The following is a 57671-nucleotide window of genomic DNA, read 5'->3' as shown; positions in this document are numbered from 1 at the left end:
GTCGCGCGCGGCATTGAGCAGCGGCAGCAGCGCAAGCGGGTTGTCGCCCGGCTGGGTGGTCTGCGCGAGCTTCTGCAACCCGGCAACGTGCTGTCGAACATCGGCGACGTAAGCGCGATTGCGTTGATAGCTGACGAAGAACAGAACCAGCGCCAGCACCGTGACGATGCCGATCGCCGCCAGCGCGGCGCGCTGAAACCAGGCGCGGCGCCGCTCCAGCTTCTGGTTCACGCCCGCGAGTCCGGCTTCCTCGAAGATCACGCCGCGCAGCAGCCGCGTGATGAAGTAAGCGCGCCCGCTCGCCGGATCGGGCAACACGACCTGTTGCTGGAAGCCGAGCGCCGAGGCGACCGCGCTCATCACGCGATCGATCGGCCGGCCTTCCTGGGTGCCGCTCGTGAAATACACGCCGCGCAGCAACGCGGACTCCTCGAAGCGCGAGGTACTGAAGGTTTCGTCGAGAAAGCTTTTCAGTGCGGCTTGCAGACCCGCGAACTGCTGCGGAAATCCATAGACGAGCGCACGCCGGCGCACATCGGTCTCGCGCTGCATACGGTTCAGCACGCGGACTTGCAGTTGCTTTTCCAGCGCGTCGAATTCGGCGGGAAATGCGGCCAGTGCGTCGTCCGGCGAGCCTTGCCCGGTGAACGGGAACGTCATGCCCCAGACCTGTTCGCGCTCGTCGCGGCCGAGGTCGTCGAAGAATTCCGCAAAACCCGCGAGCAGATCGCATTTGGTCACGATCACGTAGACCGGAAAACGCATGCCGAGCTTGCCGTACAGTTCCCTGAGACGCTCGCGCACGGCTTGCGCCTGCTGCGCGCGTTGCGGGTCGGACAGTTGCAGCAGGTCGCGCGTCGACAAGGCCACGATGACGCCATTCAGCGGCCGGCGTGGCCGATACTTGCGCAGCAGTTGCAGGAAGCCGGCCCACGCGGCCTGATCGGCTTCGGCGAAACTATCCTGGGTGGTGAAGCGGCCCGCGGTATCGAGCAGCACCGCATCGTCGGTGAACCACCAGTCGCAATTGCGCGTGCCGCCCACGCCGCCGATCGACTGCTTGCCGAGCCGCTCGGCGAGCGGAAACTTGAGTCCGGAGTTCAACAGCGCGGTGGTCTTGCCCGTACCGGGCGCGCCGACGAACATGTACCACGGCAACTGGTACACGTACTGACTACCGAAGCGACCCTTGACCCGCGCCTTGCGCAAGGTCGCCATGGCGGCTTCGAAACGCTGCTTCAACGCCGCGATGTCGGCCTCGGATTCTTTCTTGCCGGGCGCGGGCGCGGCCGGTCCCTCTGCCACCACGCGAGTGAACCGGATGTTGGCGAGACGCACCGCGATCCAGCGCACGCTCCAGTACACCGCCCACACCAGCAGCAACACGATGATCACGGCCCAGCGGCTGCGGTTGCTTTCGAGCGGCTCATGACCCGCGTACGCGACGAGCGGCCCCTCGACCCACACGATCAGCGACAGCGCGAGCACGCCGAGCAACGACAGCACGATGGCTCGTCTGAGCCAGCCAAAGATTTTCATACCCGGCTCCCCTGTGCCACCCGCGACGGACTCATCCCAAAGGCCTTCACGATGCCGCTCCCGGCGCCAGCACCGTGATATCGACGCGGCGGTTGCGCGCGCGATTCGCGGCGGTGTCGTTCGGTGCGATCGGCTCGGCGTCGCCGCGCCCTTCGGCGCTGAAGCGGGCGGGGTTGCCGGCGCGCGACGCGAGCATGTCGCGCACCGCTTCGGCGCGCGCCTGCGACAAATGCCAGTTCGACGGGAAGCGCGCGGACAAGACTCGCTGGCTGTCCGTGTGACCCGCGACCACCACGTTGCCCGGCACTTCCTTCAACGCGTCGCCGATACGCTGGATGAGCGGGACGAAACCCGCGGCGAGCTCGGCGCTGCCCGAGCCGAACAGGCCGTCGCCATTGATCGTGATGACGGTTCGGTCGGGCAACTCCGAGACACGCACGAGGCCCTGGGCAATTTCAGGCGCGAGGAACTGCGATAGCTTCGGCGCAGGTTTGGGCGCCGCCGCCAGCTTCGAGGCAAGCACGGGAGCCGGCGCGACGCGGATGCCGTGCAGCGCTTCGAACACGCGGTCGGACATGTCGTTGAGCCTGAAGCTCAACACCAGATTGACGATCACCAGCACGAGGCAGGCGATTGCCGCCGCCACCCACAACGGCACGAGTTGCAGCAACGGCTTGCGTTCGACCTTGACCGGCAGCCAGTGCGGCGACAGATCGCGTTCGGCCGCGCCGCGCTGGCCGCGAATCATCTGTTCGAGGCGTTCGCGGATCGTGTCGAGCTGCGTGCGGCCACCGTCGATCAGACGGTAACGTCCCTCGAAACCGAGGCCGAGAATCACGTAGATCAATTCGAGCACGTTGATATTGCCCGCGGGGTTCTGCGCGAGACGCTGCAGGATCAGGAAAAAGCGCTCGCCACCCGAGGCCTCGTTGTGGAACGTCACCAGCAAGCTGCGGCTGCCCCACAAGCCCGCCCCCCACGGCGTGCTGGCGATCGCTTCGTCGAGGAACGTGCACAGGCAATAGCGCGAGGCGCCGAGCTTCTCGTCGTCGATGCCGTTGGCGCGGCCTTGCGTCTCGAAGTTGCGCACCATTTGCATCAGCTGGTTGCGCAGGTCTTCGACATTCGGATGGGTCGGCAACTGCCGCAACGGCAGCGCCAGTTCGATCAGCGGGTTGGCCGCGCGCAACAGCGGATTCAGACCGCCGCCGGCGGGCAGCATCGGCGCGGGCGTTGCCGTGGCCGCCATGAACGCCGCCCGCGCGCCGCCCGGTGTCGGAATCAGAATCGTCGCGCCGGGATCGTCGGCGGGGCCACGCGGTTCGTCTGGACTCACGATGAACTTCCTCAATCAATGCATCAACGGCGAATTGCCCAGAACTCCATCGTCAGTCCGGGAAAGTCGCCGGCGACGTGCAACGCCATGCCCGCGGAATTCGCGAACTGTTTCCACAGTTCGTTGCCGCGATCGAGTTCGAAGTAGGTAAAGCCCGCATGGAACGGCAGTTGCCGGGGCGCCACGGGCAACGCGCGCAGGCCGACACCCGGCAATTGCAGATTGACGAGATCGCGAATGCGTTCGATCGGGCCGATCTTCACCTGTGGCGCGAAGCCGGTCAGGATGTGCTCGGCCGGCATTTGCGCGCGCACCGCGAGCACGAAGGTGGCGCCGGCAAACAGCGTCTTGTCCGGCACGATCGCCACGCGCAAGCCGAACTTGCGCTCTTCGAGCGGGATCGCCACCGCGTGCGGGTCCATCACCATGCTCAGCGACGCGCGAATGTCGTCGATCACCGGTGCGAAGGTATCGCGCAACCACTCATGGCGATACACCGGATACGCCGGCGGCCGCTTCGACGCCTGGCTGAAGGTCGCCAGCTCGCCGGCCAACTGCACCGCCACCTGATACAGCGACTCGGGATGCAGACCGGTCATCGTCGAGAGATGCGCGGCCAGCGGCTCGTGGCGATTGATCAACTGCAGCAACAGGAAATCGGCCACTTCCGCGACGCCCGTCACGCCGGGCTGTGCAAGGCGTCCGGCCAGCGCTTCACCGCGTTGATGCAGAAGGCCCACGAGGTCGTCGACGAACCCCGCGAGGCGGCGCGCCACCCGATAGTCGAGACACGGCGGGCTGTAGTCGTTTTCGAGCACGACGCGGTTGTCGGGCAGACGCTCGAGCACGCGCGCGACGCCGAGCGCGGTGTAGGCATTCGCCACGTCGGGAGCGAGCGCGAGACGCACGCGCAGTTTGCCGATCTGCAGCAACGCCGCGCCGGCATTCGGATCGTTGCTGTCGCTGACGTCGAATTCGGCGACGCGGTGTCGCGCGAAGTTCTCCTCGCTGGCGTCGTTGCCGGTTTCGGCGACACCCGGCCTGCGCACCGGCAACGCCAGTTGGACCAGCATGTTGCGGGTGCCTTCGGGAATCTCGAGCGGCTCGGGCAAGTCATCGTCGGCGGGCAGATCGAACGGTGTGCCGTCCGGCATCACGCCGGAGCACGACAGCAGCGCGAGCTTGCCGAGCTTGAGCAGCGACTCGTCGATCTCCAGCGCGGTAAAGCCCCAACTGTACGGACGCAGGCCGGCCGCGCGCGTCTCCAGTTGCCGCTGCAGATAGCGGTCGTGCTGCTGCAAATGCTGGGGCTGCAGAAACATCCCCTCCGACCAGATGACTTTGCTGTTCCAGGACATGTTGTCTCGTTCAAACGTTGCTAGGTGGGATCGGCGGGATGCTTCGGCTGACGCTCGCGGGCCGCGCGCAGTTCGTCGATCTGGGCCTCGTATGCGTCATTGAACGCCTGACCGAAGAGCTTCTGGAAATCGTCGTCGGCTTCGCGCGCGACGGCGCCCTGCAATGCGACGAACAGATCCCACAGTTTCGCCTTGCGGTTGGACAGCACTTTTTCGAGCGCACCGGAGTCTTTCAGCTGCGCTTCGATCGAAGCGGGATCGAAGCGTCCGAGCACGTGCGCGAGCGCCGCGCGCATGCCGGCGAGCACCGCGAGCTCGTGCGCCTCGATATCGTCGAAGGCGCGCCTGAGCGCCTCGTCGGGCGGCAGATAACCGGCCGAGCGGCCCGTCAGCATCTGCGCCAGCGCGCTGTCGACGTCCGGGAAAAACTTGAGCGGATTGTTGTCGCGCGCGACGATCATCGTCGTATCGAGACGGGCTTCGCGTTTGGTCATCGAGCGCGCGCGCAGCACGCCCATCGTGCCGCGCAGCGCGTCGCGCAGCATCGTGCCGATCAGACGCGCGAACTCCGCTTCGGGCAGGTTCGGCGCGCGCGACGGATCGAGGCCGAGGCCTTCGAGCAGCGCCTGCAGGGTGGCCGGGTTCTGGCTCGCGGAAGTGGCGGCCGCCGCGTGGCGAACCGGGGCCGGCTGGGCGGTCGGCGCCGGCACGGCAGGCGGTGGCGTGATCGGGCTCGCGGACGGGGTCGGCTGCTGAAGCTGCTGCGCAACGGGCTCCAAAGCGGGCTCCAAAGCGGGCTCCAAAGCGGGCTGCGCAGCGGACGACGGCCCCGGCGCCGCGCCAGGTACAGCCACCCGCGCGGTGGCGGTCTGCGGCGCGACGACCGGCACGACCACCGGCACCACGGGAGCCAAAGGGGTCGATGGCGCAAACTGCATCGACGGCGTTGTCGGTGTCCCGAACAGATCATCGAACGGTGTCGCCGCCGACCCTGCCGCGCCGGGATCGAGCAATCCCGGCGGCAAGCCGGTCGGGCCGCCCAAAGGCGCGGCCGCCGGCGCGGGCGCAGTGGGCCACCCCGGCAACTCGTGCGAAGGATGCGGCGCGGCCGGCGAGCCGCTGCCCGGCTGCCCGGGCGTTTCCCATTGCGCCAACGCATCCGCGAGCGGGTCGTAGTCCGCCGGAATACCGCCCGTGGGTGTGGCAGGCCGGCCGGGATCGGCCCGGGATGCTTGCGGCGCCGAAAACGCCTGCAACTCCGGCGACACATGATCGCTCTCCGAGCCCGCAAAGCCCGGACCCGACGAGATCCGCTGCGGTTCGCCGAAGCCCGGCTGCCCGAGCGGATCGAGCGCGCCCATCTGCAACGCGTCGCCTTGCGAATCGGCCGGCAACGGTCCACTGAGCACCTGCGCGGCACTCAGCGGATCACGCCCGCCCGTCAGACCGCGCACGCCGGCCGCCTGCTCGCCGATCGACACCTCGAGCAGATACGGACCGATCAGCAGACGGTCGCCGTCCGCGAGCCGCGCCTCGCGCGTGCCGCCCAACGCGCGCTGATTCAGCACGCTCGGATTGCTGCCCAGATCGCACAGCAGATAGTCGCCGCCGCGAAACTCGACGCGCGCGTGAACGCGCGAAATCGCGCGTTGTTGATCGGGCAGCACCAGCGTGCAGTCGTTGGCCCGGCCAATCGTGCCTCCGGCGGGGCCGAACGAGATCGCGATCGGCTCGGCCAGCGTCTCGTCGTTGAATCGCGCAACCCGCAGCGAAAGAATCGGATAGTTCACTTGGCTCTCCACGAGCGGTCAGGTGCATCACTCACGATTTGATTTTTTTGGTTCCGTCGTCGGCGTCTTTGGGCGCGCTCGGCGCGGTCGGTGACGAGCCGCTGCCGGAGCCCGCCGAGCCGCCCGAATTGAGCAGGATCGGTGTGCCCGACACCGCCACGCTGACCGGCCCGACCACCACGAAGGCGCCGCCCGCTTTCAGCGTAATGCTCGCACCCGCTTCGATCACGATGTTCATGCCCGCCTTGAGGTGGATATTCATGCCGGCGTCGATCGCATAGTCCATGCCGACCTTTTCCTGCAACTTCTGCCCGACCTTCAGCGACGCGTTGCCATCGACCTGGGCGTTCTGGTCGCCCGTCACGGCGTCGTGGCGCGCGCCGGTGATCGCCACGAACTCGTTGCCGGTCACTTTCAGATGCCGGTCGTTGCCGACGTTACTCAGCATGTCGTTCTTGACCCAGGTCTCGTGGTCCTTTTCGGCGTGGAAGAACAGTTGCTCGCTGCCCTTGTCGTCGTCGAAACGCATTTCGTTGAAACCGCTGCCGCCCTTGGTCGAATTGCTCTTCAGCGTCGAGAACATCTGATTGGCCGGCAGTTCGTACGGCGGCATCGTGTTCGCGTTGTAGACGCAACCGGTCACGAGCGGCCGGTTCGGATCGCCCTCGATGAACTCGACGACCACCTCCTGACCGATCCGCGGCAAGAAGAACGTGCCCCAGCGTTTGCCGGCCCAGCTCTGCGACACGCGCACCCAGCACCGCTTCATGCGCGCGTCGGCATCGGCCGGCGGAGCGAACTGCTCCCAATGAAACTGCACCTTGATGCGGCCATATTTATCGGTGAGGATTTCTTCGCCGTCCGGGCCGACCACCATGGCGGTCTGCGGGCCCGCCACGACCGGCTGCGGCGTCAGCCGCTCAGAGCGGAAGTGGTTTTCCTTGCGCAACGCGGTGAACGCGCAGTCGAAGAGCGGCAGCGAAGGATCGTGGCGCACCGTCGACACATAGACATCCGAATTGATCTCGTACGCGGCGCTGACCACCAGATACTCGTGGTTCTGCGCATCGCAGGCGTGATTCTCGAGCTTGAACTGACCGCCCGGCCAGATGCCGCGCGCGCTCGATCGGCCCGAAATGCTGTCGTTGCGCGCCTGACGGATCTCGATACCGACCTTCGCATAGCGGTCGCCGTCGCTCGACTGCGCGTGGCCGCTCAGATGTTCCTGCATCGCGTACACCGGCGGATCGTAGACTTTCGGCCGCGTCGCGCGCGACAGCAGGCCTTGCTGATTGCTCAAGGTGGGCTTTTCGAAATCGTAGTCGTTGACTTCGTACTTGCCGGTCTGCAATTCCGCGCCCGAACTCCACGCATACACGCATTCCTTCTCGTTCGAAGGCTCGTACCACGCATCGTACGAAATCGACGCATAGTGTTCGATCGGTCCGTGAACATCGCTCGAATCGGTCAACACCAGCGTGTGCTTGCCCCCTTTGTGCTCGAAGTAGTAGTACATGCCCTCGTGCTCCATCAGGCGGCTCACGAAGGCGAAATCGGTCTCCCGGTATTGCGCGCAGTGCTGCAGCGGCGGATAGGTCGCCTGGCATTTATTGCTGACGTCGATGTTGTAGTCCTGCAGCACGCCGGTCACGATATCGAGCACGCTCTTTTCATGGAAAAAGCGGCTGTGCGAGGCGCGCGTGAGCAGCCACAGCCGCGGACGCACCACCGCTTCATAGCGCGCCATGCGGTTGCGGGTGTTGTCGCCCGGTGCGACGATCCGGAACGCCGTGACGATCCCGTTGAATTGCCGCTCGCCGTCCTCCGGCAACGACAGCGCAATCGAGATGTCATGCCCGAGCAGATCGCCGGCCTGCAGATCGTTGCGCTTGCCAAGCAGATCGAGCCGCCATTCGCTCAGGCGCCCCAACTCCTCGGTGCCGCTCAGATGCAGAAACAGCAGATCCTCGCCGGCAGGCGCGCAACTGACGGTGACGTGTCGGTTCGGGTTTTGCGTGGTCATGTCACGGAATCATCGTCTTGACTGTCGCCGGATTGACGATCGTGACCACGCCGCCCCAGTTGCACATGCAGGTCGACACGTTGTCGAGCGACGGCTGGTTGCCGAGCAGCACGGTCGGCGCGCCCGGCGTCCACGGCGTCATGGTGGCCGGAATGCACGGCATCGGCGTCAGCACGCCCAACGCCGCCGCCGTCGCGGCGGCGACGGTCGGATTGGCGGGCGAGCTGCACACGCCGAACGGCATGATGTTGACGAGCGGAATGTGATCCATGATGTTGGCCGCGGGCGGCCCTTCGCCCATCACCCGGTTGACCGGCAACACCACGAGCGTCGAAGGCGCCGCGCCGAACGAACATTGCAGCGTCGCGCCCATGCTGACTTGTTGCGGCATAAGAAGGCATCCTCCGCTTTCGATCAATCGAACGTATAGAGAAATTCACCGTCGCGCGCGCCGATCTGCACTTTCGTGACCGGGCTGCCGTTCATCATGCGCGTCAGAAACTCGGTGCTGATACGCGGCAGCAGCGTGTTGGTCAGGATTGCGTCGATCATGCGTCCGCCGCTTTCGAGTTCGGTGCAGCGGCTGCCGATCAGCTTCACGACGTCGTCGTCGTAGCTGAACGGAATCTTGTGCGACACGCGGATGCGTTTCTCGATCCGGCCGAGCTGCAGCCGGATGATCGCGCCGAGCATCTCGTCGGACAGCGGAAAGTACGGAATGACCACGACGCGCCCGAGCAAGGCCGGCGGAAACACCTTCAGCAACGGCTCGCGCAGCGCTTTCGCAATACCTTCGGGCTCCGGCATCAGCTCCGGGTCCTTGCACAGGCTCGTGATCAGATCCGTGCCGACATTGGTGGTCAACAGGATCAGCGTGTTCTTGAAGTCGATCACGCGGCCCTCGCCGTCTTCCATCCAGCCCTTGTCGAACACCTGGAAGAACAGCTCGTGGACGTCGGGATGCGCCTTCTCGACCTCGTCGAGCAGCACCACGCTATATGGACGGCGGCGCACCGCCTCGGTCAGCACGCCGCCTTCGCCGTAGCCGACGTAGCCGGGCGGCGCGCCCTTCAGCGACGACACCGTATGCGCTTCCTGATACTCGCTCATGTTGATCGTGATGACGTTCTGCTCGCCGCCATACAGCACCTCGGCGAGCGCCAGCGCGGTCTCGGTCTTGCCGACTCCGGAGGTGCCGGCGAGCATGAACACGCCGATCGGCTTGTTCGGATTGTCCAGACCCGCGCGCGAAGTCTGAATGCGCCGCGCGATCATCTCCGTCGCATGAGCCTGGCCGATGATGCGCCGGTTCAGGTTCTCCGCGAGCTTCAGGACGTTTTCGATTTCGTTGCGGACCATCCGGCCCACCGGTATGCCGGTCCAGTCCTGCACGACGGAGGCGACCGCCTGCTGGTCGACGGTCGGCAGGATCAGAGGATCTTCGCCTTGATGCTGCGCGAGCTGCGCCTGCAACTCGCGCAGTTCGGCGAGCTGCGCTTCGCGCGTCACGGTGTCGCTGGCGGGGTTGTCAGTCGCGCCGGTTGCCGCTGTTTCGTTTACCGTTCCGTTCGCAGCTTCGTTCGCTTCGTTCGCTTCGTTCGCTTCGTTCGCTTCGTTCGCTTCGTTCGCTTCGTTCGCTTCGTTCGTGCGGCTGGCTTGCGCCGCGCCTTCCACCTTGCCGGTCTCGCCGCGCAGTTGCGCGCGCAACGCGAGAATCCGCGTCACCAGTTGTTTTTCCGCCTGCCAGCGGGTGTCGAGCGTGGCGAGACGCGCCTGTTCGGCGGCGAGCTTTTCCGCCGCGGCGGCTTCACGCTCCCGCGTGTCGACGCCCACCGCGCTTTCCCGGCCGATGATCGCCAGTTCGGTTTCGAGCGCGACGATCCGCTTGCGCGAATCGTCGACCGCTGCGGGCGTCGCATGCTGGCTGACCGCCACGCGCGCGCAGGCGGTGTCGAGCAGGCTGACCGCCTTGTCGGGCAACTGCCGCGCCGGAATGTAGCGATGCGAAAGACGTACCGCGGCTTCGAGCGCTTCGTCGAGCACCTGCACCTTGTGGTGCTGCTCCATCGTCGAGGTGACGCCCCGCATCATCAGGATCGCGCGGGTCTCGTCCGGCTCGCTGACCTGCACGACCTGAAAGCGCCGCGTCAATGCGGGGTCCTTCTCGATGTGCTTCTTGTATTCGGCCCACGTGGTCGCGGCCACCGTGCGCAGCGTGCCGCGCGCGAGCGCCGGCTTCAGCAGATTCGCCGCGTCGCCGGTGCCGGCCGCCCCGCCCGCGCCGACCAGCGTGTGCGCTTCGTCGATGAACAGGATGATCGGCTTTTCCGAGGCCTGCACTTCCTCGATCACCTGCCGCAAGCGGTTCTCGAACTCGCCCTTCATGCTCGCGCCCGCCTGCAACAGACCGACGTCGAGCGTGCGCAACTGCACGTCGTGCAGCGACGGCGGCACGTCGCCCGCCGCGATGCGCTGCGCGAAGCCTTCGACCACCGCGGTTTTGCCGACGCCCGCTTCGCCCGTCAGGATCGGATTGTTCTGGCGACGGCGCATCAGGATGTCGATCACCTGGCGAATTTCCTCGTCGCGCCCGACGATCGGGTCGAGCTTGCCGTTGCGCGCCTGTTCGGTCAGATCGGTGGTGAAGCGCCGCAGCGCTTCCTGCTTGCCCAGCGCGGCGGCCGGCACCGGGCCGCCCGTGGTGTCCGCGTCGCCGCCTTCGCGCTGCGCGCCGCCCGCCCGAAAACCATCGCTCGCGCTCAGCGCCGCTTCCGGCGACTCGCGCAGCAGGCCGTGAAACTCGTCGACGAGCGAATCGAGCTTGATGCGCTCGAACTGACGCGAGATGCCGTAGAGCCCGTTGCGCAGCGACGGCGTCTTCAGGAGGCCGACCACCAGATGGCCGGTGCGCACCTGCGACTCGCCGAACATCAGCGAGCCGAACACCCAGCCACGTTCGACCGCCTCCTCGACTTGCGACGAGATGTCGGTCACCGAAGCCGAACCGCGCGGCAGACGGTCGAGCGCTTCGGTCAGATCGCGCGCCAACGCGGAAGGCTCGAGCCCGTAGTGTTTGATGATGCGGTGCAGGTCGGAGTCCTGCAGTTGCAGGATCTGGTGGAACCAGTGCGACAGCTCGATATAAGGATTGCCGCGCAACTTGCAAAACACGTTCGCGCTCTCGATTGCGCGGAATCCGAGCTTGTTCAGCTTGCCGAACAACGCTGCCCGTTTGATCTCGGCCATTTTTCTATTCCCTCGATGATGTCGATGGCGGCGCCCCCGCGGACGCCTCGCGGGCCGCCGCGGCAATCCGTGAACGGCCGTCCGGACCGGTCGGCCGCAACACCAGTTGACGCTGATCGCCGCGCGCCGGGCGGCCGAGCGTCCAGGTGGTGTAACCGAGGCGCATGTGGCGCCCGAGCTTCAGGCGTGGCACCTCCTCCTGTTTCAGCACCAGCCGGAGATCCCAATCGAGCCCGTCGCGCGCGTAATTGCGCACCCAGTCGACGAGGCGCTTCAGACTCTCGCCGCCCGGCAGGAAGCGCTCGTAATCAGCGCGGCTCAACGGGCCGATGACGATGCGGAATTTATGCTGGCAATCCCAGACGCGCGCGCCGAGCAGCGTCGACACGCCGAGCGCGGCCGAACCGTCCGGCGCGCCCAGACGCAACAACGAATTCGCGGGCAGCGTCATCCAATGGCCGACCCACTGCTCGATGTCGACCGGCAGGTTGAAAAAGTGCGCCAGCACGAGTTTCAAGCCGGCGGCCGGACGGGTCGGGCCGCCCAGCAATCCGGCGAAGTGCAGTTTGGCGAAATCGGGCACCGCGTCGCGCTCGCGCAGCGTCGGCTCGCCCAGCCCGAACACGCTGCCGACATAAAAGGAAAAGCGATCGCGCCCCGGACGGTCGAGACTCACGGCCGGTTGCGCATTGGCCCATGCGCGATAGAACAGCGACACCATCCGGTGGTGAAAGACATCGAGAAAGCGCGCGAAGGTCGGATCGTTCGCGTTGCGGGCGCGGTCGCGAGCGTACTCGGTCAGATGGGTGGGCAACGGACCGTGCGGCCCGAGCAGGCCGAAGAACTTGACCGCGAGGCGCGCGGCGTGATGCTCGCCGGCCGGCGTGAAGTCACCGAGCGTCGTCGGATGGAAAACCAGTTCGGGCTCCTGCACGAAACGGATCGCATCGTCGCGCGGCTGCATCGACTCGCCGACGCGCGGCTTGTCCGCATACGCATTCTCCAGCAGCCGCACGACCTGGAAGAAGTCGAAGCGGCGCGCATCGTCTTCGAGCCGGCGCAACAGTGTCAGAGCGTCCGGCATTGTCCGACCCTCGCTGGCCAGCGCATGATCTCGCCGCGCGACAGCGTCTTCACGACGGTCTCGGTGAACGAGTTGATCGATACGTATTGCGCGAAATATTGCGCGAGCACGGCACCGAGCAGAAACGCGCCGGCGCCTTCGAACGCGGCTTCGTCGAGCGTCAGCGTCACTTCGAGACCGCGGCCGAATACGATCGGTCCCGCGCCCGGCAAGCGTCGCGTCACCGAGCGCGAATCGATCGAGCGCACGCCCTCGATCAGCCGCTGACTCGCGATCTCGTCGGCGGGACAGTAGAGACTCAGCAGATCGCGCAGCGCGCGGGCGCCCTCCTGTGCATCGTTATCGAGCAGCGACGAGTAGTTCAACGACAGGTGACTCAACAGCCGCCACGCCACGGCCCCGTGCGCATACGACGGCAGCGGCCGGCTCGGGCCGCTCACGCAGCGCACGCTCTGCACCGGCGCTTCGACATCGAGCGTGAAATCGGCGGGGCCGACGCCGACCGGCATCGTCAGTGGCAGGTCGCGATTCGTGCACAGCACCTGCAAGCCGAGTTGCCGCAGGTCAGCGCGAAACGGCGCATTGCTCGCGTCCACCAGCGCGATGAACATCTCGCTGCCGAGATAGCTCGTGCGCGGGCCGCGCTCATGCTGACGCGCCGACGGCAGACGTTTTTCGCGGCGCACCTGGTAGTACGCGCCGGCGCGATAGGTCGCGCCGAGATCGCGCGCGTAATAGAACGGCTCGAAGCGCTGCTCGCCGCCGGCGCCCGCGCTATAGCCGGTCGCACTCTCGATCTGATAGATCTCGAAGTCCATCGGCCGCGTGCGATCGGCCACCACGTGATATTCGAACTGTTCGTCCGACAGCGCGATGCGATCGGTACGCCGCGCAAAGAGATTGATCGCGGGCGTGCAATGCAGCGCGAAATTATTGGCATCGAGCGATTGTTCGAGCAGCGGATCACCGCGTTTGAGCAACACGATGACTTCGATTTCGGTGTCCGCGCAACGCCGCAACGCCGCGTGCAAACCGTCGATGGCAAGAAACATGAATCGCTGCGGAAACGCGAAATACTCCTGCAACAGCCGGTAGCCCTGGAACGACTGCCGGCTGACCGGCAGCAATGCTTCATCGTCGGCAAACCCGAGCGGCCGCAGTGCGCTCGCCGGCAACTGCACATGCCAGGACGCCGGACGTTTGGCCGGCATCACGACGACGCCGCTCACCGAACCGAGCAGACGCTCGTGGATACGCGTGGCCATCCCGTCCGCGCCGCGCAGATACAGCGTCAGCCGGTCGAGTTTCAACTGGTTGATTCTCAGACCAGCGGTGGCGCGTAGGCGCAGCCTGAGGCCGGCCTTGATAGCGGCGCCCGCCGCCATGCTCGCCGGCAGCGCGCTGTCGATGCCGGCGAGCGAGCCCGCGTGCGTAAAAAACCGCGCTTCCGTGATTTCGAGCGGCCAAAGCGTCAGTTCGTGCGCGCTGCGGTATTCGCAGCGCGTCGAGCCGTTCCTGTCGAGCACGCTGCGCAGCGTACTGCCGCGTGGAACCCGCACGCCGTCCGCGAGGTTGGAGCTGGTCAGGTCCGGCTGGATCTGCACCACGGCCATCGACGGCGTGGGCGCGAGGTAATGCGGGTACACCAGCTCCGCGAGATGCTGGGTGAAGCGCGGAAACTCGTCGTCGATCTTCAGTTGCACGCGCGCGGCGAGGAAACTGAAGCCTTCGAGCAGACGCTCCACGTAGGGGTCCGCGCATTCGAGGTTTTCCAGTCCGAGGCGCCCGGCGATCTTCGGAAATTCGCGCGCGAACTCGCCGCCCATCTCCCGAAGATGCTGCAGTTCCTGGCTGTAGTATTTGATCAGGTCTGGATTCATGGCTTCAGCGCGGCCCGCCCTGGTCGATCACGCGGATTTCGCCGACTTCCAGGTCGAGTTCGGTCCTGAAGTAGAGCCGCTCCGGATACGGCTGCGCCCACAGATCGCCCTCCACCAGAAACGACACGGTGTTGTGGCGCCCGGTCGTCTCTTCGAGTTGCATCGAACTGACCCGCACGGTGTCGCGCAGAATGCGCGGCTCGAACGCCCAGATCGCATCGCGCACGAGCCGCTCGAGCCGCGACGGATCGATGCCCGAGGCGGTCTTGCCGGCGATGTCCGGCAGGCCGAAATTGATCACGGAGGTCGCGACATACGGATAGCCGCTCAGATCCTGCACCGACGCGAGGCCATTCGCGTTCAGCAGCCAACCGAGATCGCGCTGCACGCTCTCGCGCAGCGCGCGCATCGACAGAACGCGCCGCTCGCGCGCTTCCTGCTTCGCCTCCGGTTCGAGATCGGTCAGCCGGTCGAGCAGCGACGGTTGCAGGCGATCACGCGCGGTCAGTTCAGCCATGATCCGGAGCGGCCGCGCCGTCCTGTTCGGGAGGCGCGTCGCCGTTCGTCAGTTCGATGGTGCGCACGTCGAAGAGCGCGTAGTCGTTCGCATCGGAGGCGAACATACGCTGTCCCACCGGCCGCGCGAGCACGGGATCGTCACCGATCCATTCGGTCAGGCGCGCGAGCCACAACGCTCGATTCGGCTCGGCGAGCGTGCCCGGATAGCGGGCGGGAATCAGACCGGCGGCCTGGCCGTCGTTGGACCACGTGAAAACGGCCGGCATCCAGACGCGGTCGCGCAGGTCGGACGGCGGCTCGATTTCGATCCGTTTGATGCGCGAAAAAGGAATCCAGTAATAGCGGCCGTTGAGCACGGCTTCGAGTGTCGGGCCGAGCCGGTTGTCGGCGTCGGCGAGCCACCTGAACGGTTCGCCGTTCAGTGCGCCGGCGGTGGCGGGCGCCTCGTCGAGCGCCCGCGCGCGCGCGGCGGCCGCCGCGCCGCTATCGCCCGCGGTGTCGAGCCGCAATGCCTCGAGGAGCAGCGCAAGCCAGCCGGTCGGCTCGCCGAAGATCAGCGGCGCGCGCTCGCCTTTGAATACCGCTTCGCGCAGCGCCTCGCATTGCAACGCTTCACGATAGGTTTGCACCATCGGCAACGCGGCCGCGTCGAGTTCGCCGACGACGTTCAGTTGCGTCAATGCGCGATCCCAGGCGCCCGTCACCGCGAGCAACTGGAAGAGAAAGACGCGATAGGCGGCTTTCGACGGATCCTTGCGAACCTGTTTTTGCAATTCGCGCAGACATCCGTCGAGATCGCCTTCGCGCAAGCATTCTTCTGCGTTCATGCCGGTTCGCTCCGGTCTGCTGTCTCGAGTCGTCCCACCCGCCGCCGCACTGCGGCGGCAGGACCGCCGCAGTGCAGTCGCCCTTTGCGGTCAGCCGATCAGGTAGTCGCGTTGGCGGGGATGTTCCACTTCACTTCGACCACCCCGCCTTCCTTCTCGCCCTTCGCGTTTTGCGGCTGGTACTCGACATGGAATTTTTCGAAGTTGAGCGTGACGTTCTCGGTGAAGCGTTCTTCGCCGCCCGAGCCGCCGGTCGAATACGAGCTGATCAGCACGCCGTTCAACGTGATCTTGTAGTACTCGAGCGGATTGTCGCCACCTGCCTTGCGCACCGTCAGCAACGCCGTGTCGATGTGCGTGCCTTTGGTGCAGGCTGCCATGATCGGCGGACTCGCCTTGTCGCTGTATTTGGTAAATGACAGGTCCTGCACCGACACCTTGCCGGCGCCGCCGCCCGTGCCCATGTGCATCGTGCCGCTCTGGCTCATGCCCCAGCTCCACGCGAGCACTTCGATTTCTTCCTTGTGGGTCTTGTCCTGCGACTCGCCCTTGATATCGCCCAGCTTCATGAACATGTCGATGGCCATCTTCTTCTCCGCTCAAAGCAATTCGTCACTGAATGGGGATTTCCGTCATGCCGCCTTGGCGGACGGAAGCTTCGAAACCAACCGTAGCGATACGGTCAGGCCTTCCAACTGGTAGTGCGGACGCAGGAAAAACTTCGACGTGTAATAACCGGGATTGCCTTCGACTTCCTCGACGACCACCTCGGCGGCCGCCAGCGGGCGTCGTGCCTTGGACTCTTCCGTCGAGTGCGCCGGATCGCCGTCGACGTACTGAAGGATCCAGTTCTGCAGCCAGCGCTGCATGTCGTCCCTCTCCTTGAAACTGCCGACCTTGTCGCGCACGATGCACTTCAGGTAGTGAGCGAAGCGGCTGCAGGCGAACAGGTAAGGCAGACGCGCAGCCAGGTTCGCGTTCGCGGTGGCATCGGGGTCTTCGAACTCGGCGGGCTTGTGCAGCGACTGCGCGCCGATGAAGGCGGCGAAATCGGAGTTCTTCTTGTGCACGAGCGGCATGAAGCCGTTCTTCGCGAGTTCGGCTTCGCGGCGATCGCTAATGGCGATTTCGGTCGGGCACTTCATGTCGATGCCGCCGTCGTCGGTGGGGAACGCATGCACCGGCAGGTTCTCGACGGCGCCCCCCGACTCGATGCCGCGAATCCGCGAACACCAGCCGTACATCTTGAACGAGCGGTTGATATTGGTCGCCATCGCATAGGCGGCATTGGCCCATGCGTATTTGCCGCTGTCCGCGCCGGCGGTGTCTTCCTCGAAATCGAATTCCTCGACCGGATTGGTCTTGGCGCCATACGGCGCGCGCGCGAGAAAACGCGGCATCGCGAGACCGACGTAGCGCGCATCCTCGGATTCGCGCAGCGAGCGCCACGCCGCATGTTCGGGAGTCTGAAAGATTTTCGTCAGGTCGCGCGGATTGGCCAGCTCCTGCCATGAATCCATCAGCATCACCGCGGGATCGGCGCCGGCGATGAACGGCGCATGCGCGGCCGCCGAGATCCTGGATATCTGCGTCAGCAGATCGACGTCGGGCCCGCCGTTGTCGAAGTAATAATCGGCCACCAGCGCGCCATACGGCTCGCCGCCGAACTGGCCGTATTCCTCTTCGTAGAGCTTCTTGAAGATCGGGCTTTGATCCCACGCGGTGCCCTTGTACTTCTTGAGCGTCTTGTACAGATCGCCCTTCGATACGTTCATCACGCGGATCTTCAACGTCTCGTCCGTCTCGGTGTTGTTGACCAGATAGTGCAAGCCGCGCCACGCGCTCTCGACTTTCTGGAACTCTTCCGAGTGGATGATCTGATTGATCTGGCCGGTCAGCTTCTCGTCGATCTGCGCGATCAGCGATTCGATCGTCGCGAGCACATCGCCCGAAATCACGTTCGTATCGCGCAGCGCCTGTTCAGCGAGCGTGCGCACCGCCGTCTCGACGGCTTCCTTCGCCTTCTCGCTCTTCGGCTTGAATTCCTTTTGCAGCAGATTCGCGAAATCGCTCGTTTCAAGCGACGCCTCGCCGGGTTGCGCTTGCCCTTGGGTGCTAGGTTCAGCCATGGTCAGACTCCCCTGTAGATCACGCTCATTGCTGCGGCTTCGGTGCGGACGCCAACGACTGCAGCAACGCGGGATCGTTGAGCAGTTTCGCGATCAGCTCCTCGGCGCCGGTCTTGCCGTCCATATAGGTCAGCAGGTTTTGCAACTGGCCGCGCGCCTCCAGCAGCTTCGACAACGCGTCCACCTTGCGCGCGACCGCCGCGGGCGAAAAGTCGTCCATGCTCTCGAAGGTCATGTCGACCGCGAGGTTGCCCTGACCGGTCAGCACGTTCGGCACCTGCACGGCGACGCGCGGTTTCATCGACTTCAGACGCTCGTCGAAGTTGTCGACGTCGATCTCGAGAAACTTTCGATCCGCCACCGGCGCGAGCGGGTCCGCCGGCTGACCGGAGAGATCGGCCAGCACGCCCATCACAAAGGGCAGATTGACCTTTTTCTCCGACCCGTAGACTTCGACGTCATATTCGATCTGAACTCGCGGCGCTCGATTGCGCGCGATGAATTTCTGGCTGCTTTCCTTGGCCACGACCATTCCCCTGGTTGACGCCGCACGGCCGCAAGCAGCGTGGCGCATGACTGGCGTTGCTAGAAGCGAAAAAGCCCATCCCCGCCTGACTGCTTACTCGTTTTCGATACCGCCGGCCTGCCTGGCCTGGCGCACGCCTTCGGGCGCGAGGTCTTGCAGAATTTCCATGAAGTTCCTGTCGACCAGCCGGCGCGCGCGCAGCAGCAGCAGCGGCACCGGGCTGGAGGGTTCGTGACGCTCGTAGTACGCGCAGATCTTGTCGATCATGCGGATCACGTCCTGACGGTCCGTGATGTCGCCGGACAGCGGCACGGGTGCCGGCGCCGCGCCGGCGCTTTCGCCCGGGGTCACGTCGCCGTTCGGCGATGCCTGCGGCGCTCCGTCCGGGACATCGAGACGCTCGCCGAGAAAGTCGGCTGCACGCCGCAGCAGCCTCGATAGCGGCGACAGATCGATGGAGCGCGCCGCGCCGACACGCTCGGTCAATACCGTCTCGATGCGCATCGCGCTATGCGTGGCCGCGAGCAAGGCCGTGTGGGCTTCGGCGGCGTCCTGGCGGGCGTCGGCGATCACCGCGTCGATCGAGCTCAGCGACGCCGCCTCGACGCCCTTGGGCAGCGGCACTTCGCCGGTCGCATATTCGATGTCGCGCAAGCTGACGCCACCGTGCGCGCGCGACGACGCGAGCGGTGCGTCGCGCACGTCCACCAGCATGCCGGACGGTTCGACGAGGGCGGCGAGCGCGTTGACGCGGGCGGTCGGATCGTTGTCGTCGTCGGGATCGAGCTGTGGATAGACATGGTCCCAGCGCTGTTCGAGCAGGCCTTCGACGAGCGCGAGGCCCTCGGCGAAGCCAGCGAAACGTCGGCGATTGAGTAGCGCGCGCGCCAGGTGTACCGCGACGCGCAAGTCGCGGCCTTTTGCGAGCAGATCAAGCGATAGCGCTTCGGCCACTTTCCAGTCAGGCGGCGTGGCGGCGACCATGGTCTCGCCGAACTGCACTTCCGGCTTGCCGTGGACGACCTGCTCGAGCGCAAGGAAGTCAGGGTCGTACTCGAGGTCGTCCCCGCATGGACTGGCAGCTGATATGTCGGCAAGCATTTCGCCCGCGAGAAGCGTGGCCATGTCTGGTATCGGTCTCGGATGAGTAGTCTCGACGCACCGTAAGTGACCGGTACGGGTTGCCCTTGCCCGCCGGGAATCAGCGTTCCCGGAAATACGTGTTAACTCTGATTAGATTACCTTCGCCAGCTATTGCGATGTTTTTAGCGAGCGTTGTCCTTTCTCGGCGGCAATCCGATATGAGAATAGCACGCAGCCCGGAAAATCAAAGCCGGATAGCAATAGAAACGGATTTTGTTTAATTAAGCGAAACAGTATATGTAATACCATTCAACTCCATAAACACTTAAGAAGTTTTAACCTTTTCGTTCCGGCACCATTAAAATCACAAGCTCGGACAGTCGTCTTACGACCTCACCAGCGCGCCCTTTCAGGTCGGTCGATTGGCGGGATCGCCCAACATCTGGATAAACGAATCAGGTGCCCGGATTTTTAAAAAATTTGACTTTCCCGGCTTGCCGGTAAGCGCTTACGTTGCGTCCAGGGTTAGTCCTGATAGCGATAGAACCCGTCGCCGGAGCGGTGAATAACATATTAAGTTTTACCTTGTAATAAATAAAACGTGCCAATAGACTAAGTCTGTTTTCGAATCACGCGCCGGTTGCACGGCGGAATTGCCGGTATTGCAAGCGTTTGGCATACGCAATCTGCCCGATATGGCGGCAAAAGCGAGTGCCGGATTCATTGGGGACAGAAAACCGGCGCACCACACACGCGGCGAAATGGGTAGTGTCAGCAGCCGGGCTCCGCCCTCAAGAAGCGGGGCTCACCACCTTCGGGGTGAAAAGTGGCAGATATCCAAAGCGCTGCAATTGCCGACCACGCTGGAGAAAGCGCACTGCCCGACCTGTGGCAACGCCGCACCTGCCTGAGCCACGACGAAATGGCGTCGATCTATACGATCGTGCGCCGCGCGCTGACCGGCTACCATCCGTCGGAATTGCAGGCGCTGGGCGAGGACAAGGAAGAACTGATCTCGCAGTTCCTCTATCTCAAGGTGTTCCGCCTCGATACCGCGCCGACGGCATTGCCCACCTTCCCGCTGCACAGCGCGCCTTCGACCAGCCATGCCGTGTGCGCCTATTTCCGCCGCTATCTGATCGACTGTCTGCGCAGCGCGAGCCATCAGCGCAACGTGTCGCTCGACGAAGGCGACGTGATGCTCGAAATCGACCGGCAAACGGCTTTTCATCCCGATCCGATCGGCTCGGTCCTGTTGCAATACGGTCTGCACGAAGCCGAGGTACGCGAATCCGCGTCGCATTTCATCGCTTCGCTCGACGACGCCGAGCGCATGCTGCTCGCCGGCAGTCTCGGCTGGCTGTCGAACGAGAAAGGCGGTCTGTCGCAGGTGGCCGCGCGTTACGGCATCGCGTCGTATCACTACCGGGCTCGCAAGCTTGGCGTCACGCTGAAAAAAGGCTCGATACCCGCCGACTTCGCCCGCACGCAAATCGGCCGATGGATCGAGCACAACCTCGGCATCGACATCTCGCCGGGCAATCGCATCGTCATCCTGCTGGTTCTGGGCATTCTGTCCGCGCAGTCGCACGCGCAGGAATGAGCTCGACAGACCGCGAGCATATGAGAGGTCAACGGTGCAACTTGCCACCGCGAGCCTGACCGACCGGGGCGACCGCCCGCGCAACGAAGATTCGTTCGGCGACTGGTCGAGCGAACGGCTCTACTATTGCGTCGTCGCCGACGGCGCCGGCGGACACGGCGGCGGCGACACCGCCTCGCGCCTCGTCGTCGCTTCGGTGCTGGCGGATTTGCGCTACCTGACCGTTGCCGAATTACCGCCGACGGGCGACCGGCTGATCAGCGCGCTCACGCATGCCAATGAGAACATCGTCGAAGAACAGTTGCGCGGCCAAGGCAATGAAAAAGACATGCGCTCGACGGCCGTGGTGCTCGCCATCGACCGCGAATGCGCGACGGCCGCGTGGGCCCATTGCGGCGACACCCGCCTCTACTGTTTCCGCCACGGCGAGATCTGCGCGCGCACGCGCGACCACAGCATGGTTCAGCAGATGGTCGACGCGCGGCTGCTCGCCGAGGAGGAGATGCGTCATCATCCGCGCCGCAACGTGCTGTATGCGGCGCTGGGCACGCGCGACGCACTCTCCATTGCGGGCGTCGACGGCACTTTCGCGCTGCATGACGGCGACGCTTTCCTGATCTGCACGGACGGCCTGTGGGAGTACACCGACGACGCCGGCATCGCCGACGCGCTGGCCCATGCGGCGACACCCGGCGCCTGGCTCGACGCGCTCGCGCAACAGGTGCGCGCGAGCGCCAGCACGAATCACGACAACTTCACGGCGTTCGCGGTGTGGGTCGGCGACGACGACGCCCAGGCGACGCAATTGATGCCCAGCCCGGCACAGGCGTAACGCAGCGGATCAGCATCGGAACGGGGCTCGCATCATGCCGATCTCGATCATCATTCCCTGTCTGCAGATGGCGGCAACGCTTGGCCGCGCACTGGAAAGCTGCCTGATCCAGCCTGAGGCCGCGCAAATCATCGTCGTCGACGATGGCTCGACCGATGCTTCGATCGAAGTCGCGCAAGATTACGGCCGCCTCGACGCGCGCGTGGAAGTACTGCGCATGCACGTGAACGGCGGCGTCGCCGCCGCGCGCAACTGGGCCGCGATGCACGCGACCGAGGATCTGCTCGGATTCATCGACGCCGACGACGAATATCTGCCCGGCGCGCTGGCCGCGGCGAGTGGCTATCTGCAGCGTTGTCCGGGCGAGGCATCGGTACGGCTCGATGTCGACTATGCGGGCTTTCCGCGCGCGATCGTCGAGCATCCCGATTTCGATAAATATGCCGCAATCCTCAGCAACACCGTGCCGAGCAGTCTCGTGATCCGGCGGGCGGTGTATCGCGCGCTGGGCGGGTTTCCGCTCGACGCGTTCTTTCGTCGCGTCGGCGGAGAAGACGGCGCGTTTTCGTGGGCATTGAGCAGGCTGTTCGGCAACCGGCGGCTGATCGACGCGAAGCGGGTGCGCCAGCATTACCACCCCGCCATCCACGCTGAACGATTCTTCCGGATTCACCTCGGGATGGAGCAGCCCGTCCATCAGGAGGTCGTCGAAGCATGGCGGCTCTCGCAACGGTTCGTCGCGAGCGCCGAGGGCGCCATCGCGCAACTGCGCGCGCTGCATTCGCCCGCAGGCGCCGCGCCACCCGTCCCGCCCGCTTCGCCTGGCTCCCGCTAGTAGTCACCGCAGCCGTGCTGGGTGTTCGTCAGCAGGCAGCTGTTCAGGTTCGGCTGCGAACGCACCCGCTTCCATTCGACCGCGAGGATGTCCTGTTTCTCGCCAGGCGGCGTCGTGCTGAAGAGCGGCTGGTTCGAGCCGATGCAGATGTTGGTGCCCTGCAGATTGTTTTCGTAGACGAACGTCTGCTCCTGGCTACTGAAAAACGTCTGCAGACCGCTTTGCGCGACCGGATTGGGGATCGGGCCCTGCGGGTTCGAGATCGTGCTCGGAAACGGAATCACCGTCAGCGTGCCCGGCACTTCGTTGACGATATAGCCCACGCTGGACGTGAAGTTGGGGTCGATCGGATAGCCGCCCGCCGGTGAAGTCAGAGTGGCCGTGGTCGTCTCCGAGCCGCTCAACGTGCCCGCGGCGGTATCGCCGTTGATCAGGCCGCTCGTCGTGTAGGTGAACGCCGGGTTGGGTGCGCCGACGTAGCGCGTCGCGCCGTCGGCGGTGACCGTGACCGTCGGCCGTGCGACATAGACGAAATGATTTCCGGTGGTGGGCACCGTGCCGCCCCAACTACAGCCCGAGCCAAACAGGCAGCCGTAGAAATTGGGCTGCGCGGTGTTCGGCTGCACGCTGCCGCGTGTCTCGCCGTTCCAGGTGCTGGCCCAGACTCGCCATGCGTTGCCGGCGCCAAGTGTGCCGGAGTTCGCATCGACGAACACGCCGTTCTCCATCACCAGATCGATCGAGCCGCCCGCGCTCAGATTCGTATTCGGAGCCGTCGCGGACGGCGTGCTCGCGCCCAGCCCGATATTGCCGGTCGTAGCGGTCGCGACGAGGCTGCCGGTCAGCGTGGAGTTCGTCACGCTCATCGGGCTCAACTGGCTCGCGGCGGAGTCGAACGTCTGGCTCGTCAGCGGGCCGATCACGAAGCCATGCGAGTTCGAGAAGTCGACGCTCCCCGCCTTGGCCATCGCCAGCACGCCGACGTCGTTTTGCGGATCGGTCAGCGTGAAGGTACCGGGGCCGGCGAGAATCAGCCCGGCGGCCTGGATGCCGCCGGGGTCCGTGACGGGACCCGCCGACAGCAGCATCAAGGTCTGGCCCGGAGTCGAGATGCCGTAGGTCAGCGCGATCCCTTGACTGCCCGCGCCCGGGTTGGACAGCGTGAGATTGTTCGCGAAGCCCGGACGTGTCGGCACGCAAGTCGAGCCGCCCGATACGCACTGTCCGCCGACGGTGATGCGCCCGGTTTGCGTGCTGGACCCGAGCACGATGCCGGGAATCGACGCGAAGGTCGAGAAAGTCGGGGCGTCGATGCTGAGACCGCCGCCCGTGCCGAGCAGCGTGATCGGCGTCGCGTTCCGAGCGGTGATCGTGAAGCTCGACGGGTCCACCGACGCCGGCATGATCGACAGCACGCCGCCCGGCGACGACAGCGTCGCCTGCGTGATGGCGAGGCTGCTCGCCGTGCCGTCGTTGAATGCGCGCAACACGATCGAAGCGGGATTCGTCGTTGAGATCGTCACGTTGTCGGCGGTGGCATTGGCGACCGCACTCGTCACGCTGCCGCCGGTGACAATGGAGGTCGGATTGATCAGCCCAAACTCGCTCTGCTCGGTCTCGGGCACCGCAAGGCCGATCGCGACGCACGGATCGGATGTCGTGGTCGAACCGGCAATGCCGATCGTGGTGGTACGCGTCCCGGTCGCGCTGATCGCGCCATTGGCGATCAGCACGCCGTAGTCGTTCTGCAGGTTCGGACTGCTGCCGGCCGGGCCGCTCACCGCGCCGCGGATATCGATCGCCCCGCCGTTGGTCGACGTGATCGTCGTGCCGTCGGTGATCAGCACACCCTGCACGAACGGACCGGTGCCGCTGCCGAACAGGCTCACCGTGCCCGTGCCGGTCGTCACCGATACGGGGGCTGTCTGGATGCAGTCCACGCATAGCGTGTTCTCGAACATCAGCCCGATTACCGAGTCGCCGTTCACCGCGGCTCCCACGCTTTGTCCGGTGAACTTGAGGTTGCCGCTCGTCGACTGGACCGACGACCCATGCATGTCGAGGCCGATGCTGACGTTCATGTTCGACGACACGCTGCCGGCGGCGGAAATGTCGCCGCTGCCGGTGCTCAACGTGGTGCCATAAAAATAGACGCCGTCCGCGAAGGTGCCGCCGGTGCCTGTACCGGTGACATTGCCCGTCACGCCGATCGAGCCGGTCGTGTTGGAGATCGTGGTGTTCTGAATCTCGACGCCGAAGCCCCCTTGCGCGCTTTGCGCCACGCTGCCGTTGACCGAGATCGCGCCGCCCGAACTGCTGAGCCCGGGCTGCAGCGCGGGACCCTCGCCCACCGTGGCGCCGCCGCTCAGGAACACGCCCATCGCGCTGCTGCCTGAGGAGCTGCCGTTCACGCTCAGTGCCCCGCTCGCCGTACTGGCGGAACTGCCGGATAGAAGCACGCCAATGCCCTGATCCTCGATATTCGAACTGCCGGCGCCGCTGATGGTGAGCGCGCCGCTGCCGGTTTGAATCGTATTGTCACCTTGCGCGATCACGCCGTCGTTGCCTCCGCCGCCGGCGGTAGCCGTGCCGGTGATGCGAAGCGCGCCGCTCGTCGTCGAGAGCGAGCTGGTGCCGTTGATCGCCACACCGTTGGCGTTCGGGCCCAGCGCGACGCCCGTCAGCGAGAACACGCCGCCCTCCGTGGAAATGGTCGACGAGTCGATGAAAATGCCCGACGACGACGTGATCAGATAGCCAATCGCCACGCCATTGATCGGGAACGTGCCGGTGACCGTCAGATCGCCGCCCGCGGTGTCGATGTTCGAGTTCTGGATCAGGACCGGGCTCGCGCCACCGCTTCCCAACGTCACGCCGCCGCCGTTGGTCTTCACCGTGACGCCCTGGAACGAGACCAGGCTGAGCGGACTCGTGCCGCCCACGTTCGCATCGAATACGAGGCTGAGCGGCCCCGCGCTCGACGTGATGGTGTTGTTGACCAGCACCGACCCCGTCGCGCTCAGCTTCAGCGTGGCGGGAAGCGTGCCGGTCGTGAGGTTGAGCGGCGCGTCGACGACGATGTCGCCCGCGCCGAAGTTGGGATCGGTCCCCGTCAGTACCGTCACCGACGTGCCGAGGCTCAGCGGACCGGTGAGCGCCGTGTTCAGGATGAACGTGCTGCCCGTGATCGGCCCGAACGTCATCGTGTTCGAATCGGCTGCGGTCTGCGTCGGGACCGGCGCCGCGGTGACATCCGGCACCTGCGTCACGATGTCGACCTCGAACGGATCGAGCAGCCACCTGCCGCCCTGACCCTTCGCCGCCGATGCGTCGACGCTCATGCCGGTCGTGTCGAGCGTGTGGCCGGACGTTTCGATCAAGCCGCCGTTACCGCCCTGCGGCCCGCCCTTCGCGGTCAACGCGCCGTAAATGCGGCTGGCCGTTTCGCTGTAAGCCACGACGTTGCCGCCATTGCCGTCGACGAGCGCATCCGCATGGAGGCTGGCGCTCGGCGACATCCAGATCGCATTGGCATTGCGAACGGCGGGGTCCGCACCCGCCGGGCCGCCGCCGAAGTGCACGGTTCCGCCGCCCGCGGCGCCGCTCGCATCGACGTACGCTCCGGCCAGCAGCGCCACGTCGTAGCCGGTCACGTCGATCCTGCCGCCGGTTTGCCCCGCGCCGCCGCTGGCGTCGAGCGTCCCGCTCACCTGTGTCACGCCGTTCGTGCCGCCGTCGAGCAGAATGCGGCCGTCGTGTTCGCTCAGGCTCTGCGCGCGCACGATGCCTTGCTGGTTGATGACGGTGCCCGCCAGCGCGTCGGCCGTCTGTGCGCTCATCACCACGGTGCCGCCGTCGGCGGCCAGCGTGCCGGTATTGCCGATCAGCGCGTGCGCCGCGCCCTGGTTGATCTTCAGGGTGGTCAAACCGTCGCCGGCAAAGTCGACGGTGATGTCGTTGCCCGCGCCCAGCGCGACGCTGCCCAGTTTTGCGCTGACCGTGCCGCTATTGCTGACCGTGCCGCCGAGCAACGCGATGGTGCCGCCCGCGGCCGCCGTCAGCGACCCCGCGTTGCTGAGCGCCGCCGCGGACGCGCCGACGAAATGGAAGTTGCCGGCAAGAAAATCGGCATTGGAGATATTGAGTGTCGAGGCGATCATCGACCCCACGTTCACCGACGATCCCGGCGCAAAGATCACCCCCGCCGGATTGACGAGAAACACCTTGCCGTTGGCCTGCAGGCGTCCGGCGATCAAGCTGGGGTCGTTGCCCGTCACGCGGTTGAGCAGCGCGGCGGAAGCCGACGGCTGCGAGATCCTGACCGCTTCGCCGCTACCGATCGAAAACGCGTTCCAGTTGACGATCGCATTGGCCGAGCCCTGCGTGATGTGCATCTGTCCCGCGCCCGGCGAGTTGATGCTGACCGTGCCGGCCACCACCTGGGCGCCGGTCGGATTCGCGAGCGCGAGCGGCATATACGACGCCGCGAACAACGCGGCGACCGCGCCGGCGATCGTGCTCACATGCCCGGGTCGCCCATTGCATCGCTTGTTCATCGCACACCTCGGTGCAGATTGCTGCTGCTTGTCGTTGCGTTTCGTCTCGTTTCGTTACGTTTGGCTGCCTGCTAGAACGTCTTGGTCAGTTGCACATAAAAGCGCGGCAGCCTGTCGTTGCCGGTCGTATCGGGCCCGGTCGTGCGCCATGCGACGGTGCCCTGCAGCGCAATGCCGCCCGGCGCGGCCCAGAACGCGCCGAGACCTGCGCCACTGCGCGTGATCACGTTCGACCCTTGGCCCGGACGCGGCGTGGCGTTGTACCAACCGGTACCGAAGTCGAAGAACGTGAACACGGTCGCCCGCGCATCGATCGCAAAGCGCCCTTCGAGGGTGGCGACGAACCCCTCGTCGACCAGTGCCTCGGACGGCGAATAAGCGCGCACCGCGTGCGGGCCGCCGAGCAGGAAGCGCGACGAACTGTCGAGCGTGGTTCCGGCCCACTGGCCGGACACGCCGGCGAATACGCTGAGCCGCTCGGTGATCGCGTTCAGGCGGTTGGCGAAGAAAGTGGCGCGCACTTCGGTGCCTTGCGTGTCGCGCCCGAGCGGCGAGGCATCGAGCGCCTCGGCTTGCGCGTTGCGGAAATGCAGACTGCCGATCAACAGCTCGACATCCGCGCTATTGAAGCCGCCGCCGAACAGCGCGTCGCGGCTTTCATAGCTCAGGCCGATACTGCCCTCCACCAGCGATCTGGGATTGTGTTGATCGACGATGCCGACGTTGTCGATCAGGTCGCGATACTCCAGATTGACGCGCCCCAACAGGCTCTGATTGCGTGTGCGCACGAGCGGATGCGTGAGCGTGAAGTCCACCACGGTCGCCTCGCCCTGCGCATCGAGCGACGCGAATTCCTGGCCGAGCGCATAGTTGAGCCGCGACACCGCGACCCCGACGCGCGTGCCTTGCGCATTGATCGGCGCTTCGTAGCCGACGCGCCCGTAAAGGGTGTCGCTGCGTTCGCTGGCGAGCAGCCGCAGGTCCAGGTTGTCGCCGATCATGAACGGCGAGTTCAGGCGCGCGAGCGCGCCGAGCCGCCAGGTACCGCTGGACTCCGCGCCGAAGTTGTCGACATCGAGCGCAAAGGTCCAGCGTTTGGCCGGCGCGACGTTGACGGTCAGATCGACCGTGCCCGGCTCCTCGCCCGCTTCGATTGCCGAGGAGACCTGAATACCCGGCAGATCGGACAGCAGCAGCATGGTCCGTTCGAGTTCGTGCTGCTGCAGCGGCTTGCCCAACGGAATCTGCGCGACCCGCGCGCGCAACAGGTCTTCGCGGATCGGCGTGCCGGCCGCGATGTCGAGCCGCACATGGCCGACGCGCCCTTCGAGCACGCTCATTTCGACGTTGCCGGACGTGACGTCCTGCGGCGGGATCACCACCTGGGCGAGCAGATAGCCGTGATCGCGATAAATCTGCGTGATGCGCGCGGCAATCGCTTCGAGCCCGGCGAAACTGGTTTGCTTGCCGAGCTTGTCCTGAACGGGCGCAAGCAGTGCGTCGCTGGCGATCGTGTCGTTGCCCTTCAACCTGATGCTCTTCAGCAGGAAGGTCGGGCCGGGCGCCGTCACGGGCGCCGCCGGCGGCGGCACGACGGGTAACGCCTGAGTGCCGCCCGGCGGCGCCGGCCGGGTCTCGCGCGGCGCCGTCTGGTTCAGGATGCTGCCCGCGTTCGGCAGCGTCTGGCCCCACGCGAGCGCACTACTGCAGGCCACCGCCGCGGCGATCAGTCGGAGTCTGTTCATCGGTCTAGGGTCTGTTTGGTTCATCCCTGCTGCTGACGCGCGATGGTCAAACGCCAGCCGCCCATCAGATCGAATGGCGCCCAGAAGAACGGATGCGCGAAGCGCGGGGTGTGCAGAACCGCCAGTTGCGCGGTGCGCATCGCGTCGATCGCGTCATGGCCTTGCGCGAGTTGCGCGTAGAAGGTACGCATCGTCAGCGCGCTCGATTCGTCCGCGACCGGCCACATCGACACGATCAGGCTGGTGGCGCCGGCATAGAAGAACGCCCGCGTGAAGCCGAGAATTTCGTCACCGCGCGCGATCCGGCCAAGCCCCGTCTCGCAGGCCGACAGCGTGACGAGCGAGACGTTGTTGAGCTTCAGGTTGTAGATGTCTTTCGCCAGCAGCGCGTCCGGGCCGTCGGCCGGCTGCGTCGCGGGCGCGAGCAGAATGCTCGAGTGCAACGGATCGATCGTGTCGGCCTGGGCGTGCGTCGCCACGTGCAGCACGCGTCCGGCTGGCGCGTTGTCGCGAAAGCTCAGGCGCGTGGCATCGCTATGCAGAAACACCTCGTTGCGCGCGAACAGCGGCGCGATGCCCCGCACTTCCGCCTCGGCCCCCGGCAGCGCATAGGCAGGTGTGATGGTCGGATTGCCGAACGCGACCAGATCGCTCGCGATCTTCTGCTGGCGTTGCGCGAGTTGTACCGCGACGCTCGCCGATGGTTCGAGCGCGATCGCATGGCGTTCGATCAGAAAGCCGTCGGCATCGTGCAGCGCCTGAAACGGCAGATAGTGCAGCGCGCCGTGCGGCACGATGATGAGCCGCTCGTTCGCGCGCAAGCCGAGCGGCGCGATCAGCAACGCATCGAGCTTGTCGCCATAGGTCAGCGCGGCCGGTCGCCGGCGCACGATCGCATTGCGCAGGTCGGTCACGGCGGCCTCCATGTCCGCGCGCGCAATCGGCAAGGTGTGGCCGGTCAGGCCGTCGTTGCGCACCACCCAGACGATCAGCTCGTTGGGCAGACTGTGAAATTCGACGATCGCCTCGTTGGGCCGGAGCGCGCCGCGCGTCGCGGCAAGACTCGGCACCTGCCCGTTCAATTGACGGTCGTCGACGCCGGCGTCGACGCGGTTGCGCACGACGTCGAGCAGCGCACGCGCCCGGCTGCGTTCGGACAGGCTCCATGCGCTCTCGTAGTCGCCGGCTTCGACCGTCAGCGCGATGGCCTCTTCGAATACCGTTTGCGTGTCGCCGAACAGCGCCGTCTTGAACTCGTCGCTGCGAAACCGCGCGCGGATTTTCTCGGAGTCGTCGACGGCCAGCAGGTAGGCTTCGCGCGCATGCGGCTTGTCGCCGAGCGCGAGGTCGGCGCGGCCGATTCCTTCGTGGGCCCACAGGCGGTCGTAGTTGGCGTCGCTGGAATTGCCGCTTTGGCTCAACAGCGCTTCGAACGCGTGTTTCGCATCCTCGGGCTTGCCTTCGGCCAGCAGCAGATTGCCTTCGATGCGCCGGTAGGCGGGCGCGAGTTCCGCAGTGGCCGGTGCGCCGAGCGCATCGAAGGTTTGGCGCGCGCCAGGCGTATCGCCCTCGGCGAGCTGCGCGTTGATGATCGACATCAGCACCAGCGGTTTGTAACGCGGCGAGGCGGTCGTGAGCGCGTCTTCGTAGGCGGCCAGCGCCTGCTGCGGCTTGCCCCGGCGCAACGCGACGTCGCCGAGCACCTTGTTGGCCGGAGCAAAGACCTGCTCGGGCGCCTTCGGCGTCGAAGCGAGCGCATCGCGGGCGTAGCGTTCGGCGTTGTCGAGGTCGCCGGCATAGCTGTAGGCGATCGCGAGATCGCGTTTGGACAGGGCCGCCAGATCCGCATTGTTGGTCTGCCCGGCCACCACCAGGGCGCGCGCCGCGGCATCGACGCTGTCGCGGAAGTCGCCGCGCTCGGCGGCCGCGACGGACATGCTGCAATAGTCGTAGGCAGGGAGTTTGACGCGGTCTCGCGACAGCAGCAGACGTCCCTCGGACGTCAACGTGTTGATCGTTTCGGCGTCGCGTTCGCGTTCATCGGCCTGACGAAAGCCGAACGACTCGGGCGCGAGGGCCACGGCGCTCGCGGGCCGCGCCGCGGCGGCGGACGTGCCAGCGGCCAGCGTATTGCCCGCCGCGCCCAGCAGCATCGAGCCCATGACGAGCGCGCCCGTGATCCACGCGGCGTCGATCCGGTGTGCCATCCCGCGCGATAAGCCTTGGCGCTCGTTCACTTTAACTTCCTGCAAGAAGGCAAAAGGAAGCGGCTGGGATGGAATGCGCGTACGACCCGCAAGCTGCACGCAGCGGTTGACTAACACCGTATAGACGAATCCGGCAGGCCGATTTTGAAACCGGCGGCCGCACGCGGACCACCGCTCAGGCACGCGCGCCCGCCTGATTTCAAAAAATGACCCGCTCGTTCGTCTTAAAGACGGACGCGCCTGCGCGTGAGGGTGGCGCTCGCGTGTGCCGGGCTCTGCCGTCGTACCCTCCAGGGAGCCAAAGCCGATGAGCAGCCCCGACGACAAAACCGTGATCGTGCAACGGGCGTCCGGACCGGACGGCCAGCAGAACCCCGCCGAAGCGGCGGACGCCGATCGCACAGTCGTCACCCGCCCCGCCGCGCAGGGTTCCAACGCGCAACATGCGCTGCCCGCGGGCACACGGCTCGGCGAGTTCGAGATCGTCGATCTGATTGGCGAAGGCGGCTTCGGTATCGTCTATCTCGCCTACGACACCCAGCTAGGACGTCACGTCGCACTGAAGGAATACATTCCCGCTGCGCTGGCCTCGCGCGTCGGCGCGGCCGAAGTGTCGGTCCGCTCGGAACGTCATGAAGACACCTTTCGCGCCGGCCTGAAAAGCTTCATCAACGAGGCGCGGCTGCTCGCCCGCTTCGATCATCATTCGCTCGTCAAGGTGTACCGGTTCTGGGAGGCCAACGGCACCGCGTACATGGTGATGCCGTACTACGAGGGCGTGACGCTGCGCGACGGCTTGCGCCGCATGAGTGCCCCACCCGATGAAGCATGGCTGCGCGCCATGCTCGCGCCGCTGCTCGAAGCGCTGGCGGTATTGCATGCGGCGCAGTGCTATCACCGCGACATCGCGCCGGACAACATCATGCTGCTCAAGGGCAGCGGCCGCCCCGTGCTGCTGGACTTCGGCGCGGCGCGGCGCGTGATCGGCGACATGACCCAGGCCTTGACGGTGATCCTGAAGCCCGGCTATGCGCCCGTCGAGCAGTATGCCGAAGTGGCGGCCTTGAAACAGGGGCCGTGGACCGATGTGTACGCGCTCGCCGCGGTCATCTATTTCGCGATTCAGGGCAAGACACCGCCGCCGTCGGTCGGCAGACTGATGAGCGACACGTATGTGCCGCTCGCCACGGCGGCGGCCGGCCGCTATAGCGAGCGGTTCCTGCGCGCGATCGACCATGCGCTCGCGGTCCGCCCCGAACAGCGCCCGCAAAGCGTTCAGGCGCTGGCGAACGAACTGGGCATTGCCATCGATACGCGTGATGACGCCGCTGCGGCGATCGAACCCACGACTCGCGCTTCCGTCGAGACAGCGGGTACCAATGCGCCGCGCACAACGACGGCCGCGACAGTCGAGGCGAAGCGCAATGAGCCAGGCACAGCGGCCGTTCCTGCGCCAGGCGGTAGTCAAAAGAAGCGCACGGGCTTGATCGCTGCAGGTGCCGTTTGCGTCGTGGCGCTCGCGGCGGTCGGTACGTGGTTAGCCATGCGTTCGCCACCGGCCGCGAGCCCGGCTGTCACGGCAAGCACGGATGCGCGCGACACGGCTTCGCCGAGGCCAGGCAATGCCGCTCAAAGCCCGGCAGCCGTTGCTGCTGTTGCCCCAGTTGCCCCGGTTGCTCCTGCCTCGCCCGCCACGGTTGCCGCGCCCGCCACACCACCCGCGCAGGCCGACAACCTCGCGCCCTTCACCCCCGCGAGCGAACTCGAGCGAATCGTGACGCTGGCCGATCCATCGATTCAGATCACCGCCACACCGCGCAGCACGTCCGCCACGATCGGCAAGGATTATCTGCAGTTCAAACTCGACAGCAACCGCGCGGGCTACGTGTATGTGTTCATGGTCGATCCGGACGGTCAGTACCTGATGCTGTTTCCGAACGGACTCGATCGCAACAACCGGATCGCCGCCGGTCAGACGCTGTCGTTGCCGCGCGCCAGCTGGCCGATGCTGGCGGGCAACCCGCCTGGTCCCAACCACTTTCTGACGCTGGTATCGACGACGCCGCGCGATTTTTCCGACGGTGGATTGAAGTCCGCGGCGCCGTTCCAGTCATTCCCCGCTGATGCCCAGCAGCAAGCGGCCGCGCGTCGCGGCCCGCGCTACTCGCCGTTCGCGGGCAAGCCGCGTTGCCCGGCTGGCACGGCGGATTGCGCCGGCGCGTTCGGCGCCGCCACGTTCACCATCGATGCCGTCAAGCCGCCAGGCTAGCGCGCGCGACGTTCGCGATGGTCCGCAAGGAGGCCGCATGCAACGGGCTCAGCTTCTCCTGCTCGCGCTGACCGCCACGCTCGCGGCTTGCGCGAGCAACACGCCCGCGACCAGCGTCATCCTGGGGGACACGAGCCATACCGCGACATCGCCGGTCGAGCAGGCGGCGCCGACGGCGCAAGCGTCGCCACCCGCGCCGCCGACGATGCCTGGGCCGATGCCGGCTCCCGTAACGACACACGCGACGGTCTCGGGCACGTCCACCGGCTCCAATAACTCGCGTCCCAAGGCTGCGTTGAGCGGCGGCTTCGCCACGCGCCACGCTTACTACGAGCCGCTCGCTTTCGCTGACCTGCCCGGGTGGGACACGGACGACGTCACCGCGTCGTGGGAAGCGTTTCGCCGAAGTTGCACCGTGCTCGGCGCGCGCAGCGGCTGGTCGGAACCGTGCAATGCCGCGCGAGCGGTGGACGTTGGCGACGTCGCGGCGACCCGGCGATTCTTCGAAACGTATTTCAACGCGTACCAGATCCGCAATCCCGACCGCTCGCTCGACGGTACGATGACCGGCTACTACGAGCCGCTGCTCAATGGCAGCCAGCAGTACGGCGGCGCCTACCTTTATCCCGTCTATGGCACGCCGGCCGACATGCTCTACCTCGACGCGCGGCGCCTGCCGGACCGCGCGCGAGGTGACGTGAGCGCGGCTCGCATCGATGGACGTAACGTGATCCCGCTCAGCGATACGACGAGTGGCGACCTCAAAGGCGTCTACGCGCTGGACCTGCGCGATAGCGTGCCGGATATCCGCGACAAGAAGATTCGACTGCGGCTCGATGGCGGGCGCATCGTGCCGTACTACAGCCGCGCCGAGATCGAGCGCGGCGCACTGAAGGCGCCGATCCTCGCCTATGTCGACGACCCCGTGATGTTGTACTCGATGCAGCTGCAAGGCGCGGGCAAGGTCCGCATGAGCGACGGCTCGATCCGCCGCTTCGCCTATGCGGAACAGAACGGCCGGCCGTTTCTGCCGCCCCTCGCGCACAGCGGCAACGCGACGGCCGGCGCGCGCAAGCTCGTTGTGCGCGGCATGGAGATCGAGGTCGACATCAGCGATGACGGCGCGCCTGCTACGAGCAACGAAGGCAACGCGGCGCCCGCCGACGGTGACGATGACGAACCCACGTCGCCGTTGCTGCGCGGTTTCACCCTGGCGACGACCACGCCAACGACCGCTGGCGGACACGGTGCCGGCAATGCAACTGGCGCCGGAACCGATGCCCATGCGTCGAACCCGCCGAAACCTCATCCCGTGTATGCGGTTTCAGATCCGAGCTATGTGTTTTTTCGTGTGATCCCCGATTCACCGAACGGTCCGCTGGGGGCGTTGGGCGTGCCGTTGTCCGCGGGCCGCTCGGTGGCCGTCGATCCGCGCACCACGCCGCTCGGCGCGCCGGTATTCGTGTCCACGCGTGACGACCCTCAGGCACCCGGCGCGATCAACCGCCTGATGCTCGCGCAGGATTCGGGCGGTGCGATTCAGGGCGCCGTCAGAGCCGACTACTTCTACGGCTTCGGTCAAACCGCGCAGACCCAGGCGAGCCGCACCAAAGAGCGGCTGCGCATGTGGGTGCTGCTGCCCAAGGGATTGCGCATCGCCGCTCAGCAGACGTCGTTGAAAACGCGCGGCGGCGGGCCTGCCGCGTCTGATGCGGATTGTCTGGTCAGCGATCCGGTGCTGTGTGTGGACGATGCGCCGTAGACGTCAGGCGGAAAGTGGGCGACCCCTCGCCCAGGGGCATGAAATTTGCGGGAGCCGCGTCAACGCATCCAGACAAGGAGACCGACATGGACACGCGGCAAATCGAAGAGCTCCGTCCCACACAAATGACCCACGGCGCGCGGGAGGTCCGCGAAAAAGCCCACCAATACCGGTCCCTGAGCAGCCATGAGCTGGAGATGGCGATCGCCGAAAAGCCGATACCGGTCGTCTGCGGACCCAACGGCATACCGTTCGCGATCGATCATCACCATGTGGCGGCGGCGCTGTGGCAGGTGGGCGTGCGATCGGTTCCGGTCGTGCTGGTGCGGGATCTTTCGTCGTACACGTGGGCGTCGTTCTGGCTCAGCATGGAAAACCAACGATGGACCTTTCCGTATGACGCGCAAGGCGTGCGCCGGTCGTTTGCCGAATTGGCGGAGCACGTGTGGGAAATGAAGGACGATGAATACCGAAGCCTCGCGGCAGCGGTGCGCGATGCCGGCGGCTATGAAAAGACCAGTGTCCCGCTGGAAGAATTTCGCTGGGCAGACTTCTTTCGCGCGACGTTGCCGCGGCCCGACAGCGACGAAAAGTTCACAGCTTTGCTCAAGGAAGCCTTGAAGCTGGCCAGGAGCGACTCTGCATTGGGGCTACCGGGCTATCTCGGTCGCACGGATTGAGTCGGCGGCCCACTTAATCGTGGGCCGCACCGCCCGCCGGCACAAGAAACTGATCCATCAACGAGATCTTCAACGGCTTGTCCGCATCGAGCTTCTTCTTCCCGATCACATACTTCCAACCATCCCCGCTACCCGGATTGCGATAGAACGCGACGACCGCCACATAGTTCGTGTCGGCCCGCATCGGTTGCGACAGGCTTGCCGACGCACCGGGATTCAGCACCGATGCCATGCTCGCCTGCAACTCCTGCGCGAGCACCGTGCGGTCGTTCTTGAGCAGATCCTCGTACGACGCCCCATCGAACATCTTGCGGTCCTTCAGCTGATACACACGCACCGCGACCGATGTCGCACGACCAGCATCGTCGGGGTTCAGCGCTTCGCGCGCGGACAGATCGATGTCGAGCACCTTGATCTGCTTGAAAAACACCGCGTGATAAGCGCTCGACGACGCGTCCGATACGGATTGCCATGCGCCGCATGCCGACAGCAGCGCGACGGACGCAAGGGTGGAAACGGTAAAACGAAGGTTCGTCAATGGTCCTTTCGGCGCGTCGTTCATGACGCGGCATGAGTCAGGTACGGATTGGCGGCGGGCTTCGGAAGCGCCCGATAGACCCCGAGTGCGACCTCGATCAGGCGTTCGTTCACGGCAGGCAGCACGGTCGTCCAGCCGAGGCGCGGCGCGGGTCCGGCCGATCCGGCAGCGACCCGGCCACGCGAGTTGATCGACGGCAGCGGCGCGAGGCGCGACGACATTGCCATCCGCAGATGCACGTCGGCCTTCAGCCCGACATACAACTGCACGAACGCCATCAACTCGCGATGCAGCCACGCACCCGGCAACAGATCGTGCGCCTGCGTGGCATGGGCCGGCCGCAACGTCACGCGTACCGCGCGACGGCGATACGCAAGCCGCTTGCCGAGCACATAGCCGCCGCCGAGGCCGCGACGCGCGCCCTCGTTCACCGCGCCGGCACGAGCGGCCGACGACGTCAGCGGCTGCGGCTCGCCCGCGCGCGCGAGCGCGGGAAAGAACTCATCGACGCGCACGTCCGCGCCGGGCACTGCGAGCGCGATCACGCCCGCGAGCCCTTCAGGTGTGCGCGTTCGCTGGATCAGCAGACCGAGCAGCGCGAGCATCCGCGAATCGGACAAGCCGGCGCGTTGCGGCTTGTCGCCCCAGCCAAAGCCGGCGAGGCACAACAGATTGCGCGAATGCGCATCGCTGCCGCCGGCGCGAAAGCTCTCCGGATAGCGGTACTTCTTCCACGCCCGATACAGCAGCGTGACGAAACGATGATTGAACTGATCGAGAAAGGCCTCGACCGCTTCGTGCCCTTCCTCGCGCATCACGATCTCGTCGATCATGTGCGACGGCATCGCCGCGTCGACGCCGTAAAGACCCATGAACGTCGTGCGCACGGTCGGCGCCGCGGCACTGACCAGGGAATCCGGATCAGCAGCGAATTCGACTGCGACATTTGTTCACAGTTGCTCGGCGAGTAACTCGCTATAGTGGGCAAGGTCGATCACGGGTCCGATCGACCTTCCCAGACAGGCATTGAGTCTGTCCTTCGGCAGCCTCGATCACGCCTCGTGTTCGAGGCTTTTTTCCTTGCTGCCCCGTTAGCAAGCGATCACGTGGCCAGTATCTGTTCCGCTTGCTTTTTCACCCGCATTTCATACAGCCGACATAAATCGCGAGCTAAACGTGCTCTTTTCGTGCGGATGTGGCAGTGCATTACCGAGCGCCCGCAATGTCGACTGACAAAAAAAATCCCGCACAGGGGGGCGGGATAAAAACAACAGGACGCTGAGGAGACGAGCACGCCCTGCCTGGGACCCACACGCACCGCGGGGATACGCGTGGTTATTTCGACGCTCGCCACGACCGACAACCGTAGTCGACGGTCAACGATCGCGAGCGCTTTGAAATGCCGGGACCGCCCGGGCACCCCTGCTCGCGATCACGCCTGCCGCGTGGCACCGCGGCGCCGAGCGCCCCGTGTGGAACTCAGGCCGCCTTGCGCGCGAACCCGTCGCCCATCACGCTCACCACGTCGTCGACGACCCGAGTGGCGGCCGCGAATCCAGCCGCCAGCACTTCCCGCAGATCGGTCGACGAACGACCGGGCACCGAAACTACCCGGAAAGCGGTCGACCACTCGCCGCCGATCAGCCGCGTCTTCAACGTGACGCTCGCCACGTACGCGCGCCGCGCCGTGGCGCCGCCGACATGGGTGGACATATCGGTCGCGCGCAACGCGTTGACCACGATGTCGAATCCCCGATAACGATAGGTTTGCTCCATGCTCTTCTCCGTCTTCACCCATTGCGACACAACAGCATTTCGCCATGTATCGATGCTGCATCATTCTCGACTCGCGTTTGTCAACAATTGTCATATCCCGGGCGATTCCCGGTTAGGGCTTTCCCTGCTCTCGACCTGCCAATTCCTGCGTCAACCATGCTCAATGACGAGCAAAACAGTTTTACTGTGAGATTAGATATCTGCTTTACAGATTTTGGAACAATGAATCACAAGGCTCCATGCAATGTGAAGTCATCGGACCGGCAAATTCGGATTACAGATTCATACCGTTTATTCAGATTCGATTGAATAGGCTTGATGAATCAAGCCCCACGAACCATCTCGAAATAGAAAGCCATATCCCAAAATAAAGACCGGAACTCATCCGGCGCTTCAGTAGTCCGAACACTGCCATTGCCCATCGTGGCGCCCTCTGGCGAGCCTGGCTCCGCCCGGTTCGCCGTCATCCGCTCGTGGTCCGATAAAAAGTACGCTGCGTCTGGCCGCATCGTCCGCTGCGTTTGAATAAAGCGTCCGTCCCTGTACGTCGCTCGATCGCCAGCGGCAAAGATCGTGTCATTACAGACCGCAGATCGCTTATCGGATTGAATGAGCCTGAATAAGGAATTGCTGGTGAAACATCTCGCTGGTCCAATATCGCAATTGTGTCGGCATTCTCTGCCTGCCTCTTTTATGCCTTGTCGCGCGAGTTGCCTCGGTGCCACCCTGATCACGCGTTCGCGTCGCCGCGAAGCGGGGGAGCGTGCACGATGAGCGTCTTCCAGATTGCCGGTGCGCTGTTCGCCATCGTCGCGCTGTTCGGCGTCCTCAATTATCGATTCATCAGGTTGCCCGACACGCTCGGCATCACCGCGGTGGGGCTCGTCGTCTGCGTCGGCATTTCTGCGCTCGGGTTCTACTATCCGGCGATGGCGATCGCCGCGCGCAAGATCGTCGTGCAGATCGATTTTGCCGACATCGTGTTTCACGGCCTGCTAAGTCTGCTGCTGTTCGCCGGCGCGCTGCACGTCGATCTGTCGAAGATGCGCACGCAGCGGCGCGCGGTGCTGATGCTCGCGACGATCGGCGTATTGATTTCGATCGCGGTGGTCGGCTTCGGCTTTTACTACGCGGCGCAATGGCTCGGCCAGCCGGTGAGCCTGCCGTGGTGTCTCGTGTTCGGCGCGCTGATCTCGCCGACCGATCCGATCGCGGTACTCAGCGTGCTCAAGCGCGCGGCGGCGCCCGAAAGCCTCGAAACCAAGATTACCGGCGAATCGCTGTTCAACGACGGCACGGCCGTCGTCGCATTCGTCACGCTAGTCGGACTCGCGACCGGCGCGAACGAGTTTTCCGCGAACGCGATCGCATTCGATCTGCTGCGCGAAGTCGCCGGAGCGCTCGTGCTCGGCGCGGCGCTCGGCTTCGGCGCGTCGCTGCTGCTGCGAGGTATCGACAGCTATCCAGTCGAAATCCTGATCACACTCGCACTCGCGACCGGCGGCTATAGTCTCGCGGAAGCGCTGCACGTGTCAGCGCCTCTCGCGGTCGTGATCATGGGGCTCGTGATCGGCAATCACGGCGCGTCGACGTCGATGTCGGAGAAGACGCGCGAGCATCTGTTCAACTTCTGGGACCTGCTCGACGAGTTGCTCAATCTCGTGCTGTTCGGGCTGATCGGACTCGAAATCATTGCGCTGTCGCTGCGCGTCGAGATCGTTTGGCTCGGGCTCGCGGCGATTCCGGTCGTGCTGTTCGCGCGCGGCGTCAGCGTCGCGATTCCGCTGCTCGCGCTGCAGAACTTCCGGCGGCTCAGTCCGCATTCGGCTGTCGTGCTGACGTGGGGCGGACTGCGCGGCGGCATCTCGATTGCGCTCGCGCTGTCGCTGCCGGAGTTTCACGGACGCGAAATGTTCATCGGCGTCACGTATCTCGTCGTGGTATTCAGCCTACTGATTCAGGCGACCACATTGGGCCCGCTGATCCGTCGGCTCAATATCCCGGCCGCTCACGCAACCCGGCCGGCCCCGCCGGACTCATCGCCTGCACAAAATGCGCGCTAATCGTAAAGTGGATACCTACGCCGATCTGCACCGCGAGGTTGGTGAGAAAATCCAAACACGATCCGGGACCGGCGCGAGCGGCTCTCGCGTCGAATTCGACATTGGATTGGAGCGCCCGATTTAAGCGTTTTCTGAGCAGTGCCGCCGCGATTCTGACCCGGGGCGGCGCACCAGCAGGCGAGACCGATGGCGAGTCGAACCGCCGCCGTCTCCCTCCGGCCACGGTTCACGCCGCGGCCCTGGCTCGGACTTCAACGAGTCCGCCGCCAGTTTCTGGCTTACTTTCCGCCAGTTTCCGGACCGTCGCGCCTGTCGCGGCGCCGGGCATTTGGCCGTCAATGCCGGTTCTCCCACATACCTGGCAGGCGCGGTTTGTCATCCTGTCGATTCAGGCGTCCGAAGGAGTTCGCCATGTCGGTCTATGTCGATGAAGGGTTCCGGCCCTGTGTGACGGAATGCGCGACGGTCGCGTTCCGCGTGTGCTGCGACGATCGTGCGCAGATTTTTGAAGTCAGCGCCGACGCGCTGGTCGAGTTCTGTGGCGCCGTGAGCCGTCGCAGGCAGGACCTGTTGGTCGCGTTCGAGGATGCGCAGGACGAGATCCTCTCCGTAGCCGCGCAGCGATGGCAGTTCACGCCGAGCGAGCCGGTGCGGCTCGGTCTCGACGAATTCAAATTGGTCAGACATTAGGCGCGAGAAACGCCTTCATGAGCTGGATCGCCGCCCTGCCGATGTACAACGTGACACCCGCGCTCGACCTCGAATGGCGCGAGTGGCTCGACGACGTGCTGCGCCGGGTCAAGCCCGCGTGCCGCATCGTCGAACCGGACGAGGAACTGCACGGCTTCTGGCGGCGCCCGAATCTGCTGATTTCCCAGACCTGCGGTTATCCGCTGATGCAGGGGCTGCACGCGCAGGTGCAATTGGTCGCGACACCCTGCTTCGATGCACCCGGCTGCGACGGCGCGCATTACTCGAGCGTACTGGTCACGCGCGCCGACGCGCGCTTCGACTCACTCGCCTCGTGCCGAGGCGCACGCGCCGCCTACAACCAGGACGATTCGAACAGCGGCATGAACGCATTTCGTCACGCGGTCGCGCCGCTCGCGCGCGCCGGCATGTTCTTCGGCGCGGTGCTGCGCACGGGCTCGCATCTCGGCTCGCTGCGCGCGGTCGCGGACAATCGCGCGGACGTCGCCGCGATCGACTGCGTGACCTTCGCCTTCGTTTGCGACGTGCTGCCGGATCTCGCGGGGCGCGTGCGCGCGATCGGCATGACCGCCGCCTCGCCGGGCTTGCCGCTGATCGCCGCGGCCAATGTGCCGCCGGCCACGATCGCCGCGTTGCGCGACGCGTTGAACGAGGCGCTGAGCGTCCGCCCCGAGCGCGCAAAACGCCTGCGTTTAAGGGGTTTTTCGACGTTGCCGCTGACCGACTACGCGCGCATCGGCGAGTTGGAAAGCGAAGCGCGCGCCGCGGGCTACGCGCGGCTCGCTTGATTCACCTACTCGCTCATCTGCCACTCGACGCGCTTATTCACCCGCCTGCTGCACCTCCAGCACCAGCAGTTGCGCGCCGTCGGTGACCTGATCGCCGACCGCATACAGCACCTCGGCGACCGTGCCCGCCGCCGGGGCGCCGATCGTATGCTCCATCTTCATCGCTTCCATCACGATCAGCGGCGCGCCCTTCTCGACCACCGCGCCTGGTTCGACCAGCACCGCGATCACTTTGCCCGGCATCGGCGCGGTCAGACGGCCTTCGCCGTGTTCGGCATCCGCGGCATGCGCGAGCAGGTTCTGCCATTCGAATGCGAGCGTCTCGCCATGGCAGAACACGTGGAACCTGTCGCCGTCGACGAATACACGCCCCGTCACGCGCGCATCGCCGATCGTCGCGCGCAATTCATGGGCGCCCGCGCCGACCGACCACGTGAAGTCCTCGCGCACGCCGTCGTGTTCGAGTGTTTGCACGAGCGCTTGCGTGTCCCCACTGCGCGCGAAGACGACCGTGAACGCGTCGGGGCTGTCGTCGTTGGCGCCGTCGTCGATCACGCGCCAGCCGAGCGTTTGCGTGTAGCCGCTATTGAGCCGCCAGTGCGACAACGCGTCCCACGGCGACGCGCCGTGCGCGGTGCCGCCCTCGCGCGTCAACAACGCGGCGCACGCGAGCGCGAGCGCTTCCTTGAACGGCTTCTGTGCCGGCGCGAACAGTACGTCGTGGTGGCGCTCGATCAAACCGGTGTCAAGTTCGCCGCTCGCGAACGGTTCGCTCGCGACGATGCGCCGCAGAAACTCGACGTTCGTGTGCGGCCCGACCACCTCGCAGGCATGCAGCGCACGCGCGAGGCGCGCCAATGCCTCCTCGCGCGTCGCGCCGTGCACGATCAGCTTGGCGATCATCGGATCGTAGAACGGCGTGATCGTGTCACCCTCGCGCACGCCGCTGTCGATACGCACCGGCGCCTTGCGGCCCGGCTCGCCGAGTCCGGCCGCGTCGATCGCGAACTCGACGCCTTCGGGCATGCGCAGATGCTTGAGCGTGCCGGTGGACGGCAGGAAGCCGCGCGCCGGATGCTCTGCGTAGATGCGCGCCTCGATCGCGTGGCCGTCGAGCTTCAACTGCTGCTGGGTGAGCGGCAAACTCTCGCCCGCGGCAACGCGCAACTGCCATTCGACGAGGTCCTGCCCCGTCACCATCTCGGTGACGGGATGCTCGACCTGCAGCCGCGTGTTCATCTCCATGAAATAGAACTCGCCGGTCGGCGTCATGATGAACTCGACCGTACCCGCGCCAACGTAGTTGACCGCGCGCGCGGCGGCCACGGCCGCTTCGCCCATCGCCCGCTTGACCTCGGCCGGGAGCCCCGGCGCGGGCGCTTCCTCGAGCACTTTCTGATGACGCCGCTGCACCGAACAGTCGCGGTCGAATAGATAAACGGCGCCGCCGTGCCGATCGGCGAACACCTGGACCTCGACGTGACGCGGCCGGGTCAGATACTTCTCGATCAGCACGCGATCGTTGCCGAAGCTGCTCGCCGCCTCTCGCTTGCACGACAGCAGCGCGGCCGCGAAGTCCGCACCGCGCTCGACCACGCGCATGCCCTTGCCGCCGCCGCCCGCGCTCGCCTTCAGCAGCACCGGATAGCCGATCGTGTCCGCCTCGCGCTGCAACAGCTGCGGCTCCTGGTCGTCGCCGTGATAGCCGGGCACGAGCGGCACCGCGGCCGCGTGCATCAGCGCTTTCGCGGCGGCCTTCGAGCCCATCGCGGCAATCGCTTCGACCGGCGGTCCGATAAAGACGATGCCGGCCGCCTCGCACGCATGCGCGAAGTCTTCGTTTTCCGAAAGAAAGCCGTAGCCCGGATGCACGGCCTGCGCGCCGCTCGCGCGCGCGGCTTCGATGATCCGCTCGATGCGCAGATAGCTTTGCGCCGCCGTCGAACCGCCGATATGCACCGCTTCGTCGCAGGCGGCGACGTGTTTCGCGTTGGCGTCGGCGTCCGAATAGACGGCCACGCTCGCGATGCCGAGCCGCTTGCAGGTCGCCGCGACGCGGCACGCAATTTCACCCCGGTTGGCGATCAGGATCTTGTTGAACATGAGTGTCTCGATGAAATGGGCGGTACGGGGCGATGGTTGTTAGCGGGGCATGTCAGTTGCGCCAGCCCGGCGTGCGCTTTTCGAGGAACGACGCCACGCCTTCGCGGCCCTCTGCGCCGGCCCGCGTTTTCGCAATCCGCACGGCGGTGTCCTCGATCAGCGCGTCGCTCAACTCGCGGCCCGCGATGTCCTGCACGAGCCGCTTGCACGCGCGCACCGCTTGCGGGCCGTTCGCGCACAGCGTCTGCGCGAGCTGCGCGACCGTTGCATCGAGCTGCTCGGCGCTCACCGCTTCGCTGACCAATCCCAGCCGCAACGCGGTCGCGCAGTCGAACGCCTCGGCGGTGAGGAAGTAGCGCCGCGACGCCTGCTCGCCGAGCGCACGAATCACGTATGGCGCGATCGTCGCGGGAATCAGCCCGAGCCGCGCCTCGGACAGGCAGAAGTGTGCGCTGTCGACCGCGACGACGATGTCGCACGCGGCAATCAGGCCCATGCCGCCCGCGTATGCGTCGCCGCTCACGCGCGCGATCACCGGCTTGTTGCAGCGATATACCGCCGACAGCATGCCGGCGAGCCGCATCGCATCGGCGCGGTTCTCGTCGTCCGAGTAGCCGGCCATTTTCTTCATCCAGTTCAGGTCGGCGCCCGCGCAGAACGCCTTGCCGTTCGCGGCGAGCACCACCGCGCGCACGTCGTCGTGCGTGTCGAGCGCGGTGAATGCGGCAGTCAGCTCGACGATCATCGTTTCATTGAACGCGTTGCGCACGTCCGGACGATTGAGCGCGACCGTCGCGATCTCGCCGGCAACCTCGACCTTCAGCGTTTCGTATTGCATGCGTAGCACTCCTTTGCCTTACGCGGTCGCATCGCGGTGACGCGGGCCATCACATTCTGAACACGCCGAAACGCGTGTCTTCGATCGGCGCGTTCATCGCCGCCGACAAACCCAGCCCAAGCACGTCGCGAGTTTGCGCGGGGTCGATCACGCCGTCGTCCCACAACCGCGCGCTCGCGTAGTACGGATGGCCCTGACGCTCGTATTGCTCGCGGATCGGCTGCTTGAACGCCTCTTCTTCCTCCGCGCTCCAGTTGCCGCCCTTCGCTTCGATGCCGTCGCGCTTGACGGTGGCGAGCACCGACGCGGCCTGCTCGCCGCCCATCACCGAGATGCGCGCGTTCGGCCACATCCACAGGAAGCGCGGCGAATACGCGCGGCCGCACATGCCGTAGTTGCCCGCGCCGAACGAGCCGCCGATGATCACCGTGAACTTCGGCACCTTCGCGGTCGCGACCGCGGTGACCATCTTCGCGCCGTTCCTCGCAATGCCTTCGTTTTCGTACTTGCGGCCGACCATGAAGCCGGTGATGTTCTGCAGGAACACGAGCGGAATCTTGCGCTGGCAGCACAGCTCGATGAAGTGCGTGCCCTTCAGCGCCGACTCGGAAAACAGAATGCCGTTGTTCGCGACGATGCCGACCGGGTGCCCCCAGATATGCGCGAAGCCGGTGACGAGTGTGGTGCCGTAGCGGGCCTTGAATTCGTCGAACGCGGAATCGTCGACGATACGCGCGATCACTTCGCGGATATCGAACGGCTTGCGCGTGTCGACCGGAATCACGCCGTAGATGCTCTGGGTGTCGTAGCGCGGCGGCTTCGGCTCCTGCAATACGAGCGGCGCCGGCTTCACGCGGTTCAGATGGCCGACGATGCTGCGCGCGATCCCGAGCGCATGCGCATCGTTCTGCGCAAGATGATCGACGACGCCCGACAGACGCGTATGCACGTCGCCGCCGCCGAGATCTTCGGCGCTGACCACTTCGCCGGTCGCGGCTTTGACGAGCGGTGGGCCGCCGAGAAAAATCGTCCCCTGGTTCTTGACGATGATCGACTCGTCGCTCATCGCCGGCACATACGCGCCGCCCGCGGTGCACGAGCCCATCACGACCGCGATCTGCGGAATACCCGCGGCCGACAGATTCGCCTGGTTGTAGAAGATGCGGCCGAAGTGATCGCGATCGGGAAATACGTCGTCCTGATTCGGCAGATTCGCGCCACCCGAGTCGACGAGGTACACGCACGGCAAGCGGTTTTCGCTGGCGATTTCCTGCGCGCGCACGTGCTTCTTCACGGTGACCGGATAGTAGGTGCCGCCCTTCACGGTCGCGTCGTTGCAGACGATCACGCACTCCTGTCCCGCGATCCGGCCGATGCCGGTGATCACGCCGGCGCCCGGTGCGTCGTCGTTATACATGCCGTACGCGGCGAGTTGCGACAGTTCGAGAAACGGCGTGCCCGGATCGAGCAGTTGCGCGATCCGCTCGCGCGGCAGCAGCTTGCCGCGGCTCGTGTGCTTGTCGCGCGCGGCCTGGCCGCCGCCCTGCGCGAGTTGCTCGATCTTCGCGCGCAGATCGGCGACGAGCGCTTCGAGCGCCGCCGCGTTCGCGCGAAAGTCGTCCGAGCGTGGGTTCAGTTTCGATTCGATGATCGGCATGACGTCGCTTCTCCAAAGTGCGGCGTATTGAGGGGGCACACGCGCGCTTGCATCACAGCGTTTCGGCAAACAGCTCCCGGCCGATCAGCATGCGACGAATCTCGCTCGTGCCCGCGCCAATTTCATAGAGCTTCGCATCGCGCCACAGACGACCGACCGGATACTCGTTGATATAGCCATTGCCGCCGAGAATCTGGATCGCCTCGCCAGCCATCCAGGTCGCCTTTTCGGCCGTGTACAGAATCACGCCCGCGCAGTCCTTGCGGACCTGGCGCACATGGTCGTTGCCGAGCGTGTCGAGTTGGCGGCCCACCGCGTACAGATACGCGCGGCATGCCTGCAGCGTCGTGTACAGATCGGCGACCTTGCCCTGGATCAGCTGGAATTCGCCGATCGACTGGCCGAACTGCTTGCGGTCGTGGATATACGGCACGACCGCGTCCATCACCGCGACCATGATGCCGGTCGGGCCGCCCGCGAGCACCGCGCGTTCGTAGTCGAGACCGCTCATCAGCACTTTGACGCCGCCGTTCAATGCCCCAAGGATATTTTCCTCCGGCACTTCGACGTCCTGGAACACCAGCTCGCCGGTGTGCGAGCCGCGCATGCCGAGCTTGTCGAGCTTCTGCGCGACCGAGAACCCCTTCATGCCCTTCTCGACGATGAACGCGGTGATGCCGCGCGAATTCGCTTCGGGATCGGTCTTTGCATAGACGACCAGGGTGTCGCAGTCGGGGCCGTTGGTGATCCACATCTTGGTGCCGTTCAGCACGTAACGATCGCCCTTCTTCTGGGCCCGCAGCTTCATGCTGACCACGTCCGAGCCCGCGTTCGGCTCGCTCATCGCGAGCGCGCCGACGTGCTCGCCCGACACGAGCTTCGGCAGATACTTGCGCTTCTGCGCGTCGGTGCCGTTGCGATGAATCTGGTTCACGCACAGGTTCGAATGCGCGCCGTACGACAGGCCAACCGATGCCGACGCACGCGAAATTTCCTCCATCGCGACCATGTGCGCGGTATAGCCCATGTTCGCGCCGCCGTACTCTTCGGAAACCGTCATGCCGAGCACGCCGAGGTCGCCGAACTTGCGCCACATGTCCATCGGGAACTGATCGGTGCGATCGATTTCCCCGGCGCGCGGCGCGATTTCTTTGGCGGCGAACGACGCAATGCTGTCGCGCAGCATTTCGATCTCTTCGCCGAGCGGGAACTGCAAACCGGGCAGATTGGGCATTGCGGTGTCTCCTGAGTTCATGGGCGGCCGCTGGTGGAACGCGAAGCGGCACGCGAAAGCATGTCAACGCGCATTTCACGCCAGATTACCGTAAGCGTCAATAGGTGTTTTTGAGTGTTACTCAGAAATTTACAAATCCGCATGAGCCGGCCGATTCGGTGCTACGATCGCGTTCATCTGGCACAGACGCGGCGTTCAAACGCCAGCCCGAGCCCCAATCCGCATCACAAATCTGAATTTTACTCATATGACGGTTGCCGAGAAGGCCGGATTACCTGTCTCGCGTCGCCAGCCGGCCGGGCGCAAGTCGCAGCAGCGCGTGAAGGAGATTCTTCAGGCGGGGCGCGACGTGTTCTCCGAAAAGGGCTACGAACGCGCGACGACCGCGGAAATCGCGCAGCGCCTGGGCGTTTCCGAGGCGACGGTGTTCAGCTACTTTCGCGGCAAGCGCGAGTTGTGCGCTCGTGTCATCGGCGATTGGTACGACGAGATCATCGACGCGATCGAAGCGGGCCTGCCGCGCGACGGCAACGTGCGCCAGCAGTTCGCGTTCATCGTGCGCATGCATCTGCGGCTGATGCTCGTGAATGGCACCGATCTGTGCGCGCTCGTGCTGTCCGAAGGCCGCACGCGGCATCACGAACTGAGCGAAGCGCTGACCGAACTGCAGCGCCGCTACACCGCGCCGTTGATGCGCGTGCTCGCGCAAGGCCAGCAAAGCGGCGAGATTCGCTCCGACATGCCGCTGCGCCTGTTGCGCTCGATGGTGTTCGGCCCGATGGAGCATGTGCTGTGGGACGCGACGCTGACGAACCGGCAGATCGATATCGACGCCACCGCCGATCAACTGATCGACGTGCTGTGGGTCGCGCTGACGCCGCCCGACCTCGCGCTCGGCGCGTTGCAGCGCTTTCGCGTGGAAGTGGCCGCAGCGAGCCGTCGTTTCGACGAAGCCAGCGCCGCGCGCCGCGAGAAAAGCGGCTAATCTACGAGCTTTCCCGCCGCAGCCCGAAGGAGAGCCCAAGTGCCCGCAGCGACAAGCGCGAAGAAAAGCAACAAGCGAAGCGAGAAGTCTGGCGAAGAACGCGGCGACAAACCGAAAGCCGCAAAGAAAGCGCCAACGAAAAAATCAACCGAAACGTCGTCCGGATCCACGTCCGCCGCGCGCATTCGCATCGGCATCGGCGGCTGGACCTATGCGCCGTGGCGCGGGCCGTTTTATCCGGAAGACCTGACGCAAAGCCGCGAACTCGAATATGCGAGCCGGCATCTGACGTCGATCGAAATCAACGGCACGTTCTACGGTTTGCAGAAACCGGCCAGCTATGAGAAGTGGTATCAGGAGACGCCCGACGATTTCGTGTTCTCGCTAAAGGCGCCGCGTTACGCGACCAACCGCAAGCTGCTCGCCGAAGCAGGCGACACGATCGAGCGATTCTTCGCAAGCGGGGTGCTGCTGCTCAAGCAGAAGCTCGGGCCCATCAACTGGCAGTTCGCGCCGACCAAAAAATTCGACGCCGACGATTTCGAGGCCTTTCTGAAGCTGCTGCCCGCGAGCATCGAAGGACAGAAGCTGCGGCACGCAGTCGAGGTTCGTCACGAGTCGTTCAGGACACCGGAACTCATCGCGCTGGCGCGCAAGTACAAGGTCGCGGTCGTGCTCGCGGCCGACAGCGAGTATCCGCAGATCGCCGACATCACCGCGCCGTTCATCTACGCGCGCATCATGGGCACGAGCGAAAACCAAGCCAATGGCTATTCGACGAAAGCGCTCGACGCATGGGCCGAACGCGCGCGCCAGTTCGCCGCGGGCATCACGCCCGACGATCTCGAGACCTGCGCGGAGCCGCCCGCGAAAGCCGCCACGCGCGACGTCTATCTATATGTGATCAGCGGCTTCAAGGAGCGCAATCCGGCCGCCGCGATGGCGTTGCTCAAGAAGCTCTGAATCCGCCGCGCCGCCTGCCCGCCGGTCCACCTGCCATGAGGCCGGCGCCGGTGTCATAATCGCGCCAGCGCATCCGTGCGCGGTCGCGTCGGCTTCGCGTCAAGCCCGACGCAAGACCTTGCGTCAAACCTCGCCCGAGGCACGCAGCAACCCAACCCGCACGGTCCACGTCAAACCCACGCGGCGCCCGCACGCCCTCATCGCGGCGGCGCTCGCATAATCAGGCGGCAAGGCCGCCTCATCAACCGATTGCGGAGAACATCTTGAGCGCCCTCGACAATCCCCTGCACGATCAGGAAGTCGGCTCGGCCGACGCCACCCAGGACACCACGCGCATCGACGACGTGCGCATCGGCGCGGTCCGTCCGCTGATTTCCCCCGCGCTGCTGCAGGACGAACTGCCGGTGCCGCCCGCGGTGCAGTCGCTGGTCGAGAATACTCGCGTCGAAATCGCCGACATTCTGCACAGCCGCGACGACCGGCTCGTGCTGATCGTCGGCCCCTGTTCGATTCACGACCACGACCAGGCGATCGAATACGCGCGCAAGCTGAAGGCCGCCGCCGATCACTATCGGGACGATCTGCTGATCGTGATGCGCGTGTACTTCGAGAAACCGCGCACGACGGTGGGCTGGAAAGGCTACATCAACGATCCGCGTCTGGACGGCAGCTTCCGCATTAACGAAGGCCTGCGTCTCGCCCGGCAATTGCTGCTCGACATCAACGGTCTGGGCCTGCCCACGGCGACCGAGTTTCTCGACCTGTTGAGCCCGCAATACATCGCCGATCTGATCGCGTGGGGTGCGATCGGCGCGCGCACGACCGAGAGCCAGAGTCATCGCCAGCTCGCGTCGGGCCTGAGCTGCCCGATCGGCTTCAAGAACGGCACCGACGGCGGCGTGCAGATCGCCGCCGACGCGATCGTCGCGGCTCGTGCGAGCCACGCGTTCATGGGCATGACGAAAATGGGCATGGCCGCGATCTTCGAAACGCGCGGCAACGACGACGCGCACGTGATCCTGCGCGGCGGCAAGAAAGGGCCGAACTACGACAGCGCGTCGGTGCAGGCGACCTGTGAAGCGCTGAGTTCAGCGGGTCTGCGCGAGCAGGTGATGATCGACTGCTCGCATGCGAACTCGAACAAATCGCACTTGCGGCAGATAGAGGTCGCGGACGATATCGCGCGGCAACTGTCGGAGCGCGAGCGCCGCATCATCGGTGTGATGCTCGAAAGTCATCTGGAAGAAGGCCGTCAGGATCTGAAGGCCGGTGTGCCGTTGCGTTACGGCGTGTCGATCACGGATGCCTGCGTGAGCTGGGCGCAGACCGAGCCGGTGCTCGCCACGCTCGCCGAGGCAACCCGCAAGCGTCGCGCGGGCTGACAGGGCAACGCACGGACCGCCCGATCGCGATGGCCGCGGCGGGTCCGCTTTAGACTCGATCGAAGCCGGTCGAGCCCAGGAACGTCTGGCTCAAGGAGCCAGACACACGCGCCGCACCAGTTGCCGGCGAATCGCCTGGCCGGGCTGGGCAGCGCGTGATCCTCACGCCCGACGCATCACTCACGCGCGCCTCACAGCGGGGCTGCGGCGCGCATCGCGAATGCTCCGGCGTGAAGCGCCTTGCTTACGACGCGTTGACGGCTTCCTTGAACGCCTTGCCTGCGGTGAACTTCACCGTCTTGGCCGCGGCGATCTGGATCTCTTCGCCCGTCGACGGATTGCGCCCCACGCGTGCCGCGCGCGCGCCGGTCGAGAACGAACCGAAACCGACCAGTTGCACCGTATCGCCGCTCACCACGGCCTTGGTCACTGCCTCGACGATCGCGTCAATGGTCTGGCCGGTTGCCGCTTTGCTTTCGCCCGTCGCTGCGGCGACTGCATCAATCAGTTCCTGTTTGTTCATAGCACTTCCCGTATGGTAATCATGGAACCGGCGCCCTCTGAGGCGCCGGGACCGACACACTAACGCATAGGCGCACGTTCGCGCAAACCCTTGGTGTAAGGCTTGTATCAAGGCGGAGGCGCCGGTTTGACGTTTTTGCGCCCCAAACTGCCATAAGAATCGCGAGCTTATGCGCGCGCGCCGCCTCATGAGCGTTCGCCGCGCATCACAATCCGTTGCAATTTCAGTACTTTAGGTCGCGTTACGCGATCCCGCGCCGGCTTCCCGATGACGATAGCCCTTTTCGCGATGCGCGGGCGCGCCATTTGCGCCACATGTCACAAGTTAACTATCGGCAAGACATAAAGAAGTGAGAATTCGCCACTTTGCAACATGCGCGCTGCTCGCCGCGTTGTCGTCGGCGGCGGCCGCGGCCGACGACAACGCGTGCGCGACCCTCGTCGGTGCGACGAACTCCAGCGCCGCGCGGAGCTTTTCGCTACGCGACGGCGAACCGGTCGACTTCGTTGGCGGCGGAAAAACCGTGCACGGCAAGCTGCTCGTGTTCAGCGACGGCGACGTGTTTCGCGCGTACTGGCAGCCGGATGACAGCCCGGAAGAATACGTGCTCGCGAACGCTGGCGCCGACGCGGTCCGGCTCGTCGCGGCCGCGCCGCGTGGCACGCCCGCGCCGGCCGGCCAGCCCGGCACCGCCATGCGGCCGCAGCGGGTGCTGTCGTGCCCCACGCTTTGAGCATGCGCGAAGGCCGCCTTTTGCTCGAGTCTCGCGATCGGCATCCGGCACAAACGTCTGGTTCCAGCGCCGCCAACACGCGCCGCCAGGTAGTACTTACCGCCCGACCATCCGTAAGCGCGCAGCAGGTTCACGGACCCTTGACTGCGATGCTCCGTTACCCCTTTGAGCGCTCAAGTTAATCAGCCTCGCGCCGATATAAACAGCTGCGTTTAACGCGCAAACGTTAAAGGGATGGCGATGGCTTGGCTTGCGAGATTGAAGAGGGTACTGTCGGTCGCCGAGGGTGACCGGGAGCTGATGCGTGCGCAGTTGCACGCGTTCCGCCGCCAGATACCGCTTCTCTACTTCATCCTGCTCGTCAACACGGCGGCGGTGGCGGCGACGCATCTGGACAGCGCGCCGGCCTGGCTGTCGATGTATGTGCCCGGCACGCTCGGCGCGCTGTGTGTGTTTCGCTGCGTGCGCTGGTGGCGCAAACGCAACCATAAGATGACGGACGCTCAGGCTGTCCGCGAATTGCGCAGCGTGACATGGATCGTCGGCGTGTTCGGCGTCGCGTTCAGCGGCTGGTCGGTGCTGCTGTTTCCGTATGGCACCGCCTACCAGCAGGGGCAGGTCGCGTTCTATATGGCGACGACGCTGGTCGGCAGCATGTTCTGCCTGATCCATCTGCGCAAGCCCGCGCTTCTGCTGCTTTGCATCGTCAGCCTGAGTTTCTCCGGCTTCCTCGTGTCGAGCGGCTCGCCGGTGTTCTTCGCGATGGCCGTCGACATGGCGCTGGTCGGCGTCGCGCTCGCGGTGGTCATCCAGCTTTACTGGCGCACGTTTGCAGACGCGGTGCACGCGCAACGCGAACTGCAGGCAAGCCAGCACAACACCCAACGGCTCAGCGACGACAACTACCGGCTCGCCAGCATCGACAGTCTGACCGGCCTGCCGAACCGGCGCAGTTTCTTCGCGGCGCTGAGCGCGATATCGGAGCAGGCGCTCGAAACCGGTGGCGGCTTCAACGTCGGCCTCATCGATCTGGACGGCTTCAAGCAGGTCAACGACATTTACGGTCACGCAAGCGGCGACCTCGTGCTGCAGGAAGTCGGCACACGGCTCGTGTCGATCGGCGAAACGGGCCTGATGTTCGCGCGTCTGGGCGGCGATGAATTCGGCGTGCTCGTGCGCCACAAGGTGTCGAACGAAGCGCTGGTCGAGTTGGGGCTGCGTATCTGCGATGCGCTCAGCCAGCCTTATCAAGTCGCCGACAATGTCGCGGAGCTGTCGGGCACGATCGGCTGGGCCGCGTTTCCCGACGCGGGCTCGACGGTCGCGCAGGTGTTCGAACGCGCCGACGCCGCGCTCTATGTCGGCAAGGAAAACCGCCGCGGCATGCCGGTGATTTTCTCGACCGAACATGAAACGCAGATGCGGCGTCTAAGCCTCGTCACGCAGGAGCTGCGCCATGCGGACCTCGAAGCGGAACTGTTCCTCGAGTTCCAGCCGATTTACGATCTGCTCACGCGCCGGCCGATCGGCCTCGAAGCGCTCGGTCGATGGCACAACGCGCGGCTCGGCATGGTCAGGCCGGAGGAATTCATTCGGATTGCAGAGCGGACCGAGCTGATCCTCGGCATCACCGACGTGCTGCTGCGCCAGGCGCTCGCCGAGGTCGCGCACTGGCCCGCCGATCTGTATCTGTCGTTCAACCTGTCCGCGATCGATATCTCGACGTCGGCGCGCGCGCCGCCTGATCGACATTGTCGCGGCAAGCGGCGTGTCGCCGCATCGCGTGACGTTCGAAATGACCGAAACCGCGTTGACGCGCGATTTCGAGCAGGCGCACAGCGCGATGACGATGCTGAAGCAGGCCGGCTGCCGGCTGTCGCTCGACGATTTCGGCACCGGCTATTCGAGCCTCAGCTACGTGCATCGGCTGCCATTCGACGCGATCAAGATCGACCGCAGCTTCGTGAGCGACGTCGATACCAACAGCGCCTCGAAGAAGATCATCAAATCCGTGATCGACCTATGCCGCAACCTCGGGCACGAATGCGTGGTCGAAGGACTCGAAACACCGTTGCAGGCCCAGGTCGTGAAGGCGCTCGGCGCGCGCGCGGTGCAGGGCTATCTGTTCAGCCTGCCGATGCGGGCGAGCGCGGTCGGCACGTTTCTGTGGACCGCGCTCGCCCAGAGCCACGCGGCGCAGACGCATTCGTAGCGCTCGATCGCTCCATGGCAGCGCCGCTCAATACGCGAGCTTCGGATACCAGTCGGTGCCACGGCCGCCCGGCGTCATGTCGAGGATCGTCCACAACGGCATCGGATCGGGCGCGCCGCGCGGGTCCTGTCCGGGGTCCGACGTCGACGGCCCCATCTCCTCGGCCCAGAAGTGCCGCACGACGCCGCCCGTGCGCGTGAATACGTTCAGCGCGGGAAGGTCGTCGCCGGCGGGATCTTCGGCCGCGTAATCGCGATTGAACGTGTTGCCGCCCGACGAATACAGCCGCAGATGCCGCCAGCCGCGCTCCTGCCTGAACGCGACGAGCCTGTCGATCGGCGAGCGGCCGATCACCGCGAACGCGACGCGCTGCAGGATATCGGGCATTTCGCCGTCCCACGCGCTCAGTAGCGACGTGCACATCGGGCACGGCCGCGCGCGTTGCGGTCCGAACATCCAGTTGTAGGTCACGAGCGTGTCTTGTATTACGCATTAGTTAAGGGTATTGACATCACACGAAATTAGGTTCACGGTATGGACGTATTGACATGAACGCACATACGGACTCGGCCTCAATTGTTCGACGGCATGACCGGGTTGGAAACATCTTTCTCGTTGGGGCAAGCGCCGCAGGCGCGCGTCAGGTTCGAGTGTGTGCAACTGAGGAACCGCCGAAGGCGGCTGTCCACACCCTTGCGGTGTGGACAGCTCAGTTGTGCATACGGGGATCGCCAGACCAGCGGATCCGTTCGTGAAGCCGTCCAGGATCAGAAGCACGCAGATCATGAAACGGAAGACTGAGCCCGCCGGGCGCTGCAGATGGATCCCTCGGCCGTTTTTCGCTGATTCCGGACGAATGTCCATCATCAAGCGCGTGCGACAGAGGTAACGATACCCATCCCCTGGGTGACATAGAGGAGGCTGATATGGCGCGACTCGAGTCCGTTCAGTTGAAGCCACATCGCGCATTGATTGAAAGCTCCGGCGTTCGTTGGACACCACTTCCCAAAAAGAAGGCGGAGATGCGCCTTCCGATGATCTTCTGGAATTCCGGGGCACCGTGGAGGGAGGCCAATGTCTGGGCACTCGAAAGCGCAACCACCGGCGAGATTGACATCCGCACTGTGCAATCTCGGGCGAGCGCCTTGTTGGCATACGCGAACTGGTTGGAGTCGACAGGCACAGATTGGTGGGAATTTCCGATGCATCGGGCGAAACGCTGCCTCGTTCGGTATCGGGGCGAACTGATCCGATGTCGCAAAGCCGGACGTCTCGCGCCGTCAACCACGTCGCATCGAATGCAGGTCGCGATCCAGTTTTATCGGTGGCTTCGAGATAGCGGATTGCTGTCAATTTCGTGGCCCATGTGGGAGGAGCGCGTTGTGGGAATCCACCTCAAAGATCCTCTCGGATTTGAGCGTACGATTAGTGTCAAAACTACGGATTTGAGTATCCCGAACCGGAGCATACCTGGAACAAGGCTTGAGGACGGCCTGCTTCCCATTCGTGCAGTCGATCGCGATGCGGCTCTTCAATTCGCTGATAGACGTGCCTCTGAAGAACTGTTCCTTATGCTAACGCTCGGTTTTTTTACGGGCATGCGAATCGGAACGATCGCCGACCTTAAGGTTCAGACGCTGGATAATGCAGTGCCGAATCCCGCTGCTCCAGGCTTTTATCAACTTTCAGTCGGCCCCGCGACCGACCCGCCGGTCGCCACAAAGTTCGGCGTGACAGGGCAGATTCCAATCTGCGAGACGCATCTCAATCGGCTCCGAGACTATGCGTCCAGTATGCGGCGGCTGAAACGAGAGGCGAAGGCGTCGAGATTAAACAAGGATCTGGTTTTTCTGACACGGTATGGCAATCCATATTGCCAGCGGGGATCTCATAACAGCAATGCCATAAACGTTGAGATGGCCGCATTCAGAAAAATTTCGGTAGCCAACGGCATAGGCGCAATGCGCGATTTTCACTTTCATCAAAGCCGCTGTACTTTTGCCACCGAGCTCGCGCGCCTAGCCATTCGCCTCGGTGGTTCGCTCTTTGCCGTCTCAATGGTCATGGAAGCATTGCTTCACAAGAACGAATCAACTGCCCTGGATTACGTGAAATTCGTCGAGAAATCTAAAATCAAGGAAGAAGTTGGAAATGCATTCGATCGGGAGTTCCTCGGGCTGCTACGCGCACGTCAGGAGAACAACAATGCGCAAACTGAAAATCCCTGACCTGACGTTTCCCAGCGCAATATTTACGGATCGGCAGATTCCGTGGGACCTCCAATATATGCTTTATCCGAACGCTGCACGCCTTTCGCCACGCGAGTTTAGTCGGATCGACAAGCGTTTGCTGGGCCCTATCATTATGGAACGGCTGCCATTGGTCCTGAAACTTAAGGAGTTGCTAGAAGAGCAGTTGGTGGTGGGGACAAGCCAAAGAACCGTCCAAACGTACCTTTACTGCCTCCGGTACTTTTACCGTTGGGCAGACGATATAGGTAGGTCACCCACCCTCGCATCGGCCCGGGTCGATTTTCTTGACTGGACTGAGTATCTCTTGCAGCAACGTGCTACCGGCGTACTTGGTCGCACTTTCTACCCGTACGCGGCTAACGTAGGACACGTGTTCGAACTGCTATTAGACACTCCTGTCAGGCTCTTGAGGCAAAGTCGCATTCGACGTCGAGACGCAGTACGAACGAGCTCCGTTTTGGGCAGGGACGCCGACAAACAGAACATTTCTGAGTCATTCGCCTTCGGCCACATGTTGCTCGATCTGTCAGATGCACTGACTGTCGAAGCGATCGAGGGTACGTTGCCTGTCCGTATCCCGTTCCGGACCGGACGGCTACTTGAGGAGTGGTGCGGATTTGTTCCATTGGACAGCATGAGATTCTTGTCGGCCGCGCCGTACCTGCAACGCGCGTCTCTCGAAAAGAGGAAATTTAATCCAGACGCTCCCCTCCTCAGAACTAGACGTGCTTTAGCGAACCTCAGGACTGAAGCTGAGCTCCTAATATTTATCGCATGCACTGGAATGAATCTCGCACAAGCTCGTGCGCTGAAAGCTGGGCGCTTTGCCTATGCCAGTCATCACGACGGTTATCAAGTGCGCCGCATTTTCAAGGACCGGCGCAAGGGCGAAGTTGAGTTTGATATCTATCGAGAATATCGCGAGCATCTTGATTGCTATCTAGTATGGCGTCAAAAGATGTTTCCGGGCGACGACCGGCTATTCCCGCCAGGGCTTCCGCATGAAGGCCCCCATGAATCAAGGCTGAGAGCAGAAAAGGTTGTTGTAAACATTTGCTGGCTCAGGTTTACTCTCGATTTTTGC

General features: G+C 64.8%; 39 protein-coding genes and 4 pseudogenes (1 of these 43 running past the window's edge). 16 read left to right on the top strand and 27 right to left on the bottom strand.

The genetic code is table 11. The annotated features are described in order from the left end of the window. The 15 genes from tssM to tssA all read right to left on the bottom strand — a co-directional run. Positions 1-1539 carry the start of a type VI secretion system membrane subunit TssM gene (gene tssM / locus HDG37_RS32145; protein WP_184054698.1) on the bottom strand. Its footprint begins 2007 nt before the window's first position, so 1539 of the gene's 3546 nt are visible here — the first part of the coding sequence; it begins with the start codon at positions 1537-1539; its stop codon lies off the left edge, out of view. 46 nt (positions 1540-1585) lie between these two features. Continuing rightward, complete coding sequence (locus tag HDG37_RS32140; RefSeq protein WP_184054696.1) at positions 1586-2875, bottom strand: DotU family type VI secretion system protein; 1290 nt, start codon at positions 2873-2875, stop codon at positions 1586-1588. Positions 2876-2898: 23 nt separating this feature from the next. Then, positions 2899-4233, bottom strand: coding sequence for a type VI secretion system baseplate subunit TssK (tssK, locus tag HDG37_RS32135; RefSeq protein ID WP_184054694.1), 1335 nt, complete (start codon positions 4231-4233; stop codon positions 2899-2901). Positions 4234-4253: 20 nt separating this feature from the next. Next, entirely contained in the window at positions 4254-6023 is a 1770-nt protein-coding gene (tagH, locus tag HDG37_RS32130; protein WP_184054692.1) for a type VI secretion system-associated FHA domain protein TagH, read from the bottom strand. Positions 6024-6054: 31 nt separating this feature from the next. After that, positions 6055-8046 carry a type VI secretion system Vgr family protein gene (locus HDG37_RS32125; protein ID WP_184054691.1) on the bottom strand — a complete coding sequence of 664 codons (1992 nt, stop codon included), beginning with the start codon at positions 8044-8046 and terminating at the stop codon, positions 6055-6057. Position 8047: 1 nt separating this feature from the next. After that, entirely contained in the window at positions 8048-8437 is a 390-nt protein-coding gene (locus tag HDG37_RS32120) for a DUF4280 domain-containing protein (RefSeq protein WP_018422989.1), read from the bottom strand. A gap of 23 nt (positions 8438-8460) precedes the next feature. After that, entirely contained in the window at positions 8461-11292 is a 2832-nt protein-coding gene (tssH, locus tag HDG37_RS32115; RefSeq protein ID WP_184054689.1) for a type VI secretion system ATPase TssH, read from the bottom strand. A 4-nt stretch (positions 11293-11296) separates the two neighbouring features. Next, entirely contained in the window at positions 11297-12376 is a 1080-nt protein-coding gene (tssG, locus tag HDG37_RS32110; RefSeq protein WP_184054687.1) for a type VI secretion system baseplate subunit TssG, read from the bottom strand. Then, a complete protein-coding gene (tssF, locus tag HDG37_RS32105; protein ID WP_184054685.1) occupies positions 12361-14256 on the bottom strand; it encodes a type VI secretion system baseplate subunit TssF in 1896 nt (631 codons plus the stop codon). Before tssF ends, tssG (HDG37_RS32110) begins: the two co-directional genes overlap by 16 nt. A gap of 4 nt (positions 14257-14260) precedes the next feature. Then, positions 14261-14773: a type VI secretion system baseplate subunit TssE gene (tssE, locus tag HDG37_RS32100; RefSeq protein WP_018422993.1), complete on the bottom strand. Its 513-nt coding sequence runs from the start codon at positions 14771-14773 to the stop codon at positions 14261-14263. Beyond that, positions 14766-15602, bottom strand: coding sequence for a type VI secretion system accessory protein TagJ (locus HDG37_RS32095; protein WP_184054683.1), 837 nt, complete (start codon positions 15600-15602; stop codon positions 14766-14768). The genes tssE and HDG37_RS32095 overlap by 8 nt, the downstream gene beginning before the upstream one ends. Before the next feature lie 98 nt (positions 15603-15700). Further along, positions 15701-16189 (bottom strand): type VI secretion system tube protein Hcp, encoded by a 489-nt coding sequence (locus HDG37_RS32090; protein WP_184031795.1) that lies wholly within the window; start codon positions 16187-16189, stop codon positions 15701-15703. Between the two features lie 45 nt (positions 16190-16234). Further along, positions 16235-17731 carry a type VI secretion system contractile sheath large subunit gene (tssC, locus tag HDG37_RS32085; protein WP_184054681.1) on the bottom strand — a complete coding sequence of 499 codons (1497 nt, stop codon included), beginning with the start codon at positions 17729-17731 and terminating at the stop codon, positions 16235-16237. A 25-nt stretch (positions 17732-17756) separates the two neighbouring features. Then, positions 17757-18257: a type VI secretion system contractile sheath small subunit gene (gene tssB, locus HDG37_RS32080; RefSeq protein WP_026226255.1), complete on the bottom strand. Its 501-nt coding sequence runs from the start codon at positions 18255-18257 to the stop codon at positions 17757-17759. 93 nt (positions 18258-18350) lie between these two features. Next, a complete protein-coding gene (gene tssA / locus HDG37_RS32075; RefSeq protein ID WP_184054679.1) occupies positions 18351-19382 on the bottom strand; it encodes a type VI secretion system protein TssA in 1032 nt (343 codons plus the stop codon). 784 nt (positions 19383-20166) lie between these two features. Here tssA and HDG37_RS32070 point away from each other — a divergent pair. Genes HDG37_RS32070 through HDG37_RS32060 form a run of 3 tightly spaced genes read left to right on the top strand, consistent with a single transcriptional unit; the run spans position 20167 to position 22610 of the window. Next, a complete protein-coding gene (locus HDG37_RS32070; protein WP_184054677.1) occupies positions 20167-20943 on the top strand; it encodes a hypothetical protein in 777 nt (258 codons plus the stop codon). Positions 20944-20977: 34 nt separating this feature from the next. Further along, positions 20978-21775, top strand: a complete 798-nt coding sequence (locus HDG37_RS32065; protein ID WP_184054675.1) for a protein phosphatase 2C domain-containing protein — start codon at positions 20978-20980, stop codon at positions 21773-21775. 34 nt (positions 21776-21809) lie between these two features. After that, positions 21810-22610 carry a glycosyltransferase family A protein gene (locus HDG37_RS32060; RefSeq protein ID WP_221312207.1) on the top strand — a complete coding sequence of 267 codons (801 nt, stop codon included), beginning with the start codon at positions 21810-21812 and terminating at the stop codon, positions 22608-22610. On the opposite strand, the gene HDG37_RS32055 is transcribed toward HDG37_RS32060, so the two are convergent. The 3 genes from HDG37_RS32055 to HDG37_RS32045 form a co-directional block, all read right to left on the bottom strand. Then, the gene (locus tag HDG37_RS32055) at positions 22607-27166 is read right to left on the bottom strand and encodes an S-layer family protein (RefSeq protein WP_184054672.1); all 4560 of its coding nucleotides are present in this window, start codon (positions 27164-27166) and stop codon (positions 22607-22609) included. The two genes, HDG37_RS32060 and HDG37_RS32055, sit on opposite strands and share 4 nt — an antisense overlap. Positions 27167-27237: 71 nt before the next feature. Further along, positions 27238-28911 (bottom strand): ShlB/FhaC/HecB family hemolysin secretion/activation protein, encoded by a 1674-nt coding sequence (locus HDG37_RS32050; protein WP_184054670.1) that lies wholly within the window; start codon positions 28909-28911, stop codon positions 27238-27240. 20 nt (positions 28912-28931) lie between these two features. Further along, the gene (locus tag HDG37_RS32045; RefSeq protein WP_311541696.1) at positions 28932-31148 is read right to left on the bottom strand and encodes a CHAT domain-containing protein; all 2217 of its coding nucleotides are present in this window, start codon (positions 31146-31148) and stop codon (positions 28932-28934) included. A gap of 277 nt (positions 31149-31425) precedes the next feature. Here HDG37_RS32045 and HDG37_RS32040 point away from each other — a divergent pair, with 277 nt between their 5' ends. The 3 genes from HDG37_RS32040 (at position 31426) to HDG37_RS32030 (ending at position 35829) form a co-directional block, all read left to right on the top strand. After that, positions 31426-33387: a serine/threonine-protein kinase gene (locus tag HDG37_RS32040; protein ID WP_184054668.1), complete on the top strand. Its 1962-nt coding sequence runs from the start codon at positions 31426-31428 to the stop codon at positions 33385-33387. 37 nt (positions 33388-33424) lie between these two features. Beyond that, a complete protein-coding gene (locus HDG37_RS32035; protein WP_184054666.1) occupies positions 33425-35149 on the top strand; it encodes a murein transglycosylase A in 1725 nt (574 codons plus the stop codon). 86 nt (positions 35150-35235) lie between these two features. Beyond that, on the top strand, positions 35236-35829 hold the full coding sequence (locus tag HDG37_RS32030) for a ParB-like protein (protein ID WP_184054664.1): 594 nt from the start codon (positions 35236-35238) through the stop codon (positions 35827-35829). A 13-nt stretch (positions 35830-35842) separates the two neighbouring features. Here HDG37_RS32030 and tssJ read toward each other — a convergent pair whose 3' ends face one another. From tssJ to HDG37_RS32015, 3 genes and pseudogenes are all read right to left on the bottom strand, one after another. Continuing rightward, complete coding sequence (tssJ, locus tag HDG37_RS32025) at positions 35843-36367, bottom strand: type VI secretion system lipoprotein TssJ (RefSeq protein ID WP_311541693.1); 525 nt, start codon at positions 36365-36367, stop codon at positions 35843-35845. A 20-nt stretch (positions 36368-36387) separates the two neighbouring features. After that, positions 36388-37266, bottom strand: a pseudogene (gene tssG, locus HDG37_RS32020) (type VI secretion system baseplate subunit TssG); the annotation flags it as partial. A gap of 580 nt (positions 37267-37846) precedes the next feature. Then, on the bottom strand, positions 37847-38143 hold the full coding sequence (locus tag HDG37_RS32015; RefSeq protein ID WP_184054661.1) for a hypothetical protein: 297 nt from the start codon (positions 38141-38143) through the stop codon (positions 37847-37849). 770 nt (positions 38144-38913) lie between these two features. Between HDG37_RS32015 and HDG37_RS32010 the strand changes: the two genes are divergently transcribed. From HDG37_RS32010 to HDG37_RS32000, 3 genes are all read left to right on the top strand, one after another. After that, positions 38914-40206: a sodium:proton antiporter gene (locus tag HDG37_RS32010; protein ID WP_184054659.1), complete on the top strand. Its 1293-nt coding sequence runs from the start codon at positions 38914-38916 to the stop codon at positions 40204-40206. Positions 40207-40617: 411 nt separating this feature from the next. Further along, positions 40618-40896, top strand: a complete 279-nt coding sequence (locus HDG37_RS32005) for a DUF1488 family protein (protein WP_184054657.1) — start codon at positions 40618-40620, stop codon at positions 40894-40896. 17 nt (positions 40897-40913) lie between these two features. Further along, positions 40914-41705 carry a phosphate/phosphite/phosphonate ABC transporter substrate-binding protein gene (locus HDG37_RS32000; protein ID WP_184054655.1) on the top strand — a complete coding sequence of 264 codons (792 nt, stop codon included), beginning with the start codon at positions 40914-40916 and terminating at the stop codon, positions 41703-41705. Between the two features lie 33 nt (positions 41706-41738). On the opposite strand, the gene HDG37_RS31995 is transcribed toward HDG37_RS32000, so the two are convergent. The 4 genes from HDG37_RS31995 to HDG37_RS31980 are packed head-to-tail and all read right to left on the bottom strand — an operon-like array spanning position 41739 to position 47537. Next, a complete protein-coding gene (locus HDG37_RS31995) occupies positions 41739-43808 on the bottom strand; it encodes an acetyl/propionyl/methylcrotonyl-CoA carboxylase subunit alpha (protein ID WP_184054653.1) in 2070 nt (689 codons plus the stop codon). A gap of 52 nt (positions 43809-43860) precedes the next feature. Further along, entirely contained in the window at positions 43861-44646 is a 786-nt protein-coding gene (locus tag HDG37_RS31990) for an enoyl-CoA hydratase/isomerase family protein (RefSeq protein ID WP_184054652.1), read from the bottom strand. A gap of 49 nt (positions 44647-44695) precedes the next feature. After that, a complete protein-coding gene (locus HDG37_RS31985; RefSeq protein WP_184054650.1) occupies positions 44696-46303 on the bottom strand; it encodes a carboxyl transferase domain-containing protein in 1608 nt (535 codons plus the stop codon). Positions 46304-46355: 52 nt separating this feature from the next. Then, positions 46356-47537 (bottom strand): isovaleryl-CoA dehydrogenase, encoded by a 1182-nt coding sequence (locus HDG37_RS31980; protein WP_184054648.1) that lies wholly within the window; start codon positions 47535-47537, stop codon positions 46356-46358. Between the two features lie 247 nt (positions 47538-47784). Here HDG37_RS31980 and HDG37_RS31975 point away from each other — a divergent pair, with 247 nt between their 5' ends. From HDG37_RS31975 to HDG37_RS31965, 3 genes are all read left to right on the top strand, one after another. Beyond that, complete coding sequence (locus tag HDG37_RS31975) at positions 47785-48522, top strand: TetR/AcrR family transcriptional regulator (RefSeq protein ID WP_184032146.1); 738 nt, start codon at positions 47785-47787, stop codon at positions 48520-48522. A 39-nt stretch (positions 48523-48561) separates the two neighbouring features. Beyond that, positions 48562-49485, top strand: a complete 924-nt coding sequence (locus HDG37_RS31970) for a DUF72 domain-containing protein (protein WP_184054646.1) — start codon at positions 48562-48564, stop codon at positions 49483-49485. Positions 49486-49748: 263 nt separating this feature from the next. After that, positions 49749-50867, top strand: a complete 1119-nt coding sequence (locus HDG37_RS31965; protein WP_311541690.1) for a 3-deoxy-7-phosphoheptulonate synthase — start codon at positions 49749-49751, stop codon at positions 50865-50867. 244 nt (positions 50868-51111) lie between these two features. On the opposite strand, the gene HDG37_RS31960 is transcribed toward HDG37_RS31965, so the two are convergent. Continuing rightward, positions 51112-51390, bottom strand: coding sequence for an HU family DNA-binding protein (locus tag HDG37_RS31960; RefSeq protein WP_013092091.1), 279 nt, complete (start codon positions 51388-51390; stop codon positions 51112-51114). A gap of 349 nt (positions 51391-51739) precedes the next feature. On the opposite strand from HDG37_RS31960, the gene HDG37_RS31955 reads away from it, so the two are divergent. Together HDG37_RS31955 and HDG37_RS31950 are read left to right on the top strand one after the other, a co-directional pair. Next, on the top strand, positions 51740-52123 hold the full coding sequence (locus HDG37_RS31955; protein WP_184054644.1) for a hypothetical protein: 384 nt from the start codon (positions 51740-51742) through the stop codon (positions 52121-52123). A gap of 240 nt (positions 52124-52363) precedes the next feature. After that, positions 52364-54335: pseudogene (locus HDG37_RS31950) on the top strand (putative bifunctional diguanylate cyclase/phosphodiesterase). Positions 54336-54362: 27 nt separating this feature from the next. Here HDG37_RS31950 and HDG37_RS31945 read toward each other — a convergent pair. Continuing rightward, a pseudogene (locus HDG37_RS31945) lies at positions 54363-54815 on the bottom strand (DUF899 family protein); the annotation flags it as partial. 446 nt (positions 54816-55261) lie between these two features. Between HDG37_RS31945 and HDG37_RS31940 the strand changes: the two are divergent. Together HDG37_RS31940 and HDG37_RS38880 are read left to right on the top strand one after the other, a co-directional pair. Then, entirely contained in the window at positions 55262-56563 is a 1302-nt protein-coding gene (locus tag HDG37_RS31940) for a site-specific integrase (RefSeq protein WP_184054642.1), read from the top strand. Between the two features lie 808 nt (positions 56564-57371). Continuing rightward, positions 57372-57671: pseudogene (locus HDG37_RS38880) on the top strand (hypothetical protein); the annotation flags it as partial.

This window comes from Paraburkholderia sp. MM5384-R2 (assembly GCF_014201025.1).
Classification (GTDB): domain Bacteria; phylum Pseudomonadota; class Gammaproteobacteria; order Burkholderiales; family Burkholderiaceae; genus Paraburkholderia; species Paraburkholderia tuberum.
Note: the sequence above shows the minus strand (reverse complement) of the source record. Positions and strands in the feature narration are given on the sequence as shown.

Bases quoted from the DNA above. Each gene is read 5' to 3' on its own strand.
- HDG37_RS32010 (WP_184054659.1), top strand. From the start codon at position 38,914: ATGAGCGTCTTCCAGATTGCCGGTGCGCTGTTCGCCATCGTCGCGCTG.
- HDG37_RS31960 (WP_013092091.1), bottom strand. From the start codon at position 51,390: ATGAACAAACAGGAACTGATTGATGCAGTCGCCGCAGCGACGGGCGAA.
- tssE (WP_018422993.1), bottom strand. From the start codon at position 14,773: ATGGCTGAACTGACCGCGCGTGATCGCCTGCAACCGTCGCTGCTCGAC.
- HDG37_RS32005 (WP_184054657.1), top strand. From the start codon at position 40,618: ATGTCGGTCTATGTCGATGAAGGGTTCCGGCCCTGTGTGACGGAATGC.
- HDG37_RS32060 (WP_221312207.1), top strand. From the start codon at position 21,810: ATGCCGATCTCGATCATCATTCCCTGTCTGCAGATGGCGGCAACGCTT.
- HDG37_RS32120 (WP_018422989.1), bottom strand. From the start codon at position 8,437: ATGCCGCAACAAGTCAGCATGGGCGCGACGCTGCAATGTTCGTTCGGC.
- HDG37_RS31990 (WP_184054652.1), bottom strand. From the start codon at position 44,646: ATGCAATACGAAACGCTGAAGGTCGAGGTTGCCGGCGAGATCGCGACG.
- tssH (WP_184054689.1), bottom strand. From the start codon at position 11,292: ATGGCCGAGATCAAACGGGCAGCGTTGTTCGGCAAGCTGAACAAGCTC.
- HDG37_RS32050 (WP_184054670.1), bottom strand. From the start codon at position 28,911: ATGAACAGACTCCGACTGATCGCCGCGGCGGTGGCCTGCAGTAGTGCG.
- HDG37_RS31940 (WP_184054642.1), top strand. From the start codon at position 55,262: ATGGCGCGACTCGAGTCCGTTCAGTTGAAGCCACATCGCGCATTGATT.
- tssA (WP_184054679.1), bottom strand. From the start codon at position 19,382: ATGGCCACGCTTCTCGCGGGCGAAATGCTTGCCGACATATCAGCTGCC.
- HDG37_RS31975 (WP_184032146.1), top strand. From the start codon at position 47,785: ATGACGGTTGCCGAGAAGGCCGGATTACCTGTCTCGCGTCGCCAGCCG.
- HDG37_RS32035 (WP_184054666.1), top strand. From the start codon at position 33,425: ATGCAACGGGCTCAGCTTCTCCTGCTCGCGCTGACCGCCACGCTCGCG.
- HDG37_RS32000 (WP_184054655.1), top strand. From the start codon at position 40,914: ATGAGCTGGATCGCCGCCCTGCCGATGTACAACGTGACACCCGCGCTC.
- HDG37_RS32095 (WP_184054683.1), bottom strand. From the start codon at position 15,602: ATGAACGCAGAAGAATGCTTGCGCGAAGGCGATCTCGACGGATGTCTG.
- HDG37_RS32090 (WP_184031795.1), bottom strand. From the start codon at position 16,189: ATGGCCATCGACATGTTCATGAAGCTGGGCGATATCAAGGGCGAGTCG.
- HDG37_RS32040 (WP_184054668.1), top strand. From the start codon at position 31,426: ATGAGCAGCCCCGACGACAAAACCGTGATCGTGCAACGGGCGTCCGGA.
- HDG37_RS32055 (WP_184054672.1), bottom strand. From the start codon at position 27,166: ATGAACAAGCGATGCAATGGGCGACCCGGGCATGTGAGCACGATCGCC.
- tssF (WP_184054685.1), bottom strand. From the start codon at position 14,256: ATGAATCCAGACCTGATCAAATACTACAGCCAGGAACTGCAGCATCTT.
- tssG (WP_184054687.1), bottom strand. From the start codon at position 12,376: ATGCCGGACGCTCTGACACTGTTGCGCCGGCTCGAAGACGATGCGCGC.
- HDG37_RS32125 (WP_184054691.1), bottom strand. From the start codon at position 8,046: ATGACCACGCAAAACCCGAACCGACACGTCACCGTCAGTTGCGCGCCT.
- HDG37_RS31980 (WP_184054648.1), bottom strand. From the start codon at position 47,537: ATGCCCAATCTGCCCGGTTTGCAGTTCCCGCTCGGCGAAGAGATCGAA.
- HDG37_RS31995 (WP_184054653.1), bottom strand. From the start codon at position 43,808: ATGTTCAACAAGATCCTGATCGCCAACCGGGGTGAAATTGCGTGCCGC.
- tssK (WP_184054694.1), bottom strand. From the start codon at position 4,233: ATGTCCTGGAACAGCAAAGTCATCTGGTCGGAGGGGATGTTTCTGCAG.
- HDG37_RS32030 (WP_184054664.1), top strand. From the start codon at position 35,236: ATGGACACGCGGCAAATCGAAGAGCTCCGTCCCACACAAATGACCCAC.
- HDG37_RS32015 (WP_184054661.1), bottom strand. From the start codon at position 38,143: ATGGAGCAAACCTATCGTTATCGGGGATTCGACATCGTGGTCAACGCG.
- HDG37_RS31985 (WP_184054650.1), bottom strand. From the start codon at position 46,303: ATGCCGATCATCGAATCGAAACTGAACCCACGCTCGGACGACTTTCGC.
- tssC (WP_184054681.1), bottom strand. From the start codon at position 17,731: ATGGCTGAACCTAGCACCCAAGGGCAAGCGCAACCCGGCGAGGCGTCG.